This is a genomic window from Paraciimarium castrense LEGE 11436, assembly GCF_056633055.1.
This window is the reverse complement of sequence record NZ_JBSJOW010000007.1, coordinates 1-53,383: the sequence shown is the minus strand read 5'-3', so window position 1 is coordinate 53,383 and position 53,383 is coordinate 1. Positions and strand designations below refer to the sequence as shown.

The 53,383-nt window shown below is 67.3% G+C and carries 58 protein-coding genes and 1 tRNA gene (1 of these 59 cut by a window edge); 29 read left to right on the top strand and 30 right to left on the bottom strand.

The features are described 5' to 3' along the window. Positions 1-1,648 carry the 3' portion of a molybdopterin oxidoreductase family protein gene (locus tag ACWJIO_RS11300; protein ID WP_480313446.1) on the top strand. Its footprint begins 560 nt before the window's first position, so the window shows 1,648 of its 2,208 coding nt (coding positions 561-2,208); its start codon lies off the left edge, out of view; it ends in the stop codon at positions 1,646-1,648. On the opposite strand, the gene ACWJIO_RS11295 is transcribed toward ACWJIO_RS11300, so the two are convergent. After that, on the bottom strand, positions 1,591-2,079 hold the full coding sequence (locus ACWJIO_RS11295; RefSeq protein ID WP_480313445.1) for a nitrate reductase associated protein: 489 nt from the start codon (positions 2,077-2,079) through the stop codon (positions 1,591-1,593). The genes ACWJIO_RS11300 and ACWJIO_RS11295 overlap by 58 nt on opposite strands. Further along, positions 2,069-3,190: an anthranilate phosphoribosyltransferase family protein gene (locus ACWJIO_RS11290; RefSeq protein WP_480313444.1), complete on the bottom strand. Its 1,122-nt coding sequence runs from the start codon at positions 3,188-3,190 to the stop codon at positions 2,069-2,071. The genes ACWJIO_RS11295 and ACWJIO_RS11290 overlap by 11 nt, the downstream gene beginning before the upstream one ends. A 247-nt stretch (positions 3,191-3,437) precedes the next feature. Here ACWJIO_RS11290 and ACWJIO_RS11285 point away from each other — a divergent pair, with 247 nt between their 5' ends. The 3 genes from ACWJIO_RS11285 to ACWJIO_RS11275 all read left to right on the top strand — a co-directional run bounded on the left by ACWJIO_RS11285 (position 3,438) and on the right by ACWJIO_RS11275 (position 5,692). Next, complete coding sequence (locus ACWJIO_RS11285) at positions 3,438-3,587, top strand: hypothetical protein (RefSeq protein ID WP_480313443.1); 150 nt, start codon at positions 3,438-3,440, stop codon at positions 3,585-3,587. A 50-nt stretch (positions 3,588-3,637) separates the two neighbouring features. Further along, positions 3,638-3,844, top strand: coding sequence for a hypothetical protein (locus ACWJIO_RS11280; protein ID WP_480313442.1), 207 nt, complete (start codon positions 3,638-3,640; stop codon positions 3,842-3,844). Between the two features lie 282 nt (positions 3,845-4,126). Beyond that, positions 4,127-5,692, top strand: coding sequence for a ferredoxin--nitrite reductase (locus ACWJIO_RS11275; protein ID WP_480313441.1), 1,566 nt, complete (start codon positions 4,127-4,129; stop codon positions 5,690-5,692). Here the strand turns inward: ACWJIO_RS11275 and ACWJIO_RS11270 are convergent. After that, positions 5,624-6,079 (bottom strand): hypothetical protein, encoded by a 456-nt coding sequence (locus ACWJIO_RS11270; protein ID WP_480313440.1) that lies wholly within the window; start codon positions 6,077-6,079, stop codon positions 5,624-5,626. The two genes, ACWJIO_RS11275 and ACWJIO_RS11270, sit on opposite strands and share 69 nt — an antisense overlap. Positions 6,080-6,228: 149 nt before the next feature. Here ACWJIO_RS11270 and ACWJIO_RS11265 point away from each other — a divergent pair, with 149 nt between their 5' ends. The 5 genes from ACWJIO_RS11265 (at position 6,229) to ACWJIO_RS11245 (ending at position 10,312) form a co-directional block, all read left to right on the top strand. Continuing rightward, positions 6,229-7,614: a hypothetical protein gene (locus ACWJIO_RS11265; protein ID WP_480313439.1), complete on the top strand. Its 1,386-nt coding sequence runs from the start codon at positions 6,229-6,231 to the stop codon at positions 7,612-7,614. After that, entirely contained in the window at positions 7,611-8,399 is a 789-nt protein-coding gene (gene cobA, locus ACWJIO_RS11260; protein ID WP_480313438.1) for a uroporphyrinogen-III C-methyltransferase, read from the top strand. Before ACWJIO_RS11265 ends, cobA begins: the two co-directional genes overlap by 4 nt. 108 nt (positions 8,400-8,507) lie before the next feature. Next, entirely contained in the window at positions 8,508-8,735 is a 228-nt protein-coding gene (locus ACWJIO_RS11255) for a hypothetical protein (RefSeq protein WP_480313437.1), read from the top strand. 332 nt (positions 8,736-9,067) lie between these two features. Beyond that, on the top strand, positions 9,068-9,373 hold the full coding sequence (locus ACWJIO_RS11250; protein ID WP_480313436.1) for a hypothetical protein: 306 nt from the start codon (positions 9,068-9,070) through the stop codon (positions 9,371-9,373). A gap of 57 nt (positions 9,374-9,430) precedes the next feature. Continuing rightward, positions 9,431-10,312: a formate/nitrite transporter family protein gene (locus ACWJIO_RS11245; RefSeq protein ID WP_480313435.1), complete on the top strand. Its 882-nt coding sequence runs from the start codon at positions 9,431-9,433 to the stop codon at positions 10,310-10,312. A gap of 132 nt (positions 10,313-10,444) precedes the next feature. On the opposite strand, the gene cynS is transcribed toward ACWJIO_RS11245, so the two are convergent. Further along, entirely contained in the window at positions 10,445-10,906 is a 462-nt protein-coding gene (gene cynS, locus ACWJIO_RS11240; RefSeq protein ID WP_480313692.1) for a cyanase, read from the bottom strand. A 382-nt stretch (positions 10,907-11,288) separates the two neighbouring features. On the opposite strand from cynS, the gene ACWJIO_RS11235 reads away from it, so the two are divergent. After that, positions 11,289-11,765, top strand: coding sequence for a redox protein (locus ACWJIO_RS11235; protein WP_480313434.1), 477 nt, complete (start codon positions 11,289-11,291; stop codon positions 11,763-11,765). Between the two features lie 41 nt (positions 11,766-11,806). Here ACWJIO_RS11235 and ACWJIO_RS11230 read toward each other — a convergent pair whose 3' ends face one another. The 7 genes from ACWJIO_RS11230 to ACWJIO_RS11200 form a co-directional block, all read right to left on the bottom strand. Further along, complete coding sequence (locus ACWJIO_RS11230) at positions 11,807-12,700, bottom strand: transglutaminase family protein (RefSeq protein WP_480313433.1); 894 nt, start codon at positions 12,698-12,700, stop codon at positions 11,807-11,809. Then, positions 12,685-13,668 (bottom strand): alpha-E domain-containing protein, encoded by a 984-nt coding sequence (locus ACWJIO_RS11225; protein WP_480313432.1) that lies wholly within the window; start codon positions 13,666-13,668, stop codon positions 12,685-12,687. The genes ACWJIO_RS11230 and ACWJIO_RS11225 overlap by 16 nt, the downstream gene beginning before the upstream one ends. Further along, a complete protein-coding gene (locus ACWJIO_RS11220; protein ID WP_480313431.1) occupies positions 13,662-15,134 on the bottom strand; it encodes a circularly permuted type 2 ATP-grasp protein in 1,473 nt (490 codons plus the stop codon). Before ACWJIO_RS11220 ends, ACWJIO_RS11225 begins: the two co-directional genes overlap by 7 nt. Positions 15,135-15,242: 108 nt before the next feature. Further along, on the bottom strand, positions 15,243-16,961 hold the full coding sequence (gene ureC / locus ACWJIO_RS11215; protein WP_480313430.1) for an urease subunit alpha: 1,719 nt from the start codon (positions 16,959-16,961) through the stop codon (positions 15,243-15,245). A 60-nt stretch (positions 16,962-17,021) separates the two neighbouring features. Beyond that, a complete protein-coding gene (locus ACWJIO_RS11210; RefSeq protein ID WP_186700862.1) occupies positions 17,022-17,339 on the bottom strand; it encodes an urease subunit beta in 318 nt (105 codons plus the stop codon). A gap of 19 nt (positions 17,340-17,358) precedes the next feature. Further along, complete coding sequence (locus tag ACWJIO_RS11205) at positions 17,359-17,661, bottom strand: urease subunit gamma (protein WP_186697747.1); 303 nt, start codon at positions 17,659-17,661, stop codon at positions 17,359-17,361. Between the two features lie 69 nt (positions 17,662-17,730). Beyond that, a complete protein-coding gene (locus ACWJIO_RS11200) occupies positions 17,731-18,663 on the bottom strand; it encodes an urease accessory protein UreD (protein WP_480313429.1) in 933 nt (310 codons plus the stop codon). A gap of 14 nt (positions 18,664-18,677) precedes the next feature. Between ACWJIO_RS11200 and ureE the strand changes: the two genes are divergently transcribed. The 8 genes from ureE to urtE all read left to right on the top strand — a co-directional run bounded on the left by ureE (position 18,678) and on the right by urtE (position 26,046). Then, complete coding sequence (gene ureE / locus ACWJIO_RS11195) at positions 18,678-19,202, top strand: urease accessory protein UreE (RefSeq protein WP_480313428.1); 525 nt, start codon at positions 18,678-18,680, stop codon at positions 19,200-19,202. Further along, positions 19,162-19,848, top strand: a complete 687-nt coding sequence (locus tag ACWJIO_RS11190) for an urease accessory protein UreF (protein ID WP_480313427.1) — start codon at positions 19,162-19,164, stop codon at positions 19,846-19,848. The genes ureE and ACWJIO_RS11190 overlap by 41 nt, the downstream gene beginning before the upstream one ends. A gap of 8 nt (positions 19,849-19,856) precedes the next feature. Next, positions 19,857-20,459, top strand: a complete 603-nt coding sequence (gene ureG, locus ACWJIO_RS11185) for an urease accessory protein UreG (protein WP_480313426.1) — start codon at positions 19,857-19,859, stop codon at positions 20,457-20,459. Between the two features lie 158 nt (positions 20,460-20,617). Further along, a complete protein-coding gene (gene urtA / locus ACWJIO_RS11180; RefSeq protein ID WP_480313425.1) occupies positions 20,618-21,916 on the top strand; it encodes an urea ABC transporter substrate-binding protein in 1,299 nt (432 codons plus the stop codon). Positions 21,917-22,145: 229 nt separating this feature from the next. After that, positions 22,146-23,303 carry an urea ABC transporter permease subunit UrtB gene (gene urtB, locus ACWJIO_RS11175; RefSeq protein ID WP_480313424.1) on the top strand — a complete coding sequence of 386 codons (1,158 nt, stop codon included), beginning with the start codon at positions 22,146-22,148 and terminating at the stop codon, positions 23,301-23,303. A 60-nt stretch (positions 23,304-23,363) separates the two neighbouring features. Beyond that, entirely contained in the window at positions 23,364-24,479 is a 1,116-nt protein-coding gene (gene urtC / locus ACWJIO_RS11170; RefSeq protein ID WP_480313423.1) for an urea ABC transporter permease subunit UrtC, read from the top strand. A 60-nt stretch (positions 24,480-24,539) separates the two neighbouring features. Further along, complete coding sequence (gene urtD, locus ACWJIO_RS11165) at positions 24,540-25,286, top strand: urea ABC transporter ATP-binding protein UrtD (protein ID WP_480313422.1); 747 nt, start codon at positions 24,540-24,542, stop codon at positions 25,284-25,286. Positions 25,287-25,329: 43 nt separating this feature from the next. Next, positions 25,330-26,046, top strand: coding sequence for an urea ABC transporter ATP-binding subunit UrtE (gene urtE / locus ACWJIO_RS11160; protein WP_480313421.1), 717 nt, complete (start codon positions 25,330-25,332; stop codon positions 26,044-26,046). A 10-nt stretch (positions 26,047-26,056) separates the two neighbouring features. On the opposite strand, the gene ACWJIO_RS11155 is transcribed toward urtE, so the two are convergent. The 7 genes from ACWJIO_RS11155 to ACWJIO_RS11125 all read right to left on the bottom strand — a co-directional run bounded on the left by ACWJIO_RS11155 (position 26,057) and on the right by ACWJIO_RS11125 (position 31,945). Beyond that, positions 26,057-26,338 (bottom strand): FmdB family zinc ribbon protein, encoded by a 282-nt coding sequence (locus ACWJIO_RS11155; RefSeq protein WP_480313420.1) that lies wholly within the window; start codon positions 26,336-26,338, stop codon positions 26,057-26,059. Between the two features lie 72 nt (positions 26,339-26,410). Continuing rightward, complete coding sequence (fmdA, locus tag ACWJIO_RS11150; protein WP_480313419.1) at positions 26,411-27,616, bottom strand: formamidase; 1,206 nt, start codon at positions 27,614-27,616, stop codon at positions 26,411-26,413. Between the two features lie 118 nt (positions 27,617-27,734). Further along, on the bottom strand, positions 27,735-28,277 hold the full coding sequence (locus tag ACWJIO_RS11145; RefSeq protein WP_480313418.1) for a hypothetical protein: 543 nt from the start codon (positions 28,275-28,277) through the stop codon (positions 27,735-27,737). 62 nt (positions 28,278-28,339) lie between these two features. Beyond that, a complete protein-coding gene (locus tag ACWJIO_RS11140; protein ID WP_480313417.1) occupies positions 28,340-29,182 on the bottom strand; it encodes an aminotransferase class IV in 843 nt (280 codons plus the stop codon). Next, positions 29,179-30,537, bottom strand: coding sequence for an anthranilate synthase component I family protein (locus ACWJIO_RS11135; protein ID WP_480313416.1), 1,359 nt, complete (start codon positions 30,535-30,537; stop codon positions 29,179-29,181). The genes ACWJIO_RS11140 and ACWJIO_RS11135 overlap by 4 nt, the downstream gene beginning before the upstream one ends. After that, positions 30,534-31,247: a 7-cyano-7-deazaguanine synthase QueC gene (queC, locus tag ACWJIO_RS11130; RefSeq protein ID WP_480313415.1), complete on the bottom strand. Its 714-nt coding sequence runs from the start codon at positions 31,245-31,247 to the stop codon at positions 30,534-30,536. Before queC ends, ACWJIO_RS11135 begins: the two co-directional genes overlap by 4 nt. 53 nt (positions 31,248-31,300) lie before the next feature. After that, on the bottom strand, positions 31,301-31,945 hold the full coding sequence (locus tag ACWJIO_RS11125) for a 7-carboxy-7-deazaguanine synthase QueE (protein WP_480313414.1): 645 nt from the start codon (positions 31,943-31,945) through the stop codon (positions 31,301-31,303). 161 nt (positions 31,946-32,106) lie between these two features. Between ACWJIO_RS11125 and ACWJIO_RS11120 the strand changes: the two genes are divergently transcribed. Genes ACWJIO_RS11120 through ACWJIO_RS11110 form a run of 3 tightly spaced genes read left to right on the top strand, consistent with a single transcriptional unit; the run spans position 32,107 to position 36,997 of the window. Further along, entirely contained in the window at positions 32,107-32,829 is a 723-nt protein-coding gene (locus ACWJIO_RS11120) for a peptidylprolyl isomerase (RefSeq protein ID WP_480313413.1), read from the top strand. Next, positions 32,826-35,789 (top strand): ABC transporter transmembrane domain-containing protein, encoded by a 2,964-nt coding sequence (locus ACWJIO_RS11115; protein WP_480313412.1) that lies wholly within the window; start codon positions 32,826-32,828, stop codon positions 35,787-35,789. The genes ACWJIO_RS11120 and ACWJIO_RS11115 overlap by 4 nt, the downstream gene beginning before the upstream one ends. A 53-nt stretch (positions 35,790-35,842) precedes the next feature. Then, the gene (locus ACWJIO_RS11110; protein WP_480313411.1) at positions 35,843-36,997 is read left to right on the top strand and encodes an HlyD family secretion protein; all 1,155 of its coding nucleotides are present in this window, start codon (positions 35,843-35,845) and stop codon (positions 36,995-36,997) included. A gap of 43 nt (positions 36,998-37,040) precedes the next feature. Here the strand turns inward: ACWJIO_RS11110 and ACWJIO_RS11105 are convergent, their stop codons facing one another. The 4 genes from ACWJIO_RS11105 to aspS form a co-directional block, all read right to left on the bottom strand. Then, complete coding sequence (locus tag ACWJIO_RS11105) at positions 37,041-38,723, bottom strand: CTP synthase (RefSeq protein WP_480313410.1); 1,683 nt, start codon at positions 38,721-38,723, stop codon at positions 37,041-37,043. Between the two features lie 95 nt (positions 38,724-38,818). Beyond that, a complete protein-coding gene (locus ACWJIO_RS11100) occupies positions 38,819-39,304 on the bottom strand; it encodes a Dps family protein (RefSeq protein WP_480313409.1) in 486 nt (161 codons plus the stop codon). Positions 39,305-39,385: 81 nt separating this feature from the next. After that, positions 39,386-40,339 (bottom strand): RNA polymerase sigma factor, RpoD/SigA family, encoded by a 954-nt coding sequence (locus ACWJIO_RS11095; protein ID WP_480313408.1) that lies wholly within the window; start codon positions 40,337-40,339, stop codon positions 39,386-39,388. A 148-nt stretch (positions 40,340-40,487) separates the two neighbouring features. Continuing rightward, on the bottom strand, positions 40,488-42,323 hold the full coding sequence (gene aspS, locus ACWJIO_RS11090; RefSeq protein ID WP_480313407.1) for an aspartate--tRNA ligase: 1,836 nt from the start codon (positions 42,321-42,323) through the stop codon (positions 40,488-40,490). 117 nt (positions 42,324-42,440) lie between these two features. Here aspS and ACWJIO_RS11085 point away from each other — a divergent pair, with 117 nt between their 5' ends. Then, positions 42,441-42,662, top strand: coding sequence for a hypothetical protein (locus tag ACWJIO_RS11085; protein ID WP_480313406.1), 222 nt, complete (start codon positions 42,441-42,443; stop codon positions 42,660-42,662). Here the strand turns inward: ACWJIO_RS11085 and gcvT are convergent. Further along, positions 42,659-43,765 (bottom strand): glycine cleavage system aminomethyltransferase GcvT, encoded by a 1,107-nt coding sequence (gene gcvT / locus ACWJIO_RS11080; RefSeq protein ID WP_480313405.1) that lies wholly within the window; start codon positions 43,763-43,765, stop codon positions 42,659-42,661. The genes ACWJIO_RS11085 and gcvT overlap by 4 nt on opposite strands. Before the next feature lie 731 nt (positions 43,766-44,496). Here gcvT and ACWJIO_RS11075 point away from each other — a divergent pair. Beyond that, on the top strand, positions 44,497-44,895 hold the full coding sequence (locus ACWJIO_RS11075; protein WP_480313404.1) for a cyclic nucleotide-binding domain-containing protein: 399 nt from the start codon (positions 44,497-44,499) through the stop codon (positions 44,893-44,895). Here the strand turns inward: ACWJIO_RS11075 and speB are convergent. After that, positions 44,889-45,752 carry an agmatinase gene (speB, locus tag ACWJIO_RS11070; RefSeq protein ID WP_480313403.1) on the bottom strand — a complete coding sequence of 288 codons (864 nt, stop codon included), beginning with the start codon at positions 45,750-45,752 and terminating at the stop codon, positions 44,889-44,891. The two genes, ACWJIO_RS11075 and speB, sit on opposite strands and share 7 nt — an antisense overlap. Before the next feature lie 11 nt (positions 45,753-45,763). Then, complete coding sequence (speE, locus tag ACWJIO_RS11065) at positions 45,764-46,615, bottom strand: polyamine aminopropyltransferase (RefSeq protein WP_480313402.1); 852 nt, start codon at positions 46,613-46,615, stop codon at positions 45,764-45,766. A 76-nt stretch (positions 46,616-46,691) separates the two neighbouring features. On the opposite strand from speE, the gene arfB reads away from it, so the two are divergent. Next, positions 46,692-47,144, top strand: coding sequence for an alternative ribosome rescue aminoacyl-tRNA hydrolase ArfB (arfB, locus tag ACWJIO_RS11060; protein WP_186697704.1), 453 nt, complete (start codon positions 46,692-46,694; stop codon positions 47,142-47,144). Here the strand turns inward: arfB and mazG are convergent. From mazG to ACWJIO_RS11045, 3 genes are read right to left on the bottom strand one after another with little or no spacing between them, the layout of a single operon-like run. After that, entirely contained in the window at positions 47,101-47,970 is an 870-nt protein-coding gene (gene mazG / locus ACWJIO_RS11055; protein ID WP_480313401.1) for a nucleoside triphosphate pyrophosphohydrolase, read from the bottom strand. The genes arfB and mazG overlap by 44 nt on opposite strands. A 41-nt stretch (positions 47,971-48,011) precedes the next feature. After that, entirely contained in the window at positions 48,012-48,509 is a 498-nt protein-coding gene (locus ACWJIO_RS11050) for a DUF2227 family putative metal-binding protein (protein WP_480313400.1), read from the bottom strand. Further along, positions 48,509-49,525 carry a lysophospholipid acyltransferase family protein gene (locus ACWJIO_RS11045; protein ID WP_480313399.1) on the bottom strand — a complete coding sequence of 339 codons (1,017 nt, stop codon included), beginning with the start codon at positions 49,523-49,525 and terminating at the stop codon, positions 48,509-48,511. Before ACWJIO_RS11045 ends, ACWJIO_RS11050 begins: the two co-directional genes overlap by 1 nt. Positions 49,526-49,531: 6 nt before the next feature. Between ACWJIO_RS11045 and ACWJIO_RS11040 the strand changes: the two genes are divergently transcribed. Continuing rightward, positions 49,532-49,603: transfer RNA gene (locus ACWJIO_RS11040), tRNA-Val, on the top strand. A 508-nt stretch (positions 49,604-50,111) separates the two neighbouring features. Here ACWJIO_RS11040 and ACWJIO_RS11035 read toward each other — a convergent pair. Next, positions 50,112-50,627, bottom strand: a complete 516-nt coding sequence (locus tag ACWJIO_RS11035; protein WP_480313398.1) for an HdeD family acid-resistance protein — start codon at positions 50,625-50,627, stop codon at positions 50,112-50,114. Between the two features lie 131 nt (positions 50,628-50,758). Here ACWJIO_RS11035 and ACWJIO_RS11030 point away from each other — a divergent pair, with 131 nt between their 5' ends. The 3 genes from ACWJIO_RS11030 (at position 50,759) to ACWJIO_RS11020 (ending at position 52,153) form a co-directional block, all read left to right on the top strand. Beyond that, on the top strand, positions 50,759-50,986 hold the full coding sequence (locus ACWJIO_RS11030) for a type II toxin-antitoxin system Phd/YefM family antitoxin (protein WP_186697614.1): 228 nt from the start codon (positions 50,759-50,761) through the stop codon (positions 50,984-50,986). A 10-nt stretch (positions 50,987-50,996) separates the two neighbouring features. Then, positions 50,997-51,410 (top strand): type II toxin-antitoxin system VapC family toxin, encoded by a 414-nt coding sequence (locus tag ACWJIO_RS11025; RefSeq protein WP_480313397.1) that lies wholly within the window; start codon positions 50,997-50,999, stop codon positions 51,408-51,410. A gap of 476 nt (positions 51,411-51,886) precedes the next feature. Next, a complete protein-coding gene (locus ACWJIO_RS11020) occupies positions 51,887-52,153 on the top strand; it encodes a galactose oxidase (protein WP_480313396.1) in 267 nt (88 codons plus the stop codon). 34 nt (positions 52,154-52,187) lie between these two features. Here the strand turns inward: ACWJIO_RS11020 and ACWJIO_RS11015 are convergent, their stop codons facing one another. Further along, positions 52,188-52,454, bottom strand: coding sequence for a hypothetical protein (locus ACWJIO_RS11015; protein ID WP_480313395.1), 267 nt, complete (start codon positions 52,452-52,454; stop codon positions 52,188-52,190). A 92-nt stretch (positions 52,455-52,546) separates the two neighbouring features. Between ACWJIO_RS11015 and ACWJIO_RS11010 the strand changes: the two genes are divergently transcribed. Then, positions 52,547-53,212: a Fe2+-dependent dioxygenase gene (locus ACWJIO_RS11010; protein WP_480313394.1), complete on the top strand. Its 666-nt coding sequence runs from the start codon at positions 52,547-52,549 to the stop codon at positions 53,210-53,212. Positions 53,213-53,383 lie beyond the last annotated feature (171 nt).

Sequence of the window (53,383 nt, the reverse complement as noted above, 5' to 3'; positions counted from 1 at the left end):
CAACACGGCGGAGTGCCATCCGGTGCTGTTTCAGCGGCTGCTGAAGCGCAAACGCCGCCAGCCCGGCAGCGTCACCATCGTGGTGGTGGATCCCAGGCAGACGGCCACCAGTGACGCGGCCGACCTGCACCTGGCCATTCGCCCCGGCACCGACCTGGTGCTGATGCACGGCCTGGCCCATCTGATGGTGAAGGCGCTCACGATCGACGTGGAGTTCATCGAGGAGGCCACCGAGGGCTTCGCCGCCTATGCCGAACTCCTGCAGGCCTGGACCCCCGAGCGGGTCAGCCGGCTGTGCGGCATCCCTGAGGCGGCCCTGCGGCAGCTGGCCCAGCTCTGGGGCCAGGCCCCCAGCGTGCTCAGCCTCTGGTCGATGGGCCTCAACCAGAGCGTGGAGGGCACCGCCAAGGTGGCGGGCCTGATCAACCTGCACCTGCTCACCGGCCAGATCGGCAAGGTGGGAGCGGGGCCCTTCTCCCTCACCGGCCAGCCCAATGCCATGGGTGGCCGCGAAGCCGGTGGCCTGGCCCACCTGTTGCCGGGCTACCGCACCGTGGTTGATCCCTCCCACCGGGCCACGGTGGAGGCGGCCTGGGGGTTCGGGGCCGGCACGATCGATCCCGCCCCTGGTCTCGATGCCTGGCGCCAGGTGGAGGCGATGGAATGTGGCGCCCTCGATCTCTGGTGGGTGGCGGCCACCAACCCCCTGGTGAGCATGCCCAACCTGGAGCGGGTCAAGGCCGCCGTGAGCCGCTGCCCGATGGTGGTGCTCAGTGATGCCTATGCCGACACCGAGACCGCCCAGTACGCCCACCTGCTGCTGCCGGCGGCCCAGTGGAGCGAAAAGCCCGGCGTGATGGTGAATTCAGAGCGGCGGGTCACCCTCTGCCCGGCCTTTCGGCCGCCCCCCGGCGAGGCCCGCCCCGATTGGCAGGTGTTCGCGGAGGTGGGCCGCAGGCTCGGCTTCGTCGAGCCCTTCAGCTACGCCTCCGCGGCGGAGGTCTACGCCGAGCTGGCCGCCCTCACCGCCGGCCGTCTGTGCGACCACTCCGGCCTCAGCCACGGCCTGCTGGCCAGGGAGGGCCCCCAGCAGTGGCCGTTCCCCAGCGGCTCGGTCCCCGGCCAGGAGCCCCGGCGCCTCTACACCGACTACCACTTCCCCACCGCCAGCGGTCGGGCCCGCTTCATCGCCGAGCAGCCCATGGGCCTGGCGGAGCCTCCCAGTGAGACCTATCCCCTGGTGCTCACGGTGGGCCGCTACCTGGGCCAGTGGCACACCATGACGCGCACGGCCAAGGTGCCTCGCCTCAACGCCCTGCACCCCGAGCCCCTGCTGGAGATCCACCCTGAGGATGCCGGGCCCCTCGGCCTGGACGATGGCGCCATGGCCGAAATCCGCTCGCTGCGCGGCACGATCACGGCCAAGGCGGCGGTGACCGAGCGCATCCGACCGGGCACCGTGTTTCTGCCGATGCACTGGGGCTTCATGCAGGAGCAGGCCTGTGAGGCCAATGCCCTGCTGCACGAGCAGGCCTGCCCGATCTCCAGGCAGCCCGAGCTCAAGGCCGCCGCCGTCGTTGTAGCCCGGGTTCAGGCCTCGGCCCCGGCGCTGGGAAACAGTTCCCTCAGGGCCGCGGGCAGGTTGTGATGGTCGTGGCCGGGGCGGGCCAGCTTGCAGAGGGCAAAGCGCTCCAGCTCCGAGAGCGCATTCCATTGGTCAGGCCCCAGCGCGTAGCCCAGCGCTGCGGCTGAGTGGCTCACGTCCAGCGGGGGGACGCCGGGGTGTTGCCAGGGGGCGTCGTGGGGGATGGGCAGGGACGCGACCCCGCCGTCCGCCATGGCCGCCGTGCTGGCCTGCAGGTCGACGGCCATGGCCGCCAGGTCATCGGGGCCGTCGGGCCACAGCACCAGCTGATTGCGTTGGGCTTCCGAGAGCGCCAGCCAGTGGTTGAGTCGCAGTTTCACACCGCAGAGATCGAGCTTGCGGCGCAGGCAGAGGGGAATGCAGCGCCAGTTGCCCACGAAGTCGCGCTCGAAGCCGAAGCAGTGGGAGGAAGGATGGGAGCCTTCAGGAAGCATCGTGTCTCCACTGGATCAGGTTGCGCAGCTGGGTGAGCAGCGCGCCGCTCTCGACCAGTTGCGTGGCGCGGACCACGCCCGCAGCCAGATCCTGGCAAACACCGCCATACCAGAGGTAGGCCCCGGTGTTCCAGATCAGAGCTGTGGCCAGGGGGCCCTGGCCGCCGAGGGCGGCGAGGGCCTGCTCGCGCCAACTCTCCAGATCCTGCCAAAGCGCATCGGTGTCGTAACAGCCGTGGTCGCGAGGGTGAAGAATCAGCCGCTCCCCCTCACCCCCCTCGGCCCGGGCCGTGATGCAGGCGCGGCTGATCGGCAGGTCTGTGCTGCCTTCCAGCCCCTTCACGGTGATGGTGACAGCCTCCCCGGCCAGTTCCAGGGCCTTCCAGGCCCGGCTTTCGGTGGGGGGATGGACGAAGCCGCTCACCAGCAGATGGGGGCCCTGATGGGCGGTCCAGAGCAACTCAAGGCTGGCCACGGGGGGGCGCTTGCCGAGGTCGTCGCGGACCGGCGTGAGGCTCTCGGCCAGTGGGAAGTGATCCGGCTGGTGCACCAGGGCCAGGCGGTGCTGCGTCAGCCCCGCCTGCACCGTGGCCAGGTCCAGCCCGTGCAGCTTCAGCCCCATGGCGGCGAACAGCTCCATGGCCGTCACCCCGTATTTCACCGGCATGCGGGCCCCGCCCTGCAGCACCACGGGCAGCCCGGCCGCACTCAGGGCCAGGGCCGTGAGCGGGTAGATGGGGGCCGTGCGGGTGCGGCCGTCAAAGGGCATGCCGAAGCAGAGGGCTGGCACGGCACTGGTGAGACTTGGCCCCAGGCGCCGGTAGACATCCAGCATCCCGGCCAGTTCCTGGGGCTCGGGCCGCCGGATCCGATGGGCGATCAGGAAGGCGCCGGTCTGGGCCGGTGTGGCCTCCTCCAGCAGCATCAGTTCCAGCGCGTGGGCGGCCTCCTCCCGGCTGAGGCCGCGGCTGGTGTGCTCGCCACTGCCCACCTTCTGCAGGTAGTGCTTGAAGCGCTCCCGGCCAGTCAGAAGCTCCGCAGCAGCAGGGGCGTGGCCGTTGAGTCCGTTCTCAGGCGTGGCGTTGGGCAGGGTGCCGGAGGGGAGCGCCATCAAGGGCTGAGGGGAGGGGGCAGCGAGCGCCGCACGGGCTGCATGGTCGAGAACTCCATGCTGTCACCAGTGATCGTTCAGCGTGTGACCCACCGAACAAAGGCCAGCATGGAAAAGAAGTATCAACCGACACGGAAGTCATCCTGAAGATTGGCGCCGGGGCCAGGAGGCTTCGGTTCGGTACCAACTGCTGCATCCCGATGACCCCCTGGCTGGAGACAGTCGATGCTCACGCCTGGGTGAGCCGATGCGATGTGCTGCCTGCTGCGGGCTTCTGCTCGGCTGCCTGCATGGTCTGGTGAGCCTTGAGCTGCGGCCCAACAGCGTCTTCGAGGCGCCCGGATCAGCTCTGGTGGGGGCCTGGAGCCCTGCCCCCCCAGCTGGCGCCCGCTTCTGAATCCCCTCATCCAGCTTCGATACTGGAGTCTGTTCTTCGGCAGCTCCGCCATGGCCACTCCGCTGCAGACCACCCGTAGCGCCAGCTCCCCTCTCGGCGTTGCCCTCGCCTTCGTCGGCATGTTTGTGGTGGGGTCCCTGGGGGTTCAACTGCTGGCCGAACTGCCTCGCGACGCGGCGCCTGCCGCCTCCACCGGGCGAGCCGCCTCGGTGGTGGCCCATCCCGCCAGCCTCTGGAGTGCCCTGGGCGAGCGCTGAGGCCAGCCGGGTCAGGGATAACAGATCCGTAACGACCACGACACCCGGTCCCGGCCCGCGCCTGCAGGATCGGGCCAGGTCTGTGATTGCAGATCCCAGTTCATCTCGAAGGGGAGCTGCAGCGCCATTGCGCCGCCCTCCCATTCCGGACAACGCATCCCTCATTGGCGTTCACCGGCCGCATCCCCTCCCGATCCCTGGGGCTGCGCTTGGTGTTGCCATGGGGTCCCCGCTCACGGCCGCGTTGTCTAGGCGTGCACTGGTGCGCCGTATCCCTCTTCTATGAGCTCTTCCAGCACCCCCGCTGCGCCCGCCCCCAGCTCCGACCTCACCAAGGTGGAGCAGGCCAAGGCCGATCTCTGCGGCCTCGATCTGCAACCCCAGCTGGCCGAGCTGGCCGCCGCCGGTTGGGACAGCCTCGACGAGGCCACCCTCACCATCCGGCTCAAGTGGATGGGTATCTTCTTCCGTCCCGTCACCCCGGGTCGTTTCATGCTGCGGCTGCGGCTCCCGAACGGCGTGGTCAGCGCTGAGCAGCTCGAACTGCTCGCCGAGGCGGTGGATCGCTGCGGCGAGCACGGCAGCGCCGACATCACCACCCGCCAGAACCTGCAATTGCGGGGCCTGTTGTTCGAGGACATGCCGCCGCTGCTGCAGGCCATGGAGCGGGTGGGCCTGACCAGTCGCCAGTCGGGACATGACAACCCGCGCAACATCACCGGCAACCCCCTGGCCGGCATCGATCCCGAGGAGATCGTCGACACCCGCCCCCTCGTGCAGGCGATCCAGGCACGGCTGTTCCAGCCCGACGGCCCCCGCAACCTGCCGCGCAAGTTCAACGTGGCCGTGGGCGGTGCCCCCGACAGCTTCCTGCTCCACAACGATCTCGCCTTCCTGCCCGCCCATCACGGCAGCGAGCTCGGTTTCACCGTGATGGTGGGCGGCTTCTTCTCCGCCCAGCGCAACGAACTCGCCATTCCGCTCGGTCTCTGGCTGCGGGCCGATCAGCTGCCCGATTTCGCCCTGGCCGTGCTGCTGCACTTCGAGCAGAACGGCAACCGCAAGCTGCGCAACAAGAGCCGGCTGATGTATCTGATCGATGAGCTCGGGCTGGAGGCCTACCGCGAGGCGGTCACGGCGGCCTATGGCACCCTGGCCGGCGCCGAGGCGACGGAGTCCCTGCAGCGCCACGACGGCAGCCACCTGGTGACGCGGGCCCCCCGGGATGGCCTCGGCTGGAATGCTCAGGCCCAGGCGGGGCTCGGCTGGATGGGCCTGCACGTGCCCATGGGCCGCCTCGATGCCGAGGCGATGCTGGCCCTGGCCGGTCTGGCCCGGCAGTACGGCAGCGCTGAACTGCGGCTCACCGAGGCCCAGAACGCCCTGATCGTGGACGTGCCGGAAGCGAGCCAGGAGGCCTTGCTGGCCGAGCCCCTGCTGCAACGCTTCCGCCCCGATCCAGGGCCCCTGCAGGCCGAGGCCGTGAGCTGCACCGGCAACGCCTACTGCAGCTTTGCCCTGATTCCCACCAAGAGCACGGCCCAGGAGCTGGTTGAGGAGCTGGAGCGGCGGGTGGAGCTGCCCCACGGGGTGCGCACCCACTGGACCGGCTGCCCCAACGCCTGCGGCCAGCCCTACATGGGCCAGATCGGCCTGATGGGTGCCAAGACGCGCAAAGACGGCGAGATGGTGGAGGCGGTGAAGATCTTCCTCGGAGGCTCCATGGACGCCGACCCCAGGCTGGCTGAGCTGCACGACAAGGGCGTGCCGCTCAGCGACCTACCGGACGTGATGGAGCAGCTGCTGGTCGAGCGCTTCGGAGCACGCCGGAAGGCCGCGGCTGCCTGAGGGTCTCTGCTTGAACACTCTGTTGCGCAGCCAGGAGCCCACCGATCCAGTGCCGGATCGGCTGGCCTGGTGGCGACACCAGCGTTGATCCAGTTGCACCAGGGCCTGCCGATCTCCGCTCCCCTCGCCCGCGTACAGCAGGTGGATGAGCCGCTCGGGATCGAGTTCCAGCAGCGCCGCCTCCTGCCAGAGACGCCGGCTGCGCACCTGGTCTGCCTGGCGGAACTGGGCCTGGGCCAGCTGCTCCGCCAGGCTCACCAGGAGCTGCTGTTCCTTCACGGCAGCGAGCCTGGCGCCGTCAATCCGCCCAGGGGGTCCCTGCTGGCTGCCCTGATCACTGGCCCGGTTGGCCTGGGAGACGCATCCAGCCTTTGTTCTCTGGCCCATGGTCTTTTGCTCTCGTTCCTGGTTCCTTGATAGAGCCGATGCCTGAAGCCAGCCTGTTCCCCACACCAAACGTATCGGTGGCTACAGAACAATCCCCCTGGGCCCAGTCGCCGGTGCCATCGTTGAGGGCCGGACGGCAGGAGAGCGTTGTGGCAGGCCCCCCCGGCTCCCCTCTCCTGCCTCAGCACCTGCCGGCGATCACCGACACCGAGCGCTGGGCCTGGCTGCAGCGGCTGCGGCGCAGTGCCGTGCTGCCGCTGGAGCCCTGGCTGCTGGCGATCGAAGCCGGACAGCTCCGGCCCGATGCCGATCTCATGGCCGCCCTGGCCAGCCGCTTCGATGCCGAGACGGCCCAGCGGCTGCTGGTGTGGTGGCTCGACCACCCGGGCGCTGATCCTGCACTGCTGCAGGTGATCGGCCAGCACCGGCATCCGCCGTTGGCGGCCCAGTTGCGCGGGGCTCTCGCGGGGCCCGGGGCGGCGGAGCGGGCCCGATGGCTGTTGCCCCTGGTGGGCCATCAGCGCAATCCCCGCGACTTCGTCCTGCTGGCCGGCTGGCTGGGCTCACCCCAGCCGGGTCCCTGCCGCCGCGCTGCGCTCGAGGGGCTGGCCGTGGGCCTGCCGATCTGGCCGCTGCCGCCCCTGCGCCGCCTGTTGCGGACCCTGCTCACCGACCTGGATTCCGTCCTGGCGGCCACTGCCCTGGATCTGCTGGCGCGGCTGCCCCAGCCCCGCCTCGCCCTGGCGGGCATCGAGTCCGAGCGGTTGGACCCAGCCGTGCAGCAGCGGCGGCAGCGGCGTCTTGCGGCCCTGCCGGCCCACCCGCTCGTGCTGGTGGTGCACGGCCGCACGGGCGGTGTGATCCCGGCGGAGCTGGAGGAGCTGCGGGCCGATGTGGAGCGCCTGCGCCGGACCCCTGTGGTGCTGCAGAGCCTCACCGGCATGGCAGGGCCGGATGCAGGCCCGCTGCGGCAGGCAGCGGCCGGGAGGCCGATCACCCTGATGCCCCTGCTGCTGTTGCCAGGGGGCCATGTGCGCGGGGATGTGCCGGCACTCAGCGCCGCCTGGCGCGCCAGCGGGCCGGTGCTGCGGCTGCCCTTTCTGGGGGCATGGCCCCTCTGGCAGCGGGCCCTGCGCCTGGAGCTCCTGGCCCTGGCCAGGGCCTCGGCGGCGGCAGAGGGCACGGCCGCCAAGCCCCTGCTGCTCCACCACCCTCTGCAGGGTGGCCCGGCGGAGCGCTACCTGGCCCACCTGGAGCGCTGCTGCCATGCCCGCTGCCACGCCACTCCATACACTGCGACAGTTGCTGAAGAGCTGGTGCAGGTGTTGGCTTCCCAGAGGTGCCCACCTCCTGAGGGGGCGTTGCCGATGGGCCGGCCCCAGAACGTGGAATCCGCCTCCAGGCCCGCGGTGCTGCCGCTGGTGCTGGCGGCCAACCGACTGACCGACGCCCTGCCGCCCTGGTGCGGCCCCCCCCTGCTGCAACGCCCCCGCTTGCGCGACGGCCTGGTGGATCTGCTCGTCGCCCTGCCATGAGCGCTGTTCCGCGGCTCGGCACGGTGTATCTGGTGGGGGCTGGGCCTGGGGATCCGGAGCTGCTCACCCTCAAGGCCCACCGGCTGCTGCGCCACTGCGGTGCCCTGGTGTATGACTCCCTGGTGCCGAAGGCCCTGCTGGACCTGGTGCCCGAGGGCTGCGAGCGACATTTCGTCGGCAAGCGCCGCGGTCACCATTCGGTGCCGCAGCCGAGCACCAACGCCGTGCTGGTTGAGCTGGCCGCCCGCCACCAGCTGATCGTGCGGCTCAAGGGCGGCGATCCCTTCCTGTTCGGTCGCGGCGGTGAAGAGGCCGCCCACCTGGTGAGCCACGGCATCCCCGTCCAGGTGGTGCCTGGCGTCACCTCCGGCATTGCGGCCCCGGCCTATGCCGGCATTGCGGTGACGCACCGCAGCGCCGGCTCCAGCGTCACCTTCGTGACCGGCCACGAGGAGATCGACAAGGTGCGGCCGGGGGTCGACTGGCAGGGGCTCGCCCGCAGCAGCGATGGCCTGGTGATCTACATGGGCCTCCACAACCTGCCCCGGATCTGCCAGGAGCTGATGGCGGGCGGGCTGGAGGCGTCGACCCCGGCCGCCGTGATTCAGCAGGGCACGGTGCGGGGCCAGCGCAGCCTGGTGGCCTCTTTGGGCAGCCTGGCGGATCAGGTTGCGGCCGAAGGCTTTAGCTCCCCCTCCATCGTGGTGGTGGGAGCGATGGTGGCCGAGCGGGTGGAGGCCTGCGCTCCGCTGCCGGCGGACGCCGAGATGCCGATTCCCTTCTGATCAGTCCAGCTGCAGCACGCTGCGGGTCCGCTGGCCCGGAGTTTGGTAGTGGCTGACACGGGGCGGCCCGCCCGCCTCTGGTGCAGTGGAGGCTGTGCGCTGTTTGTCATGGCCTCCGGTGCTGCGCCTCGCGCCATCCCCCGCTCCAACCGCTCCCCGTCCAGGGCTGCTGCCCGGGGCCCCCGGGCGGACCATTCCAGGCGAGCAGCAGCCGAGGGATCGCCGTCCCAACGGCGATCAGCCCTGGATCAGGACTTCGCAGCCATGGCCCAGGTGTGGCAGATGCTCAAATCCGGTGCCCTGCGGGTGTGGGGTGAGATCGGCCGCAAGACCTGAGGGACCCTGCTCCAGCCATGTTGGTGAATCCTGGCCGAAGGTTCGGTTGGTAACACGAGCTACAGGAGAGGACAACAACCAATGGCTTAATGGAGCGGTGCGGAAGTCACCTCACCTGATTTCCTGCCTCCGTTTTCTCGGATTGCACGTGTAGGCAGCTTCTGATTGCTTCGTTTTATGGAGCCCTCGGGTTTCTGATTTTCAGACGCTGACTCCACAATCTTCTCCCCTCCCTGACCCGGGCATCACCTGCCTGGCCGGTCTGAGTTCTGCTGGCTTGCCGGCTCCAATCCGCCTGATTCATTGCCGCACGGGCTCATTCCCTTGCTGTGATGTTGCCGGCCTTCTTCAAGGCGCTCCCAAGCCGATCGGCCTGGGTGGGTTTGTTGGCGGGTTTGTTCTCAGTTGGCCTGGGCATTGCCCTGTCCATTCATCCCCGATTTCCCATGATCCACTCCTCCAGCTCCACCTCGGCCGCCACACCAGCCGCTGCACCCCAGGGCGCGGGTTCTGGTTCAGATCCGTTCTCCCGCTTCGTGAACTGGTTCAGTTCCATGGGTGCTGAGTCGTCTGAGCCTGTGGGTTCCACCCCGTCCAAAGATCCCTTCAGCCAACTGATGAATCGCATCAGCGGCTGACCACTAACCATCCGGCCATGGCTGGTTGGTCTCATTTACCTCGATCTTTCCTTCTTCATGGATTACGTCTTACCCAATGAGCTCGTCGATGGAATGATTGCCGCTGGAGGCAAGAAGTCCGGCGTCAGCGTCAAGAACCTTCTGTTGCGAGGCTTCTATTCCGGATCCGTGCTTGGCCTGGCGTTGTGTCTCGCCCTCACCATCATGGTGCAGACGGGGATTCCCTGGATCGGATCATTCATCTTCCCCTTTGGCTTCGCCAGCATCGTGCTGTTCGGCATGGAGCTGGTCACAGGTAATTTTGCTCTCCTGCCGATGGCGGTCTGGGCGGGCAAGACCACCTGGAAAAAGACCTTCCACAACTGGATGTGGGTGTGGATCGGCAATTTTCTCGGCACCGGCCTGGTCGGCATTCTGTTTGCCATGAGCCTCACCAGTGGTGGCACGGCAGATCTCGCCACCGGGGCTGGAGACTGGGTTGGCGTGGCCAACAAGATCATCGGCCTCAACAAGGCCAACGTGATCGCCAAGTATCAGAATCTGGGAGCCCTTGGGTTCTTCCTTGCTTTCCTCCGCGGTGTGATCGCCAACTGGCTGGTCTGCCTGGGCGTCACCCTGGCCCTGGTCAGCAAGAGCGTTCCGGGCAAGATCCTTGCCTGCTGGCTGCCCATCACCGCCTTCCAGGCGCTGGGCATGGAGCACATTGTGGTCAACATGTTCCTGCACACCACGGGTCCGCTGTTGGGCTCCGGTGTGAGTTTCCTGCAGATTGCCTTCTGGAATTACCTGCCTGTGACGCTGGGCAACATTGTGGGCGGCATGGTGTTCATCGGCATGCTCTTCTACAGCACCCACCGCACTCCAATCAGCAATGTGCTGCCGACCCGGCACGATGAAAAGCTGGAAAGAGAGTTGGCTGCGGAACTGGGAGCGCGCTGAACAAAGCTTCTGGGCTCAAGCTTTGGCCTAATTTGGTCAGCCTGAGAAAAACGTCAGAGCGATTACATTCCCACCCAATAAAGAGCCGGGCAGCAGTGCTGCCCGGCCTTTTTCATGCCGCCAGCTCGATGGTTACCACTTCTTGTAGGGCAGGAACTTGCCGCACATGGTGATCTTCACCCGATCTCCCGTGGGATTGGCTTCCTTGTCCACATGCAGGGTGAAGTCGATGGCGCTCATGATGCCATCGCCGAACTTCTCCTGAATCACGTCCTTCAGCGGCATGCCATACACCTGCATGATCTCGTAGAACCGGTAGATCAGCGGATCGGTGGGGATCACCGGATCCAGGCTTCCCTTGGTGGGATAGGTCTGCAGGGCGGCCACGATATCGCCATCCAAGCTGAGCAAACCAGCCAGGGCTGTGGCTTCGTCGCTGGAGGCGCAGGCCTGGCCATAGAACAACGAGGCCACCCACACTTCATCTCGACCAAGGGCCTCACCCAGCTCGGAGAAGCTGAGCCCTTTGGCTTTCTTGGCCTTCAGAAGTGCGGCCGTCAAGGACGATCCGCTGGAGCCAGGTGTTGATGACATGGTCATAAAAATTGAGATTTGATGTGGCAGCCAAGCAGCTGATCTGTGGGCCCTCTGCTGGTTGACGTGCGGCAAGAAGGGGCCTCTTCATGATGTCGTCAATGCCTTGATTCTCGTGTGTTGATCGATACGACCAGGCTCTGAACCTGCCACCCTGTTTGGGCACCTGGCTTGGCGAAGGTGCTACCCAGCCCCGCTCTGCCAGCAACCTTCTGGCCCGTGCCCCTCGCCGCTGCCCAGTGCAGAAACTGCCCGGGCGGTCGGCGGTTTGGTAGTGGCGGCCACACTGGCCGGGGTAGTGTGTTCGGTTCACTGGACCACGTTCAACCGGTGCGCCCCAACACCGACCGCCATGACTGCCACAACGCCGAGACCGGCGCCGATGTTCGAGCTCATCCCCTACGAGAAGTTCCGCGACACCCCCGCGGTTCGCTTCTTCGACATCACCGTGGCGGCGTCCAATGCCCGGGATCTGGTGATCCACTCGGGGCCCGCCACCTCCCCTCCGGATGATCAGGCCACGGGGGCCTGGCAGTTCTACCTGCATCCCCACCAGGAGGACAACCTGCTCGCCCTGCACGGCGGCCGCACCTTCTACCTGGTGAACTTCGGCTGGAACTACCCGTTCCATATCGTGCGGCTCGATACGGGCGGCGATATCCTGCGGATCCCTCCCGGCACGTTCCACCGCTCGGTCTCAGACCCTGACGGCTCGGTGGTGCTCAACCAGGCGGTGCGCGAACCCGGAGCCAGCCTGGTGCACGAATTCCGCGTGTACAACAGCCAGCGGATCCCGCGGCTGTTTGCCACCACCTCCAGAACCGCGCCGCTGCCGAAGCTGCACGGACTGCACTGGTAAGGGCTCTGGGCCGGACGCTGACCACCCCAGCCCCTCTGCGATCAGCCCAGGGGCAGGCTGGCTGCGCCGGGGGCCACGGGATCGAGAATCTCCGCCTCGATCAGCCAGTCAAAGCTGCTGCTCACCCCCGCTGGGCCTGAGAAGCAACCCGTGATCGCGGCGGTGAGCTCGGGCTTCGATGACGTGGCCAGGGTGATGTACCGATCGTCCACGGGGCCCTTGCCACTGGGGTCGTAGCCGCGCCAGCCCGCCCCCGGCAGGTACACCTCCGTCCAGGCGTGCAGGTCGTACTGCTCGGGCGCCGGATCCACCAGGTGGTAGCCGCTCACGAACCGGGCCGGCAGGCCCACGCAGCGGCAGGCCTCCACCATCAGCATGGCCAGGTCACGGCAGGAGCCCACCCGTTCCTTGAGGGTGCGGCCGGCTGGCCAGGCTGGGCCCACGTGGCGCTGGGTGTATTTCACCCGGTCCTGGATCATCTCCACCAGCTGGTCGAGAAACATCAGGGCCCTCTGGTCACTGCCCATCAATGCCTCCTGGGCCATGTCCACGGCGGCAGGATCGTGCTGGCCATTGGGCAGCCAGCCGCCGAGGGCGCCCTGCAGGTCGCCGTTGAGGTGGCCTACGGGGTAGGGCAACAGTGGCTCGTTGGCCTCCAGGCAGGTCTGCAGATCCGGTGGGGTGTGGGAGACCACCGTGCTGCTGGCCTCGACGCGGAAGCTGTCACAGGAGCCGCCGAAGCGGGCCCGCAGAATCTCATCGCCACTGGCGGCGATCAGGGGGAACAGGGAGTTGGGCTCAGGATCGATCGTGAGTTGGAAGTCCACCAACGTCTGAAATCCATGGCCGCGAGGCTTGAGACAGAAGCGATGGGCTCCCAGCAGAACAGGCGCGCTGTAGCGGTAGCTGAACGAGTGCTTCAGACGGGCACGCATGCCTGATCCATACTCTGGGACTCAATGCTGGCGGCCACGAAATAGCGCTCCTCGATCAGGTTGTGCAGTCGGTTGAGGTCGCTCTGCAGGGCGTCGATGGCCTCATGGAGGCCTACTGCGAACAGGTCGTCGATGCGGGTGTAGCTCCAACGGGCCAGGGTGAGGCCGCTGAGGCATTCCAGCTCGTCCGGCGCCCCCGGAACCGAGCGGCCCTGCACGATCCTGAGGGTGTCCTGAATCCGCTCCAGGCAGTAGCGCACCGAGCGCGGAAAGATCGGGTCGAGCAGCAGGAAGCCGGCCACGGCGCGGGGTTCGATCGCCTGTTGACGCGCCTGGCGGAACATCTGGTAGGCCCCGGCACTGCGCAGCAGCGAGATCCACTGCAGTTCATCCAGCACGCCGCCCACCTCGTCGGGGGAGGGCAGCAGCAGGAAGTACTTCACATCGAGGATGCGGGTGGTCTTGTCGGCCCGCTCCAGCAGCCGCCCCAGCCGGCTGAATTGCCAGGAGAGATCGCGGCTCAGGGTGGAGTCGGTGATGCCGTAGAAGAGCTGGCAAGCACGGCGGATGTCGCGCAGTTGCTCCTGGGGGGGTTGTTTCCAGAAGCTCTCATTCTCCTGCAGCGTCCAGTAGATGTCGTTGAGCTGCTCCCACATCTCGGTGGTGATCACTTCGCGGATCTGACGGGCGTTCTCCCGGGCAATGGCGATGCAGTTGGCCACGCTGTTGGGATTTGCCTCAGCCCGCACCAGGAATTCGATCACATCGTCGGGGCTGCCTTTGGTGTAAAGCTTGTCGAAGAGTTCCCGTTCGCCGCTGGCATCGATCAGGGGCAGCCAGGGTTCGGCGCTGCCCGGGGGGCAATCGAGGGCCATGGCCTCGCTCACCTCCACGAAGCGGGAGATATTCTCAGCCCTCTCCACATAGCGGTTGATCCAGTAGAGCGAATCGGCAACGCGGCTCAGCATGAGCTGGAGCCCTGCAGTTGGAGCTGGCCATCGCCACGCTCACTGACGATCCATGTGTCCTTGCAGCCCCCGCCCTGGGAGGAGTTCACCACCAGGGAGCCGCGCCGCAGGGCCACCCTGGTCAGACCGCCGGGGCTCACCCAGGCGCCCTTGCCGCGCAGCACGTAGGGCCGCAGGTCCACATGGCAGGGGAACAGCTCGCCCTCACTCAGGGAGGGCACGGTGGAGAGTTCCAGGGTGGGCTGGGCGATGTAGTTGCGCGGGTTGGCCTCGATGCGCTTGGCGAAGTCGTCGATCTCCTCCTGGCCGGCATGGGGGCCGATCATCATTCCGTAACCGCCCGCTTCAGCCACCGCCTTCACCACCAACTGGCTCAGGTGCTCAAGCACGTAGGCCCGATCCTTGTCGCGGGAGCAGAGGTAGGTGGGCACGTTCTCAATGATGGGCTCCTCCCCCAGGTAGTACTGAATCATCTCGGGCACATAGGCATAGATGAGCTTGTCGTCCGCCACCCCCGTGCCCGGGGCGTTGGCGATCGCCACCCGACCGGCGCTGTAGGCCTGCATCAGCCCCCGCACGCCCAGCATGGAATCGGGACGGAACACGGCCGGATCGAGGAAGTCATCGTCGATGCGGCGGTAGATCACATCCACCGGCTCCAGACCGCCGGTGCTGCGCATCCACACCCGGTCGTCCTGGCAGACCAGGTCGCGGCCCTCCACCAGCTGGATGCCCATCTGCTGGGCCAGGTAGCTGTGCTCGAAGTAGGCACTGTTGAACACCCCGGGGGTGAGCAGCACCACCGTGGGGCGCTCCGTCCAGGGGGCCAGCTCCCGCAGGCTCTGGAGCAGGTGGGACGGGTAGTCGTCGATCGGCTGCACGGTGCGGCCGGAGAAGAGGCTGGGGAACATCCGCTTCATGACGCGGCGGTTCTCCAGGAAATACGCCACGCCTGAAGGGCAGCGCAGGTTGTCTTCCAGCACCCGCCAGGTGCCCTGGCCATCGCGGATCAGATCCAGGCCGGAGATGTGGCACCACTTGTTGAGCGGCGGCTTGAATCCCTGCATCTGGGGCCGCCAGCCCTGGGAGGTCTCCAGGTCTTCCCGCGCCACGATGCCGTCCCGCAGGATCAGCTGGTCGCCGTAGACGTCCGCCAGGAAGTGATCGATCGCTTCGAGCCGCTGCACCAGGCCCCGCTCCAGGGTCAGCCATTCGCTGGAGGCGATCAGCCGCGGCAGGGGGTCGAAGGGCAGGATCCGTTCCACCCCGCGGTTGCCGGAGCCGTTGAGACGGAAGGTGGCACCAAGCCGCTTGAGCAGCATGCCCGCGGCCACGTGGTTGCGGTTGAGCTCTTCGAGGCCCAGCTGGCCCAGGGAGGAGAGCAGGGGGGAGAGGGCTCTGCGGGGTTCGTCCGCGGCACTGAAGTACTCGTCGTAGCCGCGGTGGGGCTTGTAGTCCGTGAACATCCCTGCCCTGCTGGCTCCCCCTAATCATGGGCAGCCGGCCAGGGGCTGGCCGGTGTGGATTGCTACGAAAGCTCCCTCCCGTGTGCCGTTGGTGGCGCTGGGAAGTTCCTAGAGCAGGAAGTAGCGCTGGGCCATCGGCAGCACCTCGGCCGGCTCGCAGTTGAGCAGTTCGCCATCGGCGAACACCTCGTAGGTCTGGGGATCCACCGCCATCTTCGGCAGGGCGTCGTTGAGGCGCATGGCGCTCTTGCCGATGCCGCGGGTGTTCACCACCGGCACGCAGCGGCGCTCCAGGCCGAGGCTGCGCGGGATGTCGGCCTCCAGGGCGGCCTGGCTCACGAAGGTGAGGCAGCTGGGGGCGATGGCCTTGCCGAAGGCACCGAACATCGGCCGCCCGTGCACGGGGCCGGGGGTGGGGATCGAGGCGTTGGCATCGCCCATCTGGGCCCACACGATCGAGCCCCCCTTGATCACCAGCTCCGGCTTGACGCCGAAGAAACCCGGTTTCCACAGCACCAGATCGGCCAGCTTGCCCACTTCCACCGAGCCCACCTGGCTGTCGAGGCCATGGGCGATGGCGGGGTTGATCGTCACCTTGGCGATGTAGCGCTTGAGCCGGGCGTTGTCGTGGCGGCCGCCGGCGGCCGCGTCCTCCGGCAGGCTGCCGCGCTGCAGTTTCATCTTGTGGGCGGTCTGGAAGGTGCGGGTGATCACCTCCCCCACCCGGCCCATGGCCTGGGAATCGCTGGCGATGATCGAGAAGGCGCCCAGATCGTGGAGGATGTCCTCGGCGGCGATCGTCTCGCGGCGGATGCGCGATTCGGCGAAGGCCACGTCTTCCGGGATGCGCGGATCGAGGTGGTGGCACACCATCAGCATGTCGAGGTGCTCCTCGAGCGTGTTGCAGGTGTAGGGACGGGTGGGATTGGTGCTGCTCGGCAGCACATGGGCCTCGCCGCAGATGCGGATGATGTCGGGGGCATGGCCGCCGCCGGCCCCCTCGGTGTGGAAGGTGTGGATGGTGCGGCCGCCGATGGCGCGGATCGTGTCCTCCACGAAGCCCGCCTCGTTGAGCGTGTCGGAGTGGATGCACACCTGCACGTCGAAGCGGTCGGCCACGGTGAGGCAGCAGTCGATCGCCGCCGGGGTGGTGCCCCAGTCTTCGTGCAGCTTGAGGCCGCAGGCGCCGGCGCGGATCTGCTCCTCGAGCGCCTCGGGGGTGCTGGCGTTGCCCTTGCCGTAGAAGCCCAGGTTCACCGGCAGCCCCTCGGCGGCCTGCAGCATGCGGCCGATGTGGAAGGCGCCGGGGGTGCAGGTGGTGGCGTTGGTGCCGGTGGCGGGGCCGGTGCCGCCCCCCAGCAGCGTGGTGACCCCGCTGGCCAGGGCCGTTTCGATCTGCTGGGGGCAGATGAAGTGGATGTGGGTGTCGATGGCGCCGGCGGTGAGGATGTGACCCTCGCCGGCAATGGCCTCGGTGCCGGGACCCACCTCGATCGTCACCCCCGCCTGGGTGTCGGGGTTGCCGGCCTTGCCGATGGCCACGATGCGCCCGTCGCGCAGGCCGATGTCCGCCTTGACGATGCCCCACCAGTCGAGGATGAGGGCGTTGGTGATCACGGTGTCCACCGCCCCGGCGCCGCGGGTGGTCTGGGCCTGGCCCATGCCGTCGCGGATCACCTTGCCGCCGCCGAACTTCACCTCGTCGCCGTAGACGGTGAAGTCCTTCTCCACCTCCAGGATCAGCTCGGTGTCGGCCAGCCGCAGGCGATCGCCGCTGGTGGGGCCGTAGGTCTCGGCGTAGGCGCGGCGGGAGATCCGGTAGGGCATGGCGGCGGACGCGAGGACGGTTGGAGGCTGGGAAACTCAGGGGGGACGCCGGCTCGGCGACTAGTCGAGGGGCCCGTTGACGAGGCCGTTGAAGCCCATCACCCGGCGCTGGCCGGCGAAGGGCACCAGGTTCACCTCGCGGCTGTCGCCCGGTTCGAAGCGAATCGCCGTGCCGGCGGGGATGTCGAGCCGCAGGCCGCGGGCGGCGTCCCTGTCGAAGCGCAGGGCGTCGTTGGCCTCCTGGAAGTGGAAGTGGGAGCCCACCTGCACGGGCCGGTCGCCGCTGTTGGCCACCAGCAGGGTGGTGACGGGGCGGCCGGCGTTGAGTTCGATCTCTCCGGGTTCGGGGATCAGTTCGCCGGGGATCAGCGGGGCCATGGCAGCAGGGCGGGTGGGGTCAGCGGATGGGGTCATGCAGGGTCACCAGCTTGGTGCCATCGGGGAAGACGGCCTCGATCTGCACCTCCTGCACCAGCTCCGGCACCCCCTCCATCACCTGCTCGCGGCTCAACCAGGTGGTGCCTTCGCCCATCAGGGCGGCCACGGTCTTGCCGTCGCGGGCGCCCTCCAGCACCTGGAAGCTCAGCCAGGCCACAGCCTCGGGATAGTTGAGCCTCAGGCCGCGGTTGAGGCGGCGCTCCGCCAGCAGGGCGGCGGTCACGATCAGGAGCTTGTCCTTCTCCTGGGGGGTGAGGTGCATGGTGGCTGGGGAGGGGAGGGATGGACCAGACCCCGCCGCACTGTGGCAGGGGTCTGAGGGTGGACAGGTTCAGCTGCAACCTTCAGGGCGCCAGGGTTGTTCCTGAAAGGGCCAGACCCGCGGCAGTTGCGGAGCGGGCAAGCCCCTGGCCGCCCGGATCCGGGCCCAGATGCGGCTGAACCAGAACCGGGCCGCCTGGCTGGAGGGGCCCCGGTAGCGGGCCACCAGTCCAGGCTCCAGGGCGCCGCAGGCCATGGCGCCATCCAGCCCGTCACGATCCTGGCGGCACAGCTCCAGCAGCCCGGCCAGCTCAGCCCTGGGGAAGTGCTCCGGAGCGGCCCACACCAGCGAGCCGTACACCGGCTGCCCGGCCAGGCCGTGCTCCCCGGCCAGGGCCTCGCCGCCCAGCTCGAGGCGATCCACCAGCATCCAGGGGTTGCCGCGGCTGCCGCTGCGATGGATGTCGAGGGCCGAACGCCAGCAGCCGGCAGCGAGGTCTTCGCCGGCGGCGGTGCGGCCCAGGCGCACCACCTCCACGCCCAGGTAGGAGGCCTGGGGGGCCAGCTCCACCCGGCAGCGCTGCTCCAGCAGCCCGTCGGCGTAGAGCACCAGCTCCTGGGGCAGCCACTCCAGATCCGCGCCGTCGGCGAGGCAGAAGTGGAGCTGCTGGTTCACCCAGCGCCCCTCGGGTGCCTGGCTCAGGCGGCCCACAGACCCGTAGACCTTCTGGGCCGCCACGCTGGTGAGCAGGGCTTCACTGCGCGCCTCCAGGCTCGCCTCGATCGTGAGCTGATCGCCCCCCACCAGCCCCCCGGCGGTGTGCAGCAACGGCAGTTCGCAGCGGCCATCCTGGTGCCGATAGGCGCGCTGCAGTTTCAGCGGCGCTGTGGCGCTGCCCTGGAAGCTGGTGTCGCCAGCATCGGCGCCGGCGCCACGGCGGAACACCAGCTGGGTCTGACCGTGCCAGCTGCCGGCGGCTCGTGGTTTGGAGATACTCAGCACAGCGTCATGCCGCCATGATCCCCGCTTCCGCGGTCCCAGGGCCAGTGCCGCAGCCCCTGGTGCTCACCCAGCGGCTCTCCGGACCCTCTGGCCAGACCCCTCCCTTCGTGCTCCAGCTCAGCGCTGACGAGCGCACCCGGCTGCGGGGACGCCGCCACAGCGTCTGCGGCCAGCCGCTGTTGCTGCAGCTGCCCCGCGGCGAGGCCCTGCAGCCCGGTGACCTGCTCGCCGATGGCGAGGGCCTGGCCTGGGTGCGGGTGGAGGCCGCGGCGGAGGCCCTGCTGCGGATCACGGCAGCCGATCCCCTGGCGTTGCTCCAGGCGGCCTACCACCTGGGTAACCGGCATGTCGCCATGGAAATCCGGCCAGGAGAGCTGAGGCTGGCGGAGGATCCCGTGCTGGCCCACCTGATCGAGCACCGCAGCCTGGGGGTGGAGCGGATCAGCGCGCCTTTTCTGCCGGAGCACGGTGCCTACGCCAGCAGCCACGGCCACTCCCATGGCGACACAGAGCCGGGGGGGCATGGCCATGGCGTCTAGGTCGGCCGGCAGCGGCCGCCTGGCCCTGCTGCAGCTGGTGAGCCCGGCCCTGCCGGTGGGGGCCTTCAGCTACGCCGAGGGGCTGGAGGTGCTCGTGCAGCACGGTCAGCTCCAGGACGCTGCGGCGGTGGAGGCCTGGCTGCGGGCGGAGCTGCAGCGGGGGGCGGTGGCCATCGAGGCGGCCTGGTTGCCCAGGTTGCTGCTGGCCCCGGAGCCCGAGCTGCGGGACCGGGATGCCTGGTTGCTGGCCCAGAGGGAGGCCCCGGAGCTGCGAGCCCAGCAGCGCCAGATGGGGGGCTCTCTGCTGCGACTGCTGGCGGATCTCGGCCTGGAGCCTCCAGCTCTGGACCTGGCCTGGCCAGGGGCCTTTGCCCTGGCGGGACGGGCCCTGGCGATTCCAGCCCTGGAGCTGGTGGAGGCCTATCTCTACGGCTGGGTCGCCAACCAGCTGAGCGCGGCGGTGCGGCTGGTGCCCCTGGGGCCGACCCGGGCCCAGGCGGTGCAGTGGCGGCTGGCGCCGGTGATTGCGGCCCGGGCGGAGAGCCTGGCTGGGGCCGATCCCGACCAGCTCTGGACAGGCGCGGTTGGGGCTTCCCTGGCCCAGTTGCGCCATGCTGAGCTCTACTCCAGGTTGTTCCGGAGCTGAGGGAGCCGATGAGCAGGCTGCGGGTGGGGGTGGCAGGGCCCGTAGGGTCCGGAAAGACAGCCTTGGTGGAGGCCCTTTGCCGACGTCTGCGGCAGCGGCTGCAGCTGGCCGTGGTCACCAATGACATCTACACCCAGGAGGATGCCCAGTTCCTCACCCGGGCCGGCGTGCTGGAGCCGGAGCGCATCCGCGGCGTGGAGACCGGAGGCTGTCCCCACACCGCCATCCGGGAGGACTGCTCAATCAACCGCGCCGCCGTGGAGGAGCTGGAGGGGCTCTATCCCGATCTCGATCTTGTGCTTGTCGAAAGCGGCGGCGACAACCTGGCGGCCAGCTTCAGTCCGGAGCTGGTGGACCTGTGCATCTACGTGATTGATGTGGCCGCTGGAGACAAGATTCCGCGCAAGGGTGGCCCGGGCATCACCCGTTCCGATCTGCTGGTGATCAACAAGATTGACCTGGCGCCGCTGGTGGGTGCCGACCTGGGGGTGATGCAGCGGGATACCGAGCGCATGCGTCCGGGCCGCCCCTGGTGCTTTGCCAACCTGCGCACAGGCGAGGGCCTGGACACGGTGGAGTCGTTTCTGCTGCAACAGCTTCCCTCAGCCTGAGGCGGGGAGGCGCTGCGGCAGCCGCGCCAGCAAATCCACACACCTGATCAGCACCCTCGATCTTCGGTGCGATCCGATACATAGCGCCCATGAACAGATCTGTAGGTTGCGAAATGCCGCCGAGATTGCGGCATCCACCTCACCTTGATCAATCACCCATGGTCCAGCACATCTCAAGGCGGTTGCTTGCCGGAATCGGCGCTTCAGTGGTCAGCGTCACTCTTGTGGCCTGCGGCGGTGGCGGCGGTGATTCGGCAGGAAACTTTGACGGAGAAGTCAAAGTCGGCATCCTCCACTCTCTGAGTGGGACCATGGCCATCTCGGAAACGACCCTGAAAGAGGTCGAAGAGATGGCAATCAAGGAGATCAATGACGCGGGCGGCGTCAAAGTAGGAGATAAGTCATACAAGATTGTTGCCATCACCGAGGATGGTGCTTCAGACTGGCCCACTTTTGCTGAAAAATCGCAGAAGCTGATTGACTCCGACAACGTCGCCGTTGTCTTCGGTGGCTGGACTTCAGCCAGCCGCAAGGCGATGCTGCCTGTGTATGAGGCCAAGAACCATATGCTGTTCTACCCCATTCAATATGAGGGTCAGGAATGCTCCAAGAATATCTTTTACACCGGTGCCGTCCCGAACCAGCAGGCCGAGCCTGCCGTGGACTGGCTGATGAAGACCTATGGCGACCAGCTGGGTAAGAAGGTCTACCTTGTTGGTTCTGACTACGTGTATCCACGTACGGCCAACACGATCATCAAGGAGCAGATGAAGGCCCTTGGGGGCGAAGTCGTCGGCGAAGACTACATCCCCCTGGGCAATACGGAAGTCGCCCCCATCATCGCCAAGATCAAAGAGGCGTTCCCTGATGGTGGCATCATCATCAATACCTTGAACGGCGACTCCAACGTTGCCCTCTTCAAGCAGTTCAAGGCCGCTGGCATTGATCCGGCGAAATATCCGATCATGTCCTTCTCCATCGCTGAGGAGGAGATTCGCCAGATTGGTCCTGAGTACACCACCGGCACTTACGCCACCTGGAACTACTTCATGAGCCTGGATACTCCAGCCTCCAAGAAGTTCACCGAAGACTTCCAGGCCATGTATGGCGCTGACCGGGTGGTCGGCGACCCTGCGGAGTCGGCCTACAACATGGTCTACCTCTGGAAGAATGCGGTTGAGAAGGCTGGAACCTTCGAAGATCTCGACAAGGTCCGCGAGACGATGATCGGCATCACGTTTGACGCTCCCCAGGGCGAGATCAAGATGTTCCCCAACCACCACACCTCCGAGCGTGTGCTGATTGGTGAGGCCATGCCTGACGGCCAGTTCAAGATCCTGCAGGACAGTGGCGAGGCCATTCCCCCCCTGCCCTGGAACCAGTTCGTGCCCGAAACCAAGGGCTACACCTGCGACTGGACTCAGGATCGTCCTGACGCCGGCAAGTTCAAGATGTGATTCAAGATGGGGAAGTCTTCAGGGATTTCCCCCTCCAAATTCTGCCGCCACTGCTACGAATCGTCAGTCTTCCCACCTGCAGATCCTCTCAGCCATCGGCAGGGACTGGCCATGCTGCCTAGAAACCAGGATTCTTTGATTCTCCAAGCGTCTGAGCGACAGTAGGACCCATCCCCCACCCATCAGGTCTGGACACGTTCTGGCCTGAGATTTTCGGCCATTACTTCCGTTGGAACTTTTCTTCTCTCAGATCCTTGATGGTCTCAGCATCGGCTCGGTGCTGTTGCTGGCCGCCACTGGACTGGCCATTGTCTTTGGCTTGATGGGTGTGATCAACCTCGCCCATGGCGAATTGATGATGCTTGGTGCCTACGTTACCTACGTGGTCCAATCGGTGTTCAGGCCGATGGGTGGCCTTGCCTTCGAACTCTATTATCCAGTTGCTCTCGTATTTTCCTTTATTGTCACGGCCCTTGTGGGTGTGCTGCTGGAGCGAACACTGATCCGCAAGCTCTATGGACGCCCCCTGGAAACACTGTTGGCCACATGGGGAGTGAGCCTGATCCTGATTCAGCTGATCCGAAGTATCTCCACGGCCATGTTGCTGGGCATCCTTCTGACTGTTGCCCTTGGTTATTTTGCCAGTAGGTTCTTCACGGCCAAGTTTGGGGATCGTCCCTTTTTGCCATACATCACAGGGCTCCTGTGGACAGCTGCTGTTGTCATCGGTTTGGTCTCCGTGAATCAGTTGTCTGTGGTCCGTGCCCTTGCCAGCCCCTGGTTCGGACCAAGGAATATTGATGTCACCGCTCCGAAGTGGCTGCAAGGAAGCTGGGGGGAGATTGCTGGGATCGAACTCCCTGGCCTGAGGATCTTCATCATTCTCCTCTCTGCCTTGATGTTGCTGGCCACCGTTTGGTTCCTCACCAAGAGTGCCTGGGGTCTGCGTATTCGTGCCGTGACGCAGAATCGCCAGATGAGCAATTGCCTGGGCATCCCGACGGACCGCGTCGACAGCATCACCTTTGGCCTTGGATCTGGTCTGGCCGGAGTCGCGGGCTGTGCCATCACCCTGCTGGGATCTGTGGGTCCCAATCTCGGTGCTGCTTACATCGTGTCCTGCTTCATGGTGATTGTACTGGGAGGCGTGGGAAATCTGCTCGGCACCGTTTTGGCCTCTTTGATGCTGGGCATTATTCAGTCTGTGGTGGGCTCTGGTTCGCTTCTGATTGTCTTCCCAGACATGCCTGCAGCTGCACGAGCAGTTGTTGAGTTCTTTGCCACCACCAGCATGTCGTTGGTGCTGGTGTTCATCTTCATCATTGTCTTCCTGCAGTTCCGGCCTAACGGGATGTTCCCTCAGAAGGGGCGTTCGGTTGATGCCTAAACCTTCCATGCAACGTCGCTCAGCCCACTGCTACCGCTTCTCTTTCTGGAGGTCCAACCCATGAAGATCTTCCGAAAACTCCTTCCCTGGATCCTGCTGGCAACGGCATTTTTTATCCTGCCTGCCATTCTGAGTGACTTCAGGCTCAACCTGTTTGGCCGCTACTTCTCGCTGGCAATCACGGCCCTTGCCATTGATCTGATCTGGGGATACACAGGCTTGTTAAGCCTTGGCCAAGGCATCTTTTTTGCTCTAGGTGGTTATGCCGTTGCCATGTATCTCACCCTCAACACAGAGGGTGAGGCGGGAGGCAATGGCATCCCAAAGTTCTTTGAGAACTACGGTGTTGATCAGTTGCCCTTCTTCTGGCAGCCGTTCTGGTCTCCTATTTTTACCCTGATCGCCCTTTGGCTGATTCCGGCCATCATTGCTGGTTTCGTTGGTTACCTGATCTTCAGGAACCGTATCAAGGGCGTCTACTTCTCAATCATCACGCAAGCGGCGCTGATGGTTTTCTTCCACTTTTTCAATGGTCAACAGAAGTTGATCAATGGCACCAATGGTTTGAAAACAAGCACTGCAGAGCTGTTTGGACAGCTGGTGGGATCCAGTGATATGCAGCTGTTGTTCTACAGACTCACAGTGCTCTTGATCCCGGTTGCCTTCCTAATCTGCAGATATTTCACTAATGGCCGATTTGGTGATGCGTTGATTGCCATCCGAGACGATGAGCAAAGACTAAGATTTGGGGGCTTTAATCCGGTCCCCTTCAAGACCATCGTGTTTGTTGTAGCTGGTGCTCTCTGTGGAGTCTCAGGTGCGCTCTACACTGTGCAGACTGGGATTGTTTCTCCCCAGTTCATGACCATTTCAACGTCCATTGAGATGGTGATCTGGGTTGCCGTCGGAGGCAGGGGAACTTTAGTGGGTCCGATTATTGGGGCGATCCTGGTTAATTACCTCAGAAGTCTGGTGAGTGAGGCCCTTCCTGAGTTCTGGTTGTTTGTGCAAGGTGGCTTGTTCATCTTTGTGGTGGTCTTGATGCCTGATGGCATCTATGGATGGTTTACAGGTGGTGGCTTCAGCCGGCTGTTGGCTGCTTTCGGCATTGCACCGATGGCGCGTACCTATCCGCAGCTTGATGAGGAGGTGGCCGCTCTTGAAGATATCTCTTGAGTTCCTGCATTCCCATGCGATCCAGCCAGGAATCCACCCATCCCATTCTCGTTTCCGCCGATGACCAATCCTCTCCTCGAACTCAAGGATGTGAGCGTTAGCTTTGATGGCTTCTATGCGCTTACAGACCTAAGCCTCACCTTGATGAAGGGCGAGCTTAAATCGATTATTGGACCTAATGGTGCAGGAAAGACGACCTTCCTTGATGTCATCACCGGCAAGGTACGCCCCACCAAGGGTACGGTGAGCTTTCGAGGTCAATCCCTGATCGGTCTTTCTGAGCAGCAAATCTCTCGTGATGGCATTGGTCGCAAGTTTCAGACTCCCCGCGTGTTTGAGAACCTGACGGTTCAACGCAACTTTGAGCTCTCTGCTTCACCCCATAAGAATGCGTTTAACTTGCTGATTGATCGCTTGCCTGTGTCCGTGAAGGATGAAGTACAACGCATCATGAACTATGTGGGCCTGGCACCCTTTGCCACCCATCAGGCGGGCTCCCTCTCCCACGGCCAGAAGCAGTGGTTGGCTATTGGCATGTTGGTGGCCCAGTCCCCCGAGGTGCTGCTGCTGGATGAGCCGGTGGCGGGCCTCACTGACGAAGAAACAGTGCGAACTGCCGAGTTGATCAAGTCGTTGGCTGGTGATCACACCGTGGTGGTGATTGAGCACGATATGGAGTTCATTCGAGATCTCAATGCACCAGTGACCGTTCTTCACCAAGGCCAGCTCCTGACGGAAGGCCCTTTGGATAAGGTGAAAGAAGATCCGCGCGTGATTGAAGTGTATCTCGGTCAGTCTGAAGACTAATTCCCCTCAACCCATCCCCCCTCTCCAGGCTCTACCGAAATCCATGACTGCCCAACCCGTTCTTCATGTCTCAGATCTGAATGTCTACTATGGCCAGAGCCATATTCTCAGAGATGTTGACCTGTCTGTTCCTGAAGGGGAAATGGTGTGCTTGATCGGCAGGAATGGTGTTGGCAAAACCACCTTTCTCAAAACCATCATCGGTCTGTTGCAGCAACGATCTGGCTCCATCCAGTATGGCGACAAGCAGCTTCTCTCCGAGGCTCCTTACCGGCGCGCCCGCGCTGGCATTGGTTATGTTTCCCAGGGACGCGACATCATCCCCCAGGTCACGGTGAAGGAGAACTTGCTGCTCGGTATGGAGGCCCTTCCGGGCGGCTTAGGCAAAAATCGGCATATTGATCCCCTCGTCTTTGACCTCTTCCCCATCCTTGAGCAGTTCCTGGGTCGCAAGGGTGGTGATCTCAGTGGCGGTCAGCAGCAGCAACTGGCCATTGCCCGAGCGCTGTTGGGCAAACCCAAGCTGCTGCTTCTGGATGAACCCACCGAAGGGATCCAGCCCTCGATCATCATGGACATTGAGCGGGCCGTGCAGCGCATCATGAAGGAGACGGGGATCAGTGTGCTGCTGGTGGAGCAGCATCTCCACTTTGTGCGTCAGTCCAACTACTACTACGCCATGCAGCGCGGCGGGATTGTGTCCAGCGGTCCCACAGACCAACTCTCCGATGCTGTGGTCCAGGAGTTTCTCACCGTCTGAGCGACCTAACTCAACAGCCGCGGTTCACCATCCAGGGCCGGGTACTGCTTTGCCGCAGGCGAGGCTTGCGTTCAGCGGCCCGTTCTGCCTGTTGTTGGCCGCTCACCAGGCGCGGCTCCTTGCTTTCCTGCTTGAGCCTGAAGGAGCCTGTGAGCGTCATCGGTGGACTGAAGATGCGGCTACCCTTTGCACCGCAATCAGGGCAATCGGTGTTCAGCTGACGCGACTCAATGCTGCGCCAGACTTCGTAGTCTTGACAGCCTTCGCTGCAGCTGAATTCATAGACGGGCATGGACACTCTTTGTTGTGTGGTGTAGGTGTCGAGGGACCCGTGCGGGCACAGATCCCCAGGACTGGATAGAGATCAGCAGGGCAGGATGTCCTGCTCAAAGATGGAAGTGGGAATGGCGAGGGTGCAGCAGGCGTTGGGAATGTCGACAATGCCGCTGACGCGACCCTCCACCGGAGCACAGCTGAGCAGCATGTAGGCCTGCTCGCCGCTGAAGCCAAACTTCTTCAGGTATTCAATGGCATTGAGGCAGGCTCTCCGGTAGGCGATGTGCACATCCATGTAATACTGCTTGCCAGAGGACTCATCCACCGAAATCCCTTCAAACACCAGATAATCGGTGAAGTGGGGCTCAACTGGGCTGGTCTTGAACATGGGATTGACCATCCCATACTTCTCCACGCCACCCTTGATGATTTCCACATGCAGATCGAGGTAGCCGGACATCTCGATGGCGCCACAGAAGGAGATCTCGCCATCTCCCTGGGAGAAGTGGATGTCTCCCATCGAGAGCTTGGCACCTTCCACATAGACGGGGAAGTAAATGCGGGTGCCCTTGGTGAGGTTCTTGATGTCGCAGTTGCCGCCATGCTCTCGAGGTGGAACCGTGCGGGCAGCCTCATGGGCCACGCGCTCAAAGTCGCCAGCAGGCAGGGTGCCCAGGATGGCGCTGTTGGGATTGGGCAGGGCCGCAAGCACGGGTTCGCTGCCGGAAAGTCCTGCGCCGTAGGTGCGGCGATCGGGGGCTGTGTTCACCAGCTCCGTTTCACGCCGGTTCCATTCCTTCAGCAGCTCATGGGATGGGGCGCAGCCGATCAGGCCAGGGTGGGTGATGCCGGCAAAGCGCACGCCGGGAATGTGGCGGGAGCTGGTGTAGATCCCCTCCAGATCCCAGATCGACTTGCAGGCTTTAGGGAAGTGGTCTGTGAGAAAGCCACCCCCATTCTCCTTGGCAAAAATCCCGTTGAATCCCCATTCATCGCCTTGAAGAGCGCCTACATCGAGAATGTCAACCACGAGAATATCGCCTGGCTGAGCACCATTGACCCAGATCGGACCGCTCAGAACATGCACCACTTCCAGGTTGACATCGGCGACGTCCTTGGGGTCATCGTTGTTCTTGATCTGGCCATCGGTCCAGTCCTTGCATTCAATGCGAAAGACTTCACCGGGGTTGACAGACGCGACTGCGGGAATGTCAGGGTGCCAGCGGTTATGGCCCGGCATCTCCTGCTGGTCCATGGACTTGGTGAGGTCAATATTGAAGAGTGTTTTGGGCATGGAGTCGCAGCGTCATTCCTGTTTCGTTGGCATCAAAGGCGAGGCTGCCCGTAGGAACAGTGTGAATGGCTACGGAATCTCTCCAGAGGCCTGGCGCTTCATTGACAGCTGGGACAGTTCAGTTGTTCGCGTCCTGGCGCGCCGTGCTGTCGTTAAAGTCGCCCCGGCGACAGAGATTGTCCTTCAAGCGTTGTGCCCATGGCTGGGGCTTGATCGTGCCGCTTGCTTCTACCTTTCCGTCGAAGTAATAGAGAATCTGCCAGTTTGATTGGCCGCTGAGGTCGCGTGCCTCAGCAGTCTCCTTGATGGACCTGCCGTAGAGATTGTCGTAGGGGGGCCAGCCAGGCGTGTCCTCAAGGCTGCAGACGGCGTTGACGGCCAGCAGGCTTCCTGCCTCAGGCTGGTCTGGGCCGAACAGGCGCACGGCTCCCTTGTAGAGGCCGTTGGACACGCCAGGTTGGAAGTCCAGAGCCAGGTCCACCCGTGTTCCCTCCAGTTGCACCAGGGCATCTCCCGCCTCGGCGTTCTGAATGGCGACTTCCTTGCCGCCACCGCAGGCGGCCAGCCCCAGCCCCAGCAGCAGGGTGAGGCCCGGCAGAGCCAGCCTGACGCGACCCCTCTGCTGGGGGCGGGGGCTGGGGTCCGTGCCCCGACGCGCCACTCCAACCCTCACCTGGTCTCTCCATGGTTGGGCAGACCCTATGACAGGTGTCTCCAGCCTGCTCAGCCTGCGCCCAACAGCTGCCGCCAGAACGGCTCAGCCTCCGGCACCGCTCCCAGCTCCTGCCCCGCCAGGCTCTGGATCGGCCGGCAGCCGAGGCTGTTGAGCAGCAGCGCGCCCGCCTGGAGCTGGGCTGGTTCGATCGCCCCGCCGGCCTCCTGGGCCAGGCCGAGGGCCAGGGCCTGAGCGCGCATCACCCCCGCCAGGCAGCCGCTCGCCAGCGGCGGGGTCAGCCAGCGCTCCCCGTGGCGCACGAGCAGGTTGGCCGTGGTGCCGCAGCAGAGCCCTCCGGTTGTGCTCAGCAGCAGGGCGTCGTCCTGGCCTGCCTCGCAGGCCTCGCGGCGGGCCAGCACCGAGGCGCCATAGGCGAAGGTCTTGCAGCCGCTGATCGCACTGCTGGCATTGCGGCGCTCCAGCCGGCTGATGATCACCCGAACGGGGTGAAAGCTGGGCCGGCATGGACTCAGCTGCAGCCAGAAGCGGGCTGCCCCAGCCGCGGGCAGGTCCAGGCCCCGCTCTCCATCGCCCCGGCTCCAGTTGAGCCGCAGGGCTCCGGTGTGGATGCCGCTGCGGCTGATCGCCTCAGCCGCCAGGGCCAGCACCCGCTCCAGCCCTGGCGGAGGTGGCAGGCCCAGCACCGTCGCTCCCCGGCCCCAGCGCTGCAGATGGGCCTCCAGCAGGTGCGGGCGGCCTCCCTCTACCAGCACCGTTTCAAACAGCCCATCGGCCAGGTTCAGCCCCCGCTCCGAGAGCGGCACGCTCAGCTGCCCCGGAGCGCCCCAGCGGCCCCCGCCAGGTCCATCGATCCAGGCGATCGCCGCCGCTGCCGCCGCGCCGCTGCTCATGCCAGGGCCTCCAGCAGGGGGTCGAGCTTCCAGGCCAGCTCCCTGGCCTCGTCCGCGGGGCTGGAATCGGCCACGATGCCGCAGCCGGCGTGGGCCCGCAGCCGCTGGCCCCGCAGCATCAGGCTGCGGATCAGGATGTTGCTGTCGAAGCGGCCGGCGGCATCGAGCCGGAACAGGGAGCCGCAGTAGGGCCCCCGCGGCACCGGTTCGAGGCCGTTCAGGCGGCGGCAGGCCCGCAGCTTGGGGGCCCCCGTGATCGAGCCTCCTGGCCAGCAGGCCCGCAGCAGCTCCTCCAGGCTGGTGCCGGGGCGCAGCTCTCCCTCCACCACGGAGGTGAGGTGGTGGACCTGCCGGTAGCTCTCCAGCCCCACCAGCTGGGGCACGCCGATCGAGCCGGGCCGGCAGACGCGGCCGAGGTCGTTGCGCAGCAGGTCCACGATCATCACGTTCTCGGCGCGGTCCTTGGCGCTGGTGATCAGTTCGGCCGCGGCGTCGGCATCGGCCTCCGTCTGGGCATGGCGCGGGCGGGTGCCCTTGATCGGCCGGGTTTGCACACGCCCATCGTCCTGGAGCTGCAGGAAGCGCTCCGGCGAGGCCGACAGCACCGCCTCGGCCCCGGGCCCGAGGCAGCGCACCGCCAGGCCGGCGAACGGTGCCGGACAGTGGCGCCGCAGCCGCCCGTAGAGGGCTAAGGGGGAAGCTGCGGCGGGCAGCTGGGCCTCGCGGCAGGCCGTGAGGTTGGCCTGGAACAGATCCCCCTGGGCGATCCGTTCCCGCAGCTCCGCCACCTGGCTCGCAAAGCGTTCGGGCTCGGTGTGCCAGTGCCAGCGTTGGGGGTCGAGCCGGGGGGCCTGGAGATCGCCGTGCTCGTCGTTGTCGGCTCCGGCCCGCGGCGCAGGCAGAGCCTGGATCAGCGTTTCCAGGGCGGCCAGCCGGCCGCGATCACTCCCCTCCAGCCACAGCCGCCGCTGCTGCAGATCCCAGCGCAGCAGCGGGTCGTAGCGGCCGGCCCAGAGCACCGCCATGTCCGGGGACCGCCAGTGGTCCGCCGGCTCCACCCAGGCCCCCGCCTCGTAGCCCAGCCAGCCCAGCCAGCAGCCGCCCTGGCGCCGCAGCTCGGCGAGGGCGGCGAAGGGATCGGAGCTGCCGGGCTCTGTGGGCAGGCCGCGGCACTCGCGCTGCTCCAGGGGCTCCAGGGCCAGGGTGGCCCAGCGGCCCAGGGGGCTGCCATCGCCATCGAGCCACACCAGCCCGGCCTCGCCCAGGCTGGAGGCCAGCTGGTTCACCAGGCCCCAGGGGGGCCGCCAGGGCAAGGCACGCCGCTGCCAGCCGTCGGGCGGCGGGGGCGTGGTCATCGCCCGGCCAGATCGGCGCGGCCGGCCTCGACCAGGGCGGCATCGCGGATCCTGCAGCTGTCACACACCCCGCAGGGCTCCGCCTCGCCCTGGTAACAGCTCCAGGTGCTGGCGATCGGTATCCCCAGCCGCAGGGCCTCCTGCACGATGCGGGTCTTGCTCCACTGCACCAGCGGCGCCCACAGCTTCACGCCGTGGCCCTGGCGCCCGGCCCGACTGGCCAGATCCGCCAGGCTCTGAAAGGCGTCCAGGTAGTCCGGTCGGCAGTCGGGGTAGCCGGAGAAGTCCACGGCATTGACCCCCAGCACCAGGCGCCGGGCGCCGCGGGCCTCGGCCAGGCTCAGCCCCAGGGCGATGAACACGGTGTTGCGGCCCGGCACGTAGGTGCTGGGGATCACCCCCTCCTGCACGCCCTCGCCGGGGATGGCCTGGCCTGGATCGGTGAGGGCCGAGCCGCCCCAGGCGGCCAGGTTCACCTCCAGGGTGTGGTGCTCGCTCAGGCCGAGGGCGGCGGCGATACGGCTGGCGGCCTGCAGCTCGCGGCGGTGGCGCTGGCCGTAGTCAAAGGAGAGGCCGATCACCCGCTCACCGGCCTCGATCGCCAGGGCGGCGGCGGTGGCCGAATCAAGACCGCCAGAGAGCAGGGCGATCGCCGTGGCCGGCTGGTGGGAGGTGCCCGGGTCGCTGGCGGGGGGCGGAGCGCTGGCCATGGAGCGTGGTGGGGAGGGAGAGCGAGGGATCAGCGGTTCAGCTGTTGGGCTGTTCAGCGGATCGAGAGCCACTTGTGGCTCTGCAGGCTGAGTCGCCACTGGGGCTGGCGGCGCACGAAGGCCACGGCCAGCGCCTCCCCCCGGGCCGACTGCCAGCCCGGTTGCAGCAGCAGCGCCGGACGGTTGCCCAGGGCCTCGGCGCGCCGGGCCATGGCCGCCGCGAAGCTGAGGTCCGGCTCGTCGTGGATCACCACCTTGAGTTCCTGGCAGCCGCCCAGCAGGGCATCGGCCGGTGGCCTGTGGGCCTTGGGCGAGAGGGTGATCCAGTCGAACTGGCCGCTGAGGGCATCCACGCCGCTGGTTTCCAGGTGCAGAGGCAGCCCCAGCGGGGCGAGTGCCCCGCACAGGGGGCTGAGGTTGTGGTGCAGCGGTTCACCGCCGGTGACCACCACGAAGGCGGCCCCTGCCAGCGCGGCCCGAGCGGCCTCTGCTGCCAGGAGCGTCACGTCCTGGCTGGGATGGGCCGCTGCCGACCAGGAGTGCTTGGTGTCGCACCAGCTGCAGCCCACCGAGCAGCCCGCCAGGCGGATGAAAAAGGCGCTGCGGCCGGCGTGAAGGCCCTCCCCCTGCAGTGAGTGGAAGGTTTCCACCACTGGCAGTGCGGCAGGGCCTGGCTGGGAGCCAGGGGCCACAAACACCGCCAAATCAGCTCACTCGCAACACCCACCAACACTAGGCAGCCTGGGAGAGGGCCTTCGCGCCTGCCCTTGGGCTCGATGCCGATCCCCTTGGTGAGAGAATCACTACACGGTGCCTGACGGTCGTTCAGCATGCAGTGAGGTTTGCAAGGCCTGGGTCGATGAGTTCACCGGATCTGCCCACACTGGCGCGCTATGGCCTGCTGCGTCCCTTCCTGCGGCAGCAGCGGCTGGAGCAGCTGCTGGCTCCAATCGAGCTCACCGAGGAGGAGCGGGAGGCGGCCCTGGCCCAGTTCCGCCAGGACAATGGCATTGAGGACGATGCCCAGCTGAGCGAGCTGCAACGGGCCCTGCTGCTCAGCGATGCCGACATCGAGTATCAGCTTCAGTTCCCTGTGAAGGTGTGGAAATACTCCGTGGAGCAGTTCTCCGCCAAGGCGGAATCGCGCTTTCTGGCCAGAAAGGGCAGCCTCGATCAGGTGGTGTACAGCCTGTTGCGCACGGGTGATGCCAACCTGGCGCGGGAGCTGTTCCTGCAGATCAGCGAGGGGGAATCGAGTTTTGATGAACTGGCCGCCAGCCATGCCGAGGGCCCTGAGCGCGCTACCAGGGGGATCGTCGGTCCGGTGCCCCTGGCCCAGGCCCACCCCGAACTGATGCAGCGCCTGCGCACGGCCAGGCCTGGAGTGGTGCTCGAACCGTTCCCGATCGGTGAGTGGTGGCTGTTGGTGAGGCTGGAGTCTCTGCAACCGGCCAGTTTTGACGACGAGGTGGCGGACGCCATGATTCAGGAACTGCTGGACGAATGGCTGGAGGAAGAAGTGGACGCGCGCCTGGCCCAGTTGCGCGAGACGACAAGGCAAGCCGTGGTGGTGGCCAGATGACCACCAGTCCCCAGGGATTACAACTCGAGCGGCACACAGCCTTCGCTGGCCTCTCCGAGGCGGCTATCGCCCGTCTTCAGGACGGCTGCCAGCGGCGCAGCTTCTCCCTGGGGGAGCCGCTCTGCCACGACAGCCTGATCCCCTCGGAGGTGTTGCTGGTGCTGGAGGGTACGGCCCGCCTGCTGGTGCGCGATCAGGGGGCCCTGCGCAGTGGCGCCCGGCTCGGACGCGGCAGCCTGGTGGGACTCGCCTCGCTGCTGCGGGCCGCTCCCTGCGAGGAGGTGAGTGCCGCCTCCGCCATGGAGGCCCTGGTGCTGCCCGATCAACTGGTGCTGGAGCTCCTGGCCGAGCAGCCGAGCTTTGCGGCCTGGTGTGCCTCGGAGCTGTTCACGGCAGAACTGCTGGACCTGCTCGCCGGGCTGCTGGCGCGTCAGTCCAGGGGCGGGTCGTCCTTGCTGGAACTCCATGGGCAGGTGGTCTCGGAGGCGAGGCTGGTGGCTCCCGAGGCTGACGCCCTGGCCGCGCTTCCCTCCGGGATGGTGCTGTTCGCTGCGAGCTCCAACCTGCCCGGCCAGGCCCTGGGTGCCCGCCTGGACCCCCACTTGGGAGTGCCGGCCTCAAGGCCACCGCTGCCGCCCCGGTTGATCGCCCTGCCGGAGACGCTGGTGGCCAGCCTGGCCGATCCGGTGGCCCCTGAGGTGGATCTGGAAGGGGCCGAGGCTGACCCTGGGACGGAGGGTTCCTCCGCCCTGGTGCCCGTGGGTGCGGGCGAGGGCCCCCAGGCCAGCCGTCTCGACCTGGGGCAGCAGCCCAGGCCGGAGCTGCGCCTGCTGCGGGGCAGTGGGCCCCTGGAGGAAACCCTCGCCTGCTTCCAGATGCTGGCGATGGAGCTGCGGCTGCCCTTCCGGCGGGACTCGATCGAGAAGATCCTGCGGGACGTGCTGCGCCGCGGTCAGACCCCTGACCTGCAGCTGTGCGGCAACATCGGCGCCCTGATGGGCCTGCACGTGAGTGGCGTGCGGGTGCCGGCCTCCCAGGGCACGCGGTTGCAGGTGCCGGCCCTGGTTCCCTGGAAGGGGGGCTTCGCGCTGGTGCGGGCTTCCGACGCCCGCGGGCTGGTGCTTGCCTCGCCCCGGGATGGCTGGGTGGAAGTGGTCCCATCGGAGATGGAAGCGACCTTCCCGGACGGCATTGAACTGCTGCTGATGGAGCGCAGCAACAGCACCCCCGACCAGCGCTTCAACTTCAACTGGTTCTGGCCCTCCCTGAAGCGCTACCGCGGCCTGCTGCTGCAGGTGCTGGTGGCCTCCTTCGTGGTGCAGCTGTTCAGCCTGGCCAATCCGCTGCTGATCCAGGTGATCATCGACAAGGTGATTGCCCAGCGCAGCCTCGACACGCTGCAGGTGCTGGGCATGGCGCTGGTGGTGGTGACCCTGATGGAGGGATTGATCGGGGCCCTGCGCACCTTCCTGTTCACCGAAACCACCAACCGCATCGACCTGCGGCTCGGCGCCGAGGTGATTGATCACCTGTTGCGCCTGCCGCTGGGCTACTTCGACCGCCGCCCCGTGGGCGAGCTGGGCACCCGGGTGGCCGAGCTCGAGAACATCCGCGAATTCCTCACCGGCCAGGCCCTCACCACCCTGCTGGACACCGCCTTTTCGGTGATCTACATCGTGGTGATGGTGTTCTACAGCTGGCTGCTGACCCTCATCGCCCTCTGTGTGCTGCCGATTCAGATTGGCCTCACGGTGCTGGGGGCGCCCCTGTTCCGGCGCCAGTACCGCCAGGCGGCCGAGGAGAATGCCCGCACCCAGAGTCACCTGGTGGAGGTGCTCACCGGCATTCAGACGGTGAAGGCCCAGAACGTGGAGATGATCAGCCGCTGGAAATGGCAGGACCTCTACTCCCGTTACATCGCCCGCAGCTTCGAGAAGACGATCACCGGCACCGCCCTGGTGGAGACCTCCCAGGTGCTGCAGAAGCTCTCCCAGCTGCTGGTGCTCTGGGTGGGGGCCAGCCTGGTGCTCAAAGGGGAGATGAGCCTGGGCCAGCTGATCGCCTTCCGCATCATTTCCGGTTATGTCACCCAGCCATTGCTGCGCCTTTCCTCCATCTGGCAGAACATTCAGGAGCTGAAGGTGTCCTTCGAGCGCCTGGCTGATGTGGTGGACACTCCGGAGGAATCCAACGAGGCCGACAAACAGAAGATCCCCTTGCCGCCGATTGGTGGCGACGTTGAATTCCGGGATGTGACGTTCAGCTTTGAACCGGGCTCGCCACCGGTGCTGCGACACGTGGATCTGCAGATTCCGGCCGGCACGTTCGTGGGAGTGGTGGGTCAGAGCGGCAGCGGCAAGAGCACCCTGATGAAGCTGCTGACCCGGCTCTACTCGCCCAATGAGGGCAAGATCCTGATCGACCGCTACGACATCGACAAGGTGGAGCTCTACTCGCTGCGCCGCCAGATCGGCATCGTGCCCCAGGAGCCCCTGCTGTTCAGCGGTTCCGTGGCTGAGAACATCGCCCTCACCGATCCCGATGCCAGCAGCGATGCCATCGTGGAGGCCGCCCGGCTGGCCTGCGCCCACGACTTCATCATGGAACTGCCTGGTGGCTACAGCGCCAACGTGGGCGAGCGCGGCGCCGGCCTCTCCGGGGGCCAACGGCAGCGCCTCGCCCTGGCCCGTACCCTGCTGTCGCGCCCGAAGCTGCTGGTGCTCGATGAGGCCACCAGCGCCCTCGACTACGACACCGAGCGGCGTGTCTGCGACAACCTGTTGGAGAACCTCCGCCACTGCACGGTGTTCTTCATCACCCACCGCCTTTCCACCATCCGCCGGGCTGATCTGATCGTGATGCTCCAGGATGGGGCTGTGGTGGAGACAGGCACCCACGACCAGCTGATCGAGCAACGTGAGCGCTACTACGCGCTCTACCGCCAGCAGGAGGCCTCGTGACCCCAGAGCACTCTCCAACCCCAACCCCCGCCAAGTCGGCTGAGTCGGCTCTGGTGCCACGGGCTTCCTCCCTGGTGAGGGCCGGCCAGAACGCCCTCGAACAGCGGGTGAGGAGCGGCCATGAGGGCATGGTGCTGCAGCAGTCGCGCTTCATGGCGCGCGCGATCACCTGGGCCCTGATCGGCACCACGGGTTTTGCCCTGGCCTGGCTGGCCCTGGCCCAGACGGAGGAGGTGGTGATCGCTCAGGGCAAGCTTGAGCCGATTGGCGACGTACAGACGGTGCAGATGCCCGTGGGCGGTGTGCTCGACACCATGCTGGTGAAGGAAGGGGAGCGGGTGAGCAAGGGGCAGGTGCTGCTGCGCCTCGATAACGAAACCACCCTCGACCGACGCGACAGCCTTCTGGAGTCGATTCAGTCGAAGGAGCAGCAGTTCGCCCTGAAGCAGCTTGAGCTGCAGCGCTATCTCGCTCTCAACGACACCGAGCAGCAGGTCTTGGGGCGCAACCTTGAGCTGCAGCGCCAGGTGCTGGCCCGGCTGGAGTCGCTGCAGGCCGTGGGCGCTGTGCCCGAACTGGAGTACCTGCAGCAGCGCAACCAGACCCGCGAAGTGGAGGGCGACCTCGAGAAGACCAAGGTGGACCGCCTGCGCCAGGTGGCCATCCTCAAGCAATCCGTGTCAGAGCTGGAGGTGGAGCTCTCAGAGCTGCGCAGCCGCCTGACGGAGTCGAAGGTGAACATCCGCTATCAGGACGTGCGCTCTCCGGTGGACGGATTGGTGTTTGACCTCAAGCCCACGGGCCCTGGTTTCGTGGCCCAGGGCAGTGAGCCGGTGATGAAGATCGTGCCCCTCGATGAACTCGAGGCGAAGGTGGAGATCGACAGTGCCGACATCGGCTTCGTGCGGGTGGGCAAGCCGGTGGACATCAGCATCGATTCCTTTCCCTCCTCGGACTTCGGGGTGCTGAACGGCACGCTGGCTTCGATCGGCTCCGATGCGCTGCCGCCGGAGGAGCAAAAGCCCAACTACCGCTTCCCGGCGGTGATCAAGCTCCAGGACCAGCAGCTGCAGCTGAAGTCCGGCAATGAACTGCCGCTGCAGGTGGGGATGTCACTGACGGCCAACATCAAGCTGCGCAAGGTCACCTACCTGCAGCTGCTGCTGGGTGAGTTCAAGGACAAGACCGACTCGCTCAAGCGGCTCTGACCCGTCCGCTCAGCCAAGCTCTCTGCCGCTGTGGAGCATCCGCTCAGGAGGCCACCGGAGCTTCCAGCCTGTCTGCAGCGGCCGGGGAGTCCTTCTGGCTGTGCTGCAGCTGGGCGGCCTCCACCAGGCCGCGGAAGAGGGGATGGGGCTTGCCGGGCCGGGAGAGAAACTCCGGGTGGTACTGGCAGGCGGTGAAGAAGGGGTGGTCCGGCAGCTCGACCAGTTCCACCAGGCGGCCGTCCGGGGAACTGCCGCTGATCCTGTAGCCCGAATCGAGAAACAGGTTGCGGTAGGCGTTGTTGAACTCATAGCGGTGGCGGTGCCGCTCATACACCACCTCCTGGCCGTAGAGGCGCTGGCCCATGGTGCCTGGGGTGAGGCGGCAGGGATAGACGCCCAGGCGCATGGTGCCGCCCAGGTCCACCACGTCCTGCTGCTCCGGCAGCAGGTTGATCACCGGATGGGGGCTGGCGCTGTCGAGCTCGGCGCTGGTGGCGCCGGCCAGGCCGGCGACGTTGCGGGCCCACTCGATCACGGCGCACTGCATGCCGAGGCAGAGCCCCAGGAAGGGCACCCGCTGCTCCCGGGCCCAGCGGATCGCCGCCACCTTGCCGTCCACCCCCCGGTGCCCGAAGCCCCCCGGCACCACCACCGCATCCATGCCGGCGAGCAGGGTGGCCGCGCCGCGCTCCTCGATCTGCTCGGCGCAGATCCAGTGCAGATCCAGGGAGGCATCGCACTCCAGGCAGGCGTGGCGCAGGGCCTCCACCACCGAGAGGTAGGCGTCGTTGAGCTGCACATACTTGCCCACCAGGGCCACCTTCACGGCGGGGCCCGGATGGCGCAGCTTGGTCACCAGCTCCTGCCAGCGGGCCATGTCGCTGTCGTGGTCTGACAGGCCGAGCACGTCGAGCACCTCACGGCAGAGGCCCTCCTGCTCCATCGCCAGCGGCACCGCGTAGATGCTGTCGGCATCGAGGGCCTGGATCACCGCCCGCTCCGGCACGCCGCAGAAGCCGCCGATCTTGGCCTTGAGGTCGGGGCTGATGGCGCGGTCGCTGCGGCACACCAGCAGATCGGGCTGGATGCCGATCGAGCGCAGCTCCTTCACCGAGTGCTGGGTGGGCTTGGTCTTGAGTTCGCCCGAGGTGCCGATGTAGGGCAGCAGCGTGACATGCACGTAGGCCATGTCCTGGCGCCCCACGTCGCCCCGGAACTCGCGGATGGCCTCCAGGAAGGGCAGGGATTCGATGTCGCCCACGGTGCCGCCGATCTCACCGATCACCACGTCGGCGCCGCTGTTGGCCGCCACCCGGTGGATGCGCTCGCGGATCTCGCGGGTGATGTGGGGGATCACCTGCACCGTGCCGCCGTTGTAGTCGCCGCGGCGTTCCTTGTTGATCACCGCCTGGTAGATGGAGCCGGTGGTCACGCTGTTGAGGCGTGACATGGCCGTGTCGGTGAAGCGTTCGTAGTGGCCGAGGTCGAGGTCGGTCTCGGCGCCGTCCTCGGTGACGAACACCTCGCCGTGCTGGTAGGGGCTCATCGTGCCCGGATCCACGTTGAGGTAGGGATCGAGCTTCAGGATCGACACGCTGTAGCCGCGGCTCTTGAGCAGCCGCCCCAGGCTGGCCGCCACGATGCCCTTGCCGATGCTCGACACCACACCGCCCGTCACGAACACGAACTTGGGTGCGTGTCGGGCTGGGTTGGGGGACGAAGGCATGGGGCACCTGACTGACCACCCAATCTACCGAGGCCGTTCCGTTCACCCAGCACCGACCGGCCGGGTTCCGCCGGTCCGATGCCGCACCGGCAGGATCAGTCTTCCAGGAGGCTGCGCAGCATCCAGGCGGTCTTCTCGTGGATCTGCAGCCGCTGGGTGAGCAGGTCGGCGGTGGGCTGGTCGTTGGCCCCATCGGCGATCACGAACACGCCGCGGATGGTGCGCGCCACGGCCTCATGGCCCTGCACCAGTTCGCTCACCATGGCCAGGGCGGCGGGCACGCCGTCGCTCTCGGAGATGGAGGAGAGGCCGCCGTAGGTGGAGGCGCCGAAGGGGGCGGGCAGGCCGAGGGCGCGGATGCGCTCGGCGATCACGTCGAGGGCGTTCCACAGCTCGGTGTACTGCTCCATGAACATCAGGTGCAGGGTGTTGAACATCGGCCCGGTGACGTTCCAGTGGAAGCCGTGGGTCTTGGCGTAGAGCACGGTGGTGTCGGCGAGCACGCGGCCGAGGCCCTCGGCGATCTCCAGGCGCTGGGCCTCGGGAATGCCGATGTCGATGCGGGGGGCGGTGGCAACCATGGCTGCTTAAGCGAAGTAACTCCGTTTTAGCCTATTGGCGGCCGTGGCGCTCCCGGCTCCGCGGGCAGCCTCGAGCTCGCCTCAGGGGCCACCGTCCAGGCAGCCGAGGTAATCGCGCACGCGGCAGCGGTTCTGGGGCTGGCGCAGCTTCAGCAGGGCCCGCGACTCGATCTGACGCACCCGTTCGCGCGAGAGCCGCAGCTGCTCGCCGATCTCGGCCAGGGTGCGGGGGGTGTCGTCGTCGAGCCCGAAGCGCTGGCGGATCACCGTGGCCTCGCGGCCGCTCAGCTGCTCCAGCAGCGCTTCCAGATCGGCGTGCAGCTGCTCCCGGGTGAGGGCCTGCTCCGGGGTGGCGTGGCCGTCTTCCAGCAGATCCACCAGGGGCGTGTCGGCCTGGCCGCCCACCCGACCCTCCAGGGACACGGGCCGCGGGATGTGGGCAAGGGTGCTGCGCAGCCGCGCCACATCGAGGCCCACGGCGGCCGCCAGCTCCTGGAGGCTGGGGGCGCGGCCCAGCTCCAGGGTGAGCTGGTGCTGGCTGGTGCGGATCCTGTTGAGGCTCTCGGTGATGTGCACAGGCAGCCGGATCGTGCGGCTCTGGCTGGCCAGGGCCCGGGTGATGCCCTGGCGGATCCACCAGTAGGCGTAGGTGCTGAAGCGGAAGCCCCGGCGCGGATCGAAGCGCTCCACGGCCCGCTCCAGCCCGAGGGTGCCCTCCTGGATCAGATCCAGCAGCTCCAGGCCCCGGCGCTGGTACTTCTTGGCCACGGCCACCACCAGCCGCAGGTTGGCCTGCAGCATGCGCGCCTTGGCGCGGCTGCCGCGGCGCAGGGCCTGGCGCAGGTCGGTGGGGCTCAGCCCGCAGCGCTCGGCCCAGTCCTCCAGGACCCCGTCGCCCCTGTGGCCCAGGAGCTGCTCGCGCTCCTGCACTTGGCGGGCCAGCAGGATCTCCTCCTCCTGGCGCAGCAGGCCGACACGGCCGATCTCCTGCAGGTAGAGCCGGATCGGGTCGGTGGTGGCCTTGGCTTGGGTCAAGGACGGCGCTCGGATCCCCACCACCGTTGTCACGGGGGCGGCCTGGCTCCAGGATTCGGCTGCTTTGCTTCCGATTTGCGGCCAATCTGCAGCCGATCTGCGGCGGATCTGCTGGCTCGCAGCCCGGTTCAGCCCGCCGCCAGCTGGATCAGCCGGCCGCCTCGGCCTGCTCCTCCACCCAGGTGCTGGCCACGTGCAGCTCCTGCAGCTGCTGGTCGGCCACCCCGGCGGGCGCCTGGGTCATCAGGCAGCGGGCCTGCTGGGTCTTGGGGAAGGCGATGGTGTCGCGGATCGACTCCTCCCCCGCCAGCAGCATCACGATGCGGTCGATGCCGTAGGCCAGGCCTCCGTGGGGCGGGGCGCCCAGGTCGAGGGCCTCCATCAGGAAGCCGAACTGGCGCTCGGCCTCCTCCAGGGGCAGGCCGATCGTCTGCAGCACCTGGCGCTGCAGGGCCGAATCGTGGATACGCAGGGAGCCGCCGCCCAGCTCAAGGCCATTGAGCACCAGGTCGTAGGCCTGGGCGCGGGCGCCGGGCAGGGTGGTGGCCCAGGCGGCGGGGTCGTCGCCTAGGTCGGCGCTGTTGGGGGCGCAGAAGGGATGGTGCAGGGCTTCGAGGCGGTTCTCAGCGGCGTTGAACTCGAACATCGGGAAATCCACCACCCAGAGGAAGTTCCAGCTGCTGTTGTTCCGCTCGGCCGGCACCAGCTCCAGCTCGCGGGCCAGGAACTGGCGCACGCGATCGAGGGCCTTGTTCACCGTGGCCGTGTCACCGGCGCCGAACAGGATGAGGCTGCCGGGTTCCGCACCGGTGCGCCGCAGCAGCTCGGCCTTCTTGTCCTCGCTGAGGTTGTCCTTGATGGCGCCGATGGAGTCGATCTCGCCGCCTTCGCGAACGCGGATGAAGGCCAGGCCGCCGGCGCCGGCCTTCTGGGCTTCGCTGAACACATCGCCGCCCGGCTTGATGCGCACGTTGCTGATGGCGTCATTGCCGCCGGGCACGGCGATGCACTTCACGGCGCCGCCAGCGGCCACGGCGCCGGAGAACACCTTGAAGCCCATGTCGGCCACCAGATCGCTCACGTTGGTGAGCTCCATGCCGTAGCGGGTGTCGGGCCGGTCGGTGCCGTAGCGCTCCATGGCCTCGTGCCAGCTGAGGCGCGGGAAGGGCCGGGGCAGCTCGACGCCCTTGACGGCCTGCCAGATGGCGCTGATCAGGGCCTCGTTGAGCTCCAGGATCTGCTCCTGGCCCATGAAGCTCATCTCGATGTCCAGCTGGGTGAATTCCGGCTGGCGGTCGGCGCGTAGGTCTTCGTCGCGGAAGCAGCGGGCCACCTGGTAGTAGCGCTCGATGCCGCCCACCATCAGCAGCTGCTTGAACAGCTGGGGCGACTGGGGCAGGGCGAACCACTCGCCGCCGCACACCCGTGACGGCACCAGGTAGTCGCGGGCCCCTTCCGGGGTGGAGCGGGTGAGCACCGGCGTTTCCACCTCGATGAAGCCCTGCTCCTCCAGGAAGCGGCGGGCGGCCTGGATCGTGCGGGCGCGCAGGCGCAGGTTGCCGTTCATGCGCTCGCGGCGCAGATCCAGATAGCGGTGGCGCAGGCGCAGCTCCTCGCGGGTGTTCTCCTCGTCGTGCACCGACACGGGGAAGGGCAGGTTGGCCTTGACGCTGTTGAGCACGGTGATGGCGCCTGCCAGCACCTCCACCGCGCCGGTGGCCAGCTTGGTGTTGACCGATTCCGGCGGCCGCTGCCGCACCCGGCCGCTCACCTGGATCACGGTTTCGTTGCGCAGGTGCTCGGCCGCGGCGAAGGCCTCAGCCCCCTGGTCGGGGTCCACGGTGATCTGCACCGTGCCGCTGCGGTCGCGCAGGTCGATGAAGATCACACCGCCGTGGTCGCGGCGCCGGTCCACCCAGCCGCAGAGCTGCACCTCCTGGCCGCTGACGTTCTGGAGCAGGTCGCCGCACCCGTGGCTGCGCATGCCGAAGATCCCTGAGCAATCGGCGATTTTCCCATCCGGTCGGGCGGCCCCTGGTCTGCAGCAGCCGGGGCCGCCCGGATGGGGCAGCATGCAGGCGGCTCGCTGCGTTGCTGCTCCATGCACTTTTCCGGTTCGCTGGATGCGCTCAAGGCCCACGTGGCTGCCCTGGAACTCCCTGGCCACTGGAGCCACGAGGGGGTGTTTGAGGTGTTTCGGCTCGAGGCCGGCGAGATGATCAACTTCTGGCCTGGCTCCGGCGAACTGCAGGTGAAGGGCCACCCCGAGCGCTCAGCCGCTCTGCTGGCCCAGCTCACCGCCCAGTTCGGCAGCGGCGCCTAGCGCCGATAGAAGGGCCGCTTCACCACCAGGGCCGGTGCGGCCTTGCCGCGGATCTCCACGGCCAGCTCGGTGCCGGGGCGGGCGGCATCCGTGGGCACGTAGGCCAGGGCGATCGCTTCGCCCAGGCTGGGCGACCAGGTGCCGCTGGTGACCTCCCCCACCGGCTCTCCATCCCGCAGCACCGGGTAGCCGTGGCGGGCGATGGCGCGGCCCTGCAGCTTCAGGCCCACCAGGCGGCGGCTCACCCCGGCGGCGCTCTGGCGCTCCAGCGCCTCGCGGCCCACGAAGGGTTTCGGCATCTCCAGGTGCACGAGCCAGCCCAGGCCGGCCTCCAGGGGGCTGGTGGCGCTGTCCATCTCCTGGCCGTAGAGGTGCATGGCGGCCTCCAGCCGCAGGGTGTCGCGGGCGCCGAGGCCACAGGGGGTGACGCCGCTCTCGACCAGCTGCTGCCAGAGGGCCGGGCCGACCTCGCCGGGCACCAGCAGCTCGAAGCCGTCTTCGCCGGTGTAGCCGGTGCGGCCCACGAAGGCGGTGCAGCCCGCCAGGGTCAGTTCCCGGTGGCCGAAGCGGGGCAGGCTGTCCAGGCTGATGCCGCTCAGGGCCTCCAGGCGCGCCTGGGCCTCCGGGCCCTGCAGGGCCAGCAGCACGCCGTCGCCCTTGCGGTCGGTGATGCTGATGCCCTGGGGTTCGAGCTGGCTGCGGATCCAGGCGGTGTCCTCAGCGGCGCAGGCGGCGTTGATCACCAGCACCAACTCATCGCAGGTCTCAGCGGCGGCGTCAGCCTGGCGGCCCCGGTCGTAGACGATCAGGTCGTCGCGGATGCCGCCGGTCTGGTTGAGCAGCACCGTGTAGCAGGCCTCGCCGGGGCCGATGCGGAACAGGTCGGTGGGCACGAGGCCCTGCAGGGCATCCTTGGCGCCGTCACCGCGCAGGGTGAGCACCCCCATGTGGGAGATGTCGAACACCCCGCAGCGCTGCCGCACCGCCTGGTGTTCGGCCACCAGGCCCGAGAACTGCACGGGCATCTCCCAGCCGGCGAAGGGCACCAGCCGGCCCCCTGCGGCCTGAATCACAGCGTGGAGAGGGGTGCGCAGCAGTTCCACCAGGAGCACAGCGGGGCCTTGAGGTTATGGCCGCACTTCAGCAGCCTGGCTGTGACGCAGCCCAGCTCCGAAGACAATCCGGAGATTCGGGTTCCACCCAGGCCGCTCCGGCCCGATGTCATTACCTTTGTACCCTCAAGAAATTCCCTTGATGGGTCATCGTCCCAGCTGCCGCAGTTGCCGCCATTGCGTCTCCGCTCCCGGAGCCGCTGCGGGCTGGTGCCATCTGAGGCGGCTGGCGATCCATTCCGCCTACTCCTCCGAGCTGTGGTGCCATCACTGGACGGCCCGGCCGCCGCAGCTGCCCCTCGGGGACCGTCAGGATCACCGGGCCGATGCGAACGCCGTTCCGAACTCCCGGATTTCCACCGACGCTCTGGCCTTGGCCTCTCTCAAAGGGCCGACACAGGTTGGGTATGGCCGAGGCACCCTCGCCATGGAAGGGGACAGGGGCCGAGGCGATGCCATCGATTGCAGCGATGACCCAACCTTCACGGATGAGTCAGTCGCGGATGAGTCAGTCGCGGATGAGTCAGTCGCGGATGAGTCAGTGTTCGGGGGGGCCTCGATGTTCGGCGGCAGCCAGCAGCTGAGCCTGGAGGCGTTGCTGCCACAATGCTGAACGAAATCGAAAGATCGTTCGGTGGAGCACATCTTGCTGTCTTCGACACTCCTTGATGCCAAGGAGACGATCAAAATAGATTGATTCACCCCGCCCGCTGACCACCCCGTTGATCGCCACCGCTCCTCAAACCGCCCCGATTGCCCTGATGGCGGCCCATGCCGACTGTGAGGTGGTGACCCTGCCCACGGGAGCCAAGGTGTATGGCGTCGGGGCGCCGGCCGATTCCATCTATGGCGTGCGCCGCGGCATCGTGGAGGTGCAGGGCCCGTCCGGAGAGCGGCTCAGCTACAGGCCGGGGGAGATGTTCAGCTACCAGGACATCGTGTGGGGCGACGGCATCCACCGCAGTGACGCCCTGGCCCGCACGCCGGTGGAGATCCTGCGGCTGGACCGCCTCGGCTTCCTCAACCTGCTGCACAACCACCCCACCCTGGCGGTGCAGCTGATCGGCCAGCAGCACCAGCGCCTGCGCGAGCAGCGCACCAGCGGCACCTGCTGCTACTGAGCACCCAGCAGCAACAGCAGGCTGCGGGTCACCTTGGCGGCCAGCACGCTGCTGACGCCGCTGGGGTCGAGCTGGGGGGCCAGTTCCACCACGTCGGCGCCCACCAGCTGGTGCTGGCGCAGCTCCTCCACCAGGGCAGCGAAATCGGGCCAGTGGAAGCCGCCCGGTTCGGGGGTGCCGGTGCCGGCCATCACCGCCGGATCAAACCAGTCGAGGTCCACGGTGAGGTAGAGGGGCCGGCCGCGCAGGGGCCGCAGGGCCTCGGCCATCCGCTCGATCGCCACCAGCCGGCCGCTGCTGCTGAGCTCCCTGAACTCCTCCCGCGTGCCGCTGCGGATGGCGATCTGCAGCAGCTGGCCGCTGGGCAGCACCTCCAGGCAGCGGCGCATGGCGCAGGCATGGCTGTGGCGGGCGCCCAGCCACTCCTGGCGCAGGTCGGCGTGGGCATCGAGCTGCACCAGGGCCAGCTCTGGATGCCGCTGGGCCACGGCCGCCACGGCGCCCGAGCTGATCGAGTGCTCACCGCCCAGCATCAGGGGTTTGAGCCCCAGCTCGAGCACGGCTTGCGTGGCCCGGCGCACGGCGGCCACCACCGGCTCGGGGTTGCCGAAGGGAATCTCCACAGCCCCCAGATCGGCGAAGGCGAGATCTTCCAGATCCAGGTGAAGCTGGGGGCAATAGGTTTCGAGGCCGCTGCTCACCTCCCGGATCGCCGCCGGCCCGAAGCGGGTGCCGGGGCGGAACGAGGTGGTGCCGTCGTAGGGCACCCCGAACAGGCCGACGCGGCAACCGGCTGGATCGCGGCGGCCCGCCATGTAGATGGCGCCGTCGGTGTCAAACAGGGGGAGGGAGGCCATGGCGGTGGGATTCAGGCGTTGAGGGCCCGCTCGATCGCCGCCGGCACCGCCTCGAAGGCGCCGCGCTGCCAGCGGGGGCTCCAGATCTCACAGCCATCGACCACGGCCGCGGCACGGGCGGGATCCGGCTGCAGATAGCGACGGCCGTCGGTGGCGGCAAAGGTCCAGCTCCACCAGCCGCTCGGGTACATCGGCACCCAGCCATAGAGGGGATCGGCATGGCCGAACACCTGGCGCAGCACCTGCACCATCTCCAGGTGCACCGCGCGGAAGGCCTCCGGCGATTCGCTCTGGGTGGCGAACACGCCCCCGGGCCTGAGGATGCGGCGGCAGTGCTGGAAGAAGGCGCGGTTGAACAGTCCCTCGGCCGGGCCGGCGGGGTCGGAGCCATCCACGATCACCACGTCGTAGCTGGCGTCCGGGGCGGCTGCGGCCCAGGCGATGCCATCGCCCACCGTGAGCTGGAAGCGGGGGTCATCCCAGCAGCCGCCGCCGAGGCTGGGCAGGTGCTCGCGGCTCCAGGCCACCACCTGGCCATCGATCTCCACCATGTCGAGCTGGCCCACGCCGGGGTGGCGCAGGCACTCGCGGGCGGTGCCGCCGTCGCCGCCGCCGATCACCAGCACCCGTTCCAGGCTCCGGGCTCCGCAGAGGGCCGGATGCACCAGGGCTTCGTGGTAGTGCCGTTCCTGGCGCTCGGCCGTCATCCAGCAGCCATCGAGCAGCAGGCCCTTGCCGTAGCGCTCGCTCTCGATGATCGTGATGCGCTGGTAGGGCGAATCGGTTTCGGCGATCACCCGGCCGGCCAGGCCATAGCGCACACCGTCGTAGACCTCATCGATCCAGCCGGGGGAGGGGGCCATGGGGGCAGGGCGTGCTGCGGAAAGCTGATCCGTACGCTTGCACAGCGCGCTTCCAGGCCCGTGGCAGGCTCAGACCATGGCCAGCGACCTGCCCGGTGGTGATCTGCGCGTGACGCCGGCGGTGCTGATTCCGGCGGCGGAGCTGCGCTGGCGCTTCTCGCGCTCCTCGGGCCCGGGGGGGCAGAACGTGAACACCACCGATTCGCGGGTGGAGCTGGTGTTCGATCTGGCGGCCTCCCAGGCGCTGCCGGCGGCGCTGCGGGCGCGGGCGCTGCGGCGGCTGGAGGGGCGGCTGGTGGAGGGTGCCCTGGTGGTGGCGGCCAGTGAGCACCGCTCCCAGTGGCAGAACCGGGTGGCGGCCCAGCGGCGCCTGGTGGCGCAGTTGCAGGAGGCGCTGCGGCCGCCGCCGCCGCCCCGGCGCCCCACCCGGCCCAGCCGCGGCTCGGTGGAGCGGCGCCTGGCGGCGAAGAAGCAGCGGGGGGCGATCAAGCTGCGGCGCCAGGGCCGCCCGAACCTGCCGGATGAGTAGCTGAGGCCGCCTGGGCGGCTGCCGCCTCGGCCCGGATCGCCGCCTTGGCCTGCTGCCACAGCCCCTCCAGTTCGCGGATGTTGCGCCCGCCGAGGTCGCCGCCGAGGGCGGCTTCCACGCGGGAGAAGCGATCCAGGAAGCGGTGGTTGGTGCCGGCCAGGCCGGCTTCCGGGTCGATGCCGCACCAGCGGGCCACGTTCACCAGGGTGAACAGCACATCGCCCAGCTCCTCCTGGGCATGGGCCCGGTCGCCGCTGGCCACGGCTTCCTTCATCTCGTCGAGCTCCTCGTGCACCTTCTCCCACACGCCGCTGAGGTCGTCCCACTCGAAGCCGGCGGCGGCGGCCTGCTTGGAGATGGCCATGGCACCGGCCAGGGCCGGCTGGCTGCGCACCTTGGGGCCGAGCCGCTCGCTCACCGGGCTGGCCGACTGCTGCGGCCGTTCGGCGGCCTTGATCGCCGCCCAGCTGGCCCGCACGGCGGCGCTGTCTTTGGCCTCGGCGCCGGCGAACACGTGGGGGTGGCGGCGGATCAGCTTGGCGCTGAGGCCCCGGGCGATCGCCTCCAGATCAAAGCGCCCCGCCTCCCTGGCGATCTGGGCGTGCAGCACCACCTGCAGCAGCAGGTCGCCCAGCTCCTCGCTCAGATGATCGTCATCGCCGTGGCGGATGGCATCGGCCACCTCGTGGGCCTCCTCCAGCACGTAGGGCAGCAGGGAGGCGTGGGTCTGCTCCAGGTCCCAGGGGCAGCCGCCATCGGGATCCCGCAGCTGGGCCACCACGGCGATCAGCTCGGCCAGGGCATTGAGGCTGGGATCGGCGGGCATCGGCCAGGGCCTCGGCAAGGGGACAGGGGGCCGCCCGGGCCTCAGCGGCCGCGGCGGCGCAGCGGCCGGGGCAGCCGCGGCATCGGGTCGCCATCCTGGATCAGGTGCAGCCAGCTGCTGGCCTCCAGGGCCACCAGGGCACACACCAGCAGGGGCCGCTGAGTGCCCCAGAGCACCCCGGCCCAGCCCAGCAGCTCCGCGGGCGAGGGCGCCCCGAACGGACTGAGCAGGGCCGCCAGACCCAGGGCCAGCAGGGCCAGGTAGGCCAGGCGGCCGGCCGTTCCCAGCAGCGGACTGTGGGAGAGCATCGAGCGGTGCGCCAGCCCCTTGCGGTAGGGCCACCAGAGCAGCTTCAGGGGGCCCCAGCGGCGGGTGGCGTTGGAGCGCGTGTCGAGGTCGGGGGAGAGCAGCAGGCCACCCACCAGGAAGCAGAGCCCGGCGGTGCCCAGCCCCGCCAGGCCCAGGGCCGGCGCCCACAGCAGCGCAAAGGGCAGGGCCAGCAGCCAGGTGGCACGGTCGTGGCTGCGGCCGCTGGCCATCAGGGCTTCAGGGCCCGGGCCGCCGGTGGCGGCAGCTGGCGCAGCCGGTCGCCACTGCCATCGCCGGGCCGCCAGCGGCGGTTGATCCAGTAGTACTGCTCGGCGTAGGCCTGGATCCAGCCCTCGTGCCAGCGGCTCAGGGCCTGGGCCTGGGCGGCCAGGGCCTCGGGCCCCTGCCCCGGACGCAGCGCTGGGCCGCAGATCAGCCGGAAGCGGCCGTCGTCGTCGCGCACGTGGGCCACGGGGAACAGGGGCGCGCCGGTTTTCTGGGAGAGGCTCACCGGGCCCGTGGCAAAGCGGGTGGCCAGGCCCAGCACGTCCACCTGCCATGGGCTGCGCTGGCTGTAGAGATCGGTCATCACCACGAGGCCGCAGCCATCCCGCAGGCTCTGCAGGATGCCGCGGGCATCGAACTGGGAGATCCAGCGGCAGTGGCTGTTGGCACTGCGGGCGGCGTTGAGCAGGGCGTCGGCGTGGGGGTTGTGGGCGGGCCTGTAGATCACGGCGAGGTTGTCGAGCCGCTCGCTGAGCCAGCGCAGGGCCAGATCCCAGCAGCCCAGATGCAGTGAGCCCACGATCAGGGCCTCACCGCGCTGATGGGTGGCCAGCAGCTCCGAGAGCCCCTCGCCCTCGGCCGTGATGCGCTCGGGGTTCACCGGCTGGATGATCGATTCCAGGCAGGAGAGAAAGAAGCTCTGCAGCGAGCGGGCCGCCAGCCGCTGCCGCTGGGCCTGGCTCAGCTGGCTGCCGTAGACGCGCTCCAGGTTGGCGTTGGCCGTCTGCAGCCGGGGCGCCAGCGCGGGCGCGGCCACGCCGCAGGCGATCCGGATGCCGCGCCGCATGGTGCCGTGGCGGCGGCCCTGCAGCAGGGCCAGCAACAGCCGCACCAGCAGGGCTTCCAGACGCCAGCGCAGCCGCTGCAGGCGGGAGGGCGGCCGGCGTCGCCGCCGCCGGCGAGGCCCTCGAAATGCGGCTGCGGGCGCTCCGGAGAGCCGGCCGAGTTGCGGTAGCGTCATGCCCACGCGCGATTAGCTCAGCGGTAGAGCGCCTGCCTTACAAGCAGGATGTCGCTGGTTCGAACCCGGCATCGCGCATGGGAAGGGCTGGGCGGCGCTTTGAGGATGACACGTGCCGCCGGGGGGTGTAGTGATCCAAGATCTCATGGCGGTTGGCATTAGTGCGTTGCTCTATCCGACTCAGGCAGGATCACCGTTCTGAGGCTGACTGAGGACCAGGGCTGACGTCATATCCCTGTGTGGTTCGACTCCGGCTCTGGCCTTCGCCTGAACGCCTCAATCCAGGCAGTCGCTGGCAGCGCTGCTCCCACCCCTTGCGGCTTCGGCCTGGCCACACTTGCCTCTGCAGGCCAAAACCGCCAGTGCCGCCGATACTGGGCAGATTGGACTGGCTCCTGTGAGTCTCGCCCTGGCTAAACCCCAGCTGGACGCCATTGCTGACGCCTGCCGGCAGCACAAGGTGCTACGCATGCATCTCGATCATCACCGGCCAGCCGGTGGATCTGGTGATGGCTGACGCTGTGTGTAATCCCTACGTGCGGGCAGATATCGAGGCCTCCAAGCAATTGATCTATGCAGCGTGAGCTCAGCCGGGCTCGGGCCTGGGGCTCGTCAGCAGGTTGATGGCCGAGATGCCCAGCCCCACGCCCAGCAGGGTGCCGATCGCCCAGACGCTGTCGCTGGGCCATTCGGCCACCAGCAGTCCGCCGAGCACGGTGGTGACGATGCCATCAATCAGCACCAGCGCCCGGGCCGGCCCAGGCGATGCAGCGGCGCCAGCCAGCTCCATCACCCCCTGGAAGGCGAGCAGGAAACCGAGGAACAGCGTGAGGCTCACTTCGCTGGCCAGGGGATACACCAGGATGCCGATCCCGCCCCCCACGTAAAGCAGCGCCGACAGCAGGCGGAAGATCCTGCCGCTCCAGTCGGTGGCACCGGTGAGACGCAGCGCCTGGGAGATCCCCGCCGCCACGGCCACGCCGCCGATCACGATGGTGAGCAGGGTGGCCGAAACAAACGGCAGCGCCAGCGCCAGGCCCGCTGCGACGAACAGCAGGGCCGCTGTCAGCCAGCGCAGGGCAGGGGAGGAGGGAACCGACAACACAGCAAGGCAGCTGCTGCGAACCCTAGGGGCGGTTGGCCATCGGGTTGTTCCCGCGTGCCGCTCAGTCCTGCCGCTGCGCTCGACTTAGTCACTTATGGACTAAGCTCACTCGAAACCAGGCCTCGGCCATGCAGGTGAACCTCCACGACGCCAAAACCCACCTCTCCCGCTACGTGGCCCAGGCCCTTGAAGGGGAGGAGGTGGTGATCGCCAAAGCCGGCCGCCCCCTCGTTCGCCTGGTGCCGGTGCAAGCCGCTCCTGAAGCCCGGCGCGGCGGATTTCTACGGGGTTCTGCAGTGGCACGTGCCGATCTGAAGACCGACTTCGCCAGCGAGATCGACACGCTGTTCGGCTGAGCCTGCAGCCATGGTCTCCACCGAAACCCAGCCCCAGCCCCTGCTCCTGGACACCCAGCTGCTGCTGTGGTGGGCCATCGACCCCAAGCGGCTGCCGGCCGCCGCCGCCGACCTGCTGGCCGATCCTGCCCAACCGCTGCTGCTCAGCGTGGTGAGCCTGTGGGAAGTGGCCATCAAGTCGTCCCTCGGGCGAGCCGATTTCCAGGTGGAGGCTGCCGCCTTGCGGCTGGGTCTGCTGGGGCAGGGATTCCGCGAACTCCCGGTGCGCGCTGAGCACGTGCTGGCGGTGCAGCACCTCCCTTGGATCCACCGCGATCCCTTCGACCGCCTGCTGGTGGTGCAGGCCCAGGTGGAAGGCCTGCAACTGCTGAGCGCCGATCGGGCTCTGACGGGCTATGGATCCCACGTACGAGCCGTGGACTGATCAGCTCGGCTCCGGTTGGTGTTGCGAGCCGTCGCCTTCCAGATAGGAAAGAGCTCTGCAGCAGGGTGCTGGGAACGTTCCGGAGGCCCACAGTGATGGCGCCACTGCTCCCTTGGGACTATGACGTGAGCACTGGCGGCTCATTGGTTCCCCTTTCCGGGAAAGTCCTGCGCAAGGTCAAGCGCCAGGCCGAAAGCGGCAAGGCTGAGCTGGTGGAGAGCCTCCGAAAGCGGAGCGTTCAGGCCTTTGAGGTGCCCTCGGCTCGCTCGCCCCAGACCCCGCCTGTGGTGGGGGTGCTTACGCCCTAGGCCTTCAGCAGCACACCGTTCGACGTCCAGGACTGGACCCTGGAGATCACCGCCGAGGGGGTGATGGCCGTGTGTTTCGGCGGAGCCTTGAGGTGACGCTGCCGGTGAGCTAGCCATGGACCGCGGAGCCTTTTGCTGCTAGTACAGATGTACTTCATCTGTGCTGCCATGGTTGCCTCCCCGTCGCTCTTCCCGCTCGCAGGCCAGGCCGGGCCCGAGGCCGTTCACGACTGGCCCTATCTGACGCAGCCCGTGCTGCTGGCCAGCCGCAGCCGCCAGGTGTGTCTCACCTGCCGCTTCTTTCGGCACCAGGCCGCTGCGGATGCCATCCCCCTGCTCACCTGTCAGCTGCACCGGGGTCTGATCGCCCACGGTGAGCACCTCACCCGCCGCTGCCAGGGCTGGTGCCATGGCCTGGATGGATGGCCTGGCTGAACCTGCTCTGGGCTGCCGGGTCTGGCTACGCCCCTTAGTCGTCTCCGCCTTCGCCGCCCTCACCGCCTTCGCCGTTCTCGCCGCCTTCACCTCCTTCCCCGGCTTCCCCCGCCTCGCCGCCCTCTCCGGCCCGGTTGTCTCGCGGCAGGGCGGTGCCGCTCGGGCTGGTGAGCTCGGGTCTGCCTTCGCCGCCCTCGCCAGCTTCGCCCCCCTCAAAGCGTTCGGCGCGGCGGCCGCAGCCGAAACTGCCGGCCACCAGACCAGCCGTGGCCAGGAAGAGAGCGAGGCTGGAGCGGGCCATGGCTGAGCGGTCGACTTCGGTGATCATGGCGCTGGTGGCGCCGGAAGCTTGGGCCAGGGCGTCACTGTTCGGAGTGTGTTGCTCACGCCGCCATGCGCTTTGCGATCGAGCCCCTGGTGTTACCGGAGCAGGCGGCCGCCATGGGCGAGGCCCTGCGGGGCGAGTCGGCCGTCTGGCGGCCTGGGGCCGACACCGCCGGCTGGCACGCCCGCACCGTGAAACACAACCGACAGCTCGATCCGGACTCACCACTGCACAGCCGCCTCAGCCAGCAGGTGCGCCAGGACCTGCTGGCCCATCCGCTCGTGGCTGCGGCCGCCCTGCCCGTGCGGGTGCACGGGGTGTTGTTCAGCCGCTGCGGCGTGGGCGAGGGTTACGGCCGCCACGTGGACAACGCCTACATGAAGGAGGGCCGCAGCGACCTCTCCTTCACCCTGTTTCTGAGCGAACCCGGGGCCTACGAGGGCGGCGCCCTGGTGCTGGAATCGCCCGGCGCCGAGGAGGCGCTGCGGCTGCCGGCCGGCCACGCCATCGTCTACCCCAGCACCCTGCTGCACCGGGTGGAGCCGGTGCTGGCCGGGGAGCGGCTGGCGGCGGTGGGCTGGATCCAGAGCCGGGTGCGCCAGGCCGATCAGCGCGAGCTGCTGTTCGAGCTCGACACCGCCCGCCGGGCTCTGTTCGCCAGCCAGAGCCATGGCGAGGTGTTTGACCTGATCAGCCGCAGCTACACCAACCTGCTGCGCCGCTGGGGCGACTGACGGCTGGGCTGTCGGCATGGCGGGCGACGCGTCGGCACTCAGGCAAGCCTCAGGCAAGCGCGCCCACGGCCTGCTGCAGGGCGACCTGGCGGCTGATGGCGGTGCGCTCAGGCGGTAACTTGGCATAGAGGCCGAGCTTCTCGAGCCGCTGGCGGGTGGTGCCGCTGGCCC

What these genes read in the sequence shown, in the direction of transcription:
- urtA (WP_480313425.1), top strand. Translation starts at nt 20,618, where the DNA reads ATGGTCCAGCACATCTCAAGGCGGTTGCTTGCCGGAATCGGCGCTTCA.
- ACWJIO_RS11115 (WP_480313412.1), top strand. Translation starts at nt 32,826, where the DNA reads ATGACCACCAGTCCCCAGGGATTACAACTCGAGCGGCACACAGCCTTC.
- ACWJIO_RS11255 (WP_480313437.1), top strand. Translation starts at nt 8,508, where the DNA reads ATGGCCTCCGGTGCTGCGCCTCGCGCCATCCCCCGCTCCAACCGCTCC.
- ureE (WP_480313428.1), top strand. Translation starts at nt 18,678, where the DNA reads ATGATCCCCGCTTCCGCGGTCCCAGGGCCAGTGCCGCAGCCCCTGGTG.
- ACWJIO_RS11285 (WP_480313443.1), top strand. Translation starts at nt 3,438, where the DNA reads ATGCGATGTGCTGCCTGCTGCGGGCTTCTGCTCGGCTGCCTGCATGGT.
- ACWJIO_RS11280 (WP_480313442.1), top strand. Translation starts at nt 3,638, where the DNA reads ATGGCCACTCCGCTGCAGACCACCCGTAGCGCCAGCTCCCCTCTCGGC.
- ACWJIO_RS11120 (WP_480313413.1), top strand. Translation starts at nt 32,107, where the DNA reads ATGAGTTCACCGGATCTGCCCACACTGGCGCGCTATGGCCTGCTGCGT.
- ACWJIO_RS11230 (WP_480313433.1), bottom strand. Translation starts at nt 12,700, where the DNA reads ATGCGTGCCCGTCTGAAGCACTCGTTCAGCTACCGCTACAGCGCGCCT.
- ACWJIO_RS11250 (WP_480313436.1), top strand. Translation starts at nt 9,068, where the DNA reads ATGTTGCCGGCCTTCTTCAAGGCGCTCCCAAGCCGATCGGCCTGGGTG.
- arfB (WP_186697704.1), top strand. Translation starts at nt 46,692, where the DNA reads ATGGCCAGCGACCTGCCCGGTGGTGATCTGCGCGTGACGCCGGCGGTG.
- urtE (WP_480313421.1), top strand. Translation starts at nt 25,330, where the DNA reads ATGACTGCCCAACCCGTTCTTCATGTCTCAGATCTGAATGTCTACTAT.
- queC (WP_480313415.1), bottom strand. Translation starts at nt 31,247, where the DNA reads ATGGCCAGCGCTCCGCCCCCCGCCAGCGACCCGGGCACCTCCCACCAG.
- ACWJIO_RS11100 (WP_480313409.1), bottom strand. Translation starts at nt 39,304, where the DNA reads ATGGTTGCCACCGCCCCCCGCATCGACATCGGCATTCCCGAGGCCCAG.
- ACWJIO_RS11030 (WP_186697614.1), top strand. Translation starts at nt 50,759, where the DNA reads ATGCAGGTGAACCTCCACGACGCCAAAACCCACCTCTCCCGCTACGTG.
- mazG (WP_480313401.1), bottom strand. Translation starts at nt 47,970, where the DNA reads ATGCCCGCCGATCCCAGCCTCAATGCCCTGGCCGAGCTGATCGCCGTG.
- ACWJIO_RS11085 (WP_480313406.1), top strand. Translation starts at nt 42,441, where the DNA reads ATGCACTTTTCCGGTTCGCTGGATGCGCTCAAGGCCCACGTGGCTGCC.
- ACWJIO_RS11105 (WP_480313410.1), bottom strand. Translation starts at nt 38,723, where the DNA reads ATGCCTTCGTCCCCCAACCCAGCCCGACACGCACCCAAGTTCGTGTTC.
- ACWJIO_RS11190 (WP_480313427.1), top strand. Translation starts at nt 19,162, where the DNA reads ATGGCGACACAGAGCCGGGGGGGCATGGCCATGGCGTCTAGGTCGGCC.
- urtD (WP_480313422.1), top strand. Translation starts at nt 24,540, where the DNA reads ATGACCAATCCTCTCCTCGAACTCAAGGATGTGAGCGTTAGCTTTGAT.
- ureC (WP_480313430.1), bottom strand. Translation starts at nt 16,961, where the DNA reads ATGCCCTACCGGATCTCCCGCCGCGCCTACGCCGAGACCTACGGCCCC.
- ACWJIO_RS11010 (WP_480313394.1), top strand. Translation starts at nt 52,547, where the DNA reads ATGCGCTTTGCGATCGAGCCCCTGGTGTTACCGGAGCAGGCGGCCGCC.
- ACWJIO_RS11245 (WP_480313435.1), top strand. Translation starts at nt 9,431, where the DNA reads ATGGATTACGTCTTACCCAATGAGCTCGTCGATGGAATGATTGCCGCT.
- ACWJIO_RS11135 (WP_480313416.1), bottom strand. Translation starts at nt 30,537, where the DNA reads ATGACCACGCCCCCGCCGCCCGACGGCTGGCAGCGGCGTGCCTTGCCC.
- ACWJIO_RS11020 (WP_480313396.1), top strand. Translation starts at nt 51,887, where the DNA reads ATGGTTGCCTCCCCGTCGCTCTTCCCGCTCGCAGGCCAGGCCGGGCCC.
- ACWJIO_RS11235 (WP_480313434.1), top strand. Translation starts at nt 11,289, where the DNA reads ATGTTCGAGCTCATCCCCTACGAGAAGTTCCGCGACACCCCCGCGGTT.
- ACWJIO_RS11295 (WP_480313445.1), bottom strand. Translation starts at nt 2,079, where the DNA reads ATGCTTCCTGAAGGCTCCCATCCTTCCTCCCACTGCTTCGGCTTCGAG.
- ACWJIO_RS11275 (WP_480313441.1), top strand. Translation starts at nt 4,127, where the DNA reads ATGAGCTCTTCCAGCACCCCCGCTGCGCCCGCCCCCAGCTCCGACCTC.
- cynS (WP_480313692.1), bottom strand. Translation starts at nt 10,906, where the DNA reads ATGTCATCAACACCTGGCTCCAGCGGATCGTCCTTGACGGCCGCACTT.
- ACWJIO_RS11045 (WP_480313399.1), bottom strand. Translation starts at nt 49,525, where the DNA reads ATGACGCTACCGCAACTCGGCCGGCTCTCCGGAGCGCCCGCAGCCGCA.
- ACWJIO_RS11025 (WP_480313397.1), top strand. Translation starts at nt 50,997, where the DNA reads ATGGTCTCCACCGAAACCCAGCCCCAGCCCCTGCTCCTGGACACCCAG.
- cobA (WP_480313438.1), top strand. Translation starts at nt 7,611, where the DNA reads ATGAGCGCTGTTCCGCGGCTCGGCACGGTGTATCTGGTGGGGGCTGGG.
- ACWJIO_RS11140 (WP_480313417.1), bottom strand. Translation starts at nt 29,182, where the DNA reads ATGAGCAGCGGCGCGGCGGCAGCGGCGGCGATCGCCTGGATCGATGGA.
- ACWJIO_RS11290 (WP_480313444.1), bottom strand. Translation starts at nt 3,190, where the DNA reads ATGGCGCTCCCCTCCGGCACCCTGCCCAACGCCACGCCTGAGAACGGA.
- fmdA (WP_480313419.1), bottom strand. Translation starts at nt 27,616, where the DNA reads ATGCCCAAAACACTCTTCAATATTGACCTCACCAAGTCCATGGACCAG.
- ACWJIO_RS11050 (WP_480313400.1), bottom strand. Translation starts at nt 48,509, where the DNA reads ATGGCCAGCGGCCGCAGCCACGACCGTGCCACCTGGCTGCTGGCCCTG.
- aspS (WP_480313407.1), bottom strand. Translation starts at nt 42,323, where the DNA reads ATGCGCAGCCACGGGTGCGGCGACCTGCTCCAGAACGTCAGCGGCCAG.
- ACWJIO_RS11220 (WP_480313431.1), bottom strand. Translation starts at nt 15,134, where the DNA reads ATGTTCACGGACTACAAGCCCCACCGCGGCTACGACGAGTACTTCAGT.
- ureG (WP_480313426.1), top strand. Translation starts at nt 19,857, where the DNA reads ATGAGCAGGCTGCGGGTGGGGGTGGCAGGGCCCGTAGGGTCCGGAAAG.
- ACWJIO_RS11210 (WP_186700862.1), bottom strand. Translation starts at nt 17,339, where the DNA reads ATGGCCCCGCTGATCCCCGGCGAACTGATCCCCGAACCCGGAGAGATC.
- ACWJIO_RS11205 (WP_186697747.1), bottom strand. Translation starts at nt 17,661, where the DNA reads ATGCACCTCACCCCCCAGGAGAAGGACAAGCTCCTGATCGTGACCGCC.
- ACWJIO_RS11155 (WP_480313420.1), bottom strand. Translation starts at nt 26,338, where the DNA reads ATGCCCGTCTATGAATTCAGCTGCAGCGAAGGCTGTCAAGACTACGAA.
- speB (WP_480313403.1), bottom strand. Translation starts at nt 45,752, where the DNA reads ATGGCCTCCCTCCCCCTGTTTGACACCGACGGCGCCATCTACATGGCG.
- speE (WP_480313402.1), bottom strand. Translation starts at nt 46,615, where the DNA reads ATGGCCCCCTCCCCCGGCTGGATCGATGAGGTCTACGACGGTGTGCGC.
- ACWJIO_RS11270 (WP_480313440.1), bottom strand. Translation starts at nt 6,079, where the DNA reads ATGGGCCAGAGAACAAAGGCTGGATGCGTCTCCCAGGCCAACCGGGCC.
- ACWJIO_RS11225 (WP_480313432.1), bottom strand. Translation starts at nt 13,668, where the DNA reads ATGCTGAGCCGCGTTGCCGATTCGCTCTACTGGATCAACCGCTATGTG.
- urtC (WP_480313423.1), top strand. Translation starts at nt 23,364, where the DNA reads ATGAAGATCTTCCGAAAACTCCTTCCCTGGATCCTGCTGGCAACGGCA.
- ACWJIO_RS11015 (WP_480313395.1), bottom strand. Translation starts at nt 52,454, where the DNA reads ATGGCCCGCTCCAGCCTCGCTCTCTTCCTGGCCACGGCTGGTCTGGTG.